The 44,144-nt window shown below is 73.8% G+C and carries 37 protein-coding genes; 21 read left to right on the forward strand and 16 right to left on the reverse strand.

The window, feature by feature from the left end:
- Positions 1–424: 424 nt before the first annotated feature.
- From ACFYR0_RS06615 to ACFYR0_RS06625, 3 genes are all read left to right on the forward strand, one after another.
- Positions 425–793 carry a hypothetical protein gene (locus ACFYR0_RS06615; protein WP_389322554.1) on the forward strand — a complete coding sequence of 123 codons (369 nt, stop codon included), beginning with the start codon at positions 425–427 and terminating at the stop codon, positions 791–793.
- Positions 794–890: 97 nt separating this feature from the next.
- Entirely contained in the window at positions 891–2,906 is a 2,016-nt protein-coding gene (locus ACFYR0_RS06620; RefSeq protein ID WP_389322556.1) for an NADPH-dependent 2,4-dienoyl-CoA reductase, read from the forward strand.
- A 22-nt stretch (positions 2,907–2,928) separates the two neighbouring features.
- Positions 2,929–3,474, forward strand: a complete 546-nt coding sequence (locus ACFYR0_RS06625; RefSeq protein ID WP_386380019.1) for a PadR family transcriptional regulator — start codon at positions 2,929–2,931, stop codon at positions 3,472–3,474.
- A gap of 22 nt (positions 3,475–3,496) precedes the next feature.
- Here the strand turns inward: ACFYR0_RS06625 and ACFYR0_RS06630 are convergent, their stop codons facing one another.
- Positions 3,497–4,039 (reverse strand): hypothetical protein, encoded by a 543-nt coding sequence (locus ACFYR0_RS06630; RefSeq protein WP_389322558.1) that lies wholly within the window; start codon positions 4,037–4,039, stop codon positions 3,497–3,499.
- Positions 4,040–4,324: 285 nt separating this feature from the next.
- Positions 4,325–5,299 carry a fibronectin type III domain-containing protein gene (locus ACFYR0_RS06635; RefSeq protein WP_389322560.1) on the reverse strand — a complete coding sequence of 325 codons (975 nt, stop codon included), beginning with the start codon at positions 5,297–5,299 and terminating at the stop codon, positions 4,325–4,327.
- Positions 5,300–5,671: 372 nt separating this feature from the next.
- On the opposite strand from ACFYR0_RS06635, the gene ACFYR0_RS06640 reads away from it, so the two are divergent.
- Entirely contained in the window at positions 5,672–6,394 is a 723-nt protein-coding gene (locus tag ACFYR0_RS06640; RefSeq protein ID WP_389322562.1) for a glycoside hydrolase family 75 protein, read from the forward strand.
- Between the two features lie 283 nt (positions 6,395–6,677).
- Here the strand turns inward: ACFYR0_RS06640 and ACFYR0_RS06645 are convergent, their stop codons facing one another.
- From ACFYR0_RS06645 to ACFYR0_RS06660, 4 genes are all read right to left on the reverse strand, one after another.
- A complete protein-coding gene (locus ACFYR0_RS06645) occupies positions 6,678–7,088 on the reverse strand; it encodes a PTS-dependent dihydroxyacetone kinase phosphotransferase subunit DhaM (RefSeq protein WP_389322564.1) in 411 nt (136 codons plus the stop codon).
- On the reverse strand, positions 7,081–7,680 hold the full coding sequence (gene dhaL, locus ACFYR0_RS06650) for a dihydroxyacetone kinase subunit DhaL (RefSeq protein ID WP_389322566.1): 600 nt from the start codon (positions 7,678–7,680) through the stop codon (positions 7,081–7,083). The genes ACFYR0_RS06645 and dhaL overlap by 8 nt, the downstream gene beginning before the upstream one ends.
- Before the next feature lie 48 nt (positions 7,681–7,728).
- On the reverse strand, positions 7,729–8,721 hold the full coding sequence (dhaK, locus tag ACFYR0_RS06655) for a dihydroxyacetone kinase subunit DhaK (protein WP_389322568.1): 993 nt from the start codon (positions 8,719–8,721) through the stop codon (positions 7,729–7,731).
- A gap of 108 nt (positions 8,722–8,829) precedes the next feature.
- Complete coding sequence (locus ACFYR0_RS06660; protein ID WP_389322570.1) at positions 8,830–10,035, reverse strand: MFS transporter; 1,206 nt, start codon at positions 10,033–10,035, stop codon at positions 8,830–8,832.
- Positions 10,036–10,207: 172 nt separating this feature from the next.
- On the opposite strand from ACFYR0_RS06660, the gene ACFYR0_RS06665 reads away from it, so the two are divergent.
- Both ACFYR0_RS06665 and ACFYR0_RS06670 read left to right on the forward strand, forming a co-directional pair.
- Positions 10,208–10,666, forward strand: coding sequence for an RpiB/LacA/LacB family sugar-phosphate isomerase (locus tag ACFYR0_RS06665; protein WP_386380009.1), 459 nt, complete (start codon positions 10,208–10,210; stop codon positions 10,664–10,666).
- A gap of 73 nt (positions 10,667–10,739) precedes the next feature.
- Positions 10,740–13,109 (forward strand): glycoside hydrolase family 65 protein, encoded by a 2,370-nt coding sequence (locus ACFYR0_RS06670; protein WP_389322572.1) that lies wholly within the window; start codon positions 10,740–10,742, stop codon positions 13,107–13,109.
- 76 nt (positions 13,110–13,185) lie between these two features.
- On the opposite strand, the gene ACFYR0_RS06675 is transcribed toward ACFYR0_RS06670, so the two are convergent.
- On the reverse strand, positions 13,186–13,551 hold the full coding sequence (locus tag ACFYR0_RS06675; protein ID WP_389322575.1) for a DUF6479 family protein: 366 nt from the start codon (positions 13,549–13,551) through the stop codon (positions 13,186–13,188).
- A 179-nt stretch (positions 13,552–13,730) separates the two neighbouring features.
- Here ACFYR0_RS06675 and ACFYR0_RS06680 point away from each other — a divergent pair, with 179 nt between their 5' ends.
- The 6 genes from ACFYR0_RS06680 to ACFYR0_RS06705 all read left to right on the forward strand — a co-directional run bounded on the left by ACFYR0_RS06680 (position 13,731) and on the right by ACFYR0_RS06705 (position 21,682).
- The gene (locus ACFYR0_RS06680; protein WP_389322577.1) at positions 13,731–14,909 is read left to right on the forward strand and encodes an acyl-CoA dehydrogenase family protein; all 1,179 of its coding nucleotides are present in this window, start codon (positions 13,731–13,733) and stop codon (positions 14,907–14,909) included.
- Between the two features lie 10 nt (positions 14,910–14,919).
- Positions 14,920–15,783 (forward strand): oxygenase MpaB family protein, encoded by an 864-nt coding sequence (locus tag ACFYR0_RS06685; protein WP_389322579.1) that lies wholly within the window; start codon positions 14,920–14,922, stop codon positions 15,781–15,783.
- A gap of 22 nt (positions 15,784–15,805) precedes the next feature.
- Positions 15,806–17,380, forward strand: coding sequence for a phytoene desaturase family protein (locus ACFYR0_RS06690; protein WP_389322581.1), 1,575 nt, complete (start codon positions 15,806–15,808; stop codon positions 17,378–17,380).
- Positions 17,381–17,532: 152 nt separating this feature from the next.
- Positions 17,533–18,642 (forward strand): NAD(P)H-dependent flavin oxidoreductase, encoded by a 1,110-nt coding sequence (locus tag ACFYR0_RS06695; RefSeq protein WP_389322583.1) that lies wholly within the window; start codon positions 17,533–17,535, stop codon positions 18,640–18,642.
- A 61-nt stretch (positions 18,643–18,703) separates the two neighbouring features.
- The gene (locus ACFYR0_RS06700) at positions 18,704–20,236 is read left to right on the forward strand and encodes an acyl-CoA synthetase (protein WP_389322585.1); all 1,533 of its coding nucleotides are present in this window, start codon (positions 18,704–18,706) and stop codon (positions 20,234–20,236) included.
- A 609-nt stretch (positions 20,237–20,845) separates the two neighbouring features.
- A complete protein-coding gene (locus ACFYR0_RS06705; RefSeq protein WP_389322587.1) occupies positions 20,846–21,682 on the forward strand; it encodes an alpha/beta fold hydrolase in 837 nt (278 codons plus the stop codon).
- Here the strand turns inward: ACFYR0_RS06705 and ACFYR0_RS06710 are convergent.
- The 4 genes from ACFYR0_RS06710 to ACFYR0_RS06725 form a co-directional block, all read right to left on the reverse strand.
- On the reverse strand, positions 21,619–23,478 hold the full coding sequence (locus ACFYR0_RS06710) for a sulfatase (protein ID WP_389322589.1): 1,860 nt from the start codon (positions 23,476–23,478) through the stop codon (positions 21,619–21,621). The two genes, ACFYR0_RS06705 and ACFYR0_RS06710, sit on opposite strands and share 64 nt — an antisense overlap.
- Positions 23,479–23,621: 143 nt before the next feature.
- Positions 23,622–24,047, reverse strand: a complete 426-nt coding sequence (locus ACFYR0_RS06715; RefSeq protein WP_389322591.1) for a hypothetical protein — start codon at positions 24,045–24,047, stop codon at positions 23,622–23,624.
- Between the two features lie 31 nt (positions 24,048–24,078).
- Positions 24,079–24,546, reverse strand: a complete 468-nt coding sequence (locus ACFYR0_RS06720; RefSeq protein ID WP_389322593.1) for an SHOCT domain-containing protein — start codon at positions 24,544–24,546, stop codon at positions 24,079–24,081.
- A gap of 112 nt (positions 24,547–24,658) precedes the next feature.
- The gene (locus ACFYR0_RS06725; protein WP_389322595.1) at positions 24,659–25,288 is read right to left on the reverse strand and encodes an HdeD family acid-resistance protein; all 630 of its coding nucleotides are present in this window, start codon (positions 25,286–25,288) and stop codon (positions 24,659–24,661) included.
- A gap of 216 nt (positions 25,289–25,504) precedes the next feature.
- Between ACFYR0_RS06725 and ACFYR0_RS06730 the strand changes: the two genes are divergently transcribed.
- Positions 25,505–26,917 (forward strand): DUF2252 domain-containing protein, encoded by a 1,413-nt coding sequence (locus tag ACFYR0_RS06730; protein ID WP_389322597.1) that lies wholly within the window; start codon positions 25,505–25,507, stop codon positions 26,915–26,917.
- A 175-nt stretch (positions 26,918–27,092) separates the two neighbouring features.
- On the opposite strand, the gene ACFYR0_RS06735 is transcribed toward ACFYR0_RS06730, so the two are convergent.
- The 5 genes from ACFYR0_RS06735 to ACFYR0_RS06755 all read right to left on the reverse strand — a co-directional run bounded on the left by ACFYR0_RS06735 (position 27,093) and on the right by ACFYR0_RS06755 (position 34,570).
- Positions 27,093–27,290: a hypothetical protein gene (locus ACFYR0_RS06735; RefSeq protein ID WP_356689492.1), complete on the reverse strand. Its 198-nt coding sequence runs from the start codon at positions 27,288–27,290 to the stop codon at positions 27,093–27,095.
- 165 nt (positions 27,291–27,455) lie between these two features.
- Entirely contained in the window at positions 27,456–27,986 is a 531-nt protein-coding gene (locus ACFYR0_RS06740; RefSeq protein ID WP_389322599.1) for a hypothetical protein, read from the reverse strand.
- Positions 27,983–29,602 carry an MFS transporter gene (locus ACFYR0_RS06745; protein ID WP_389322601.1) on the reverse strand — a complete coding sequence of 540 codons (1,620 nt, stop codon included), beginning with the start codon at positions 29,600–29,602 and terminating at the stop codon, positions 27,983–27,985. Before ACFYR0_RS06745 ends, ACFYR0_RS06740 begins: the two co-directional genes overlap by 4 nt.
- A 147-nt stretch (positions 29,603–29,749) precedes the next feature.
- Positions 29,750–32,425, reverse strand: a complete 2,676-nt coding sequence (locus ACFYR0_RS06750) for a LuxR C-terminal-related transcriptional regulator (RefSeq protein WP_389322603.1) — start codon at positions 32,423–32,425, stop codon at positions 29,750–29,752.
- Positions 32,426–32,878: 453 nt separating this feature from the next.
- The gene (locus ACFYR0_RS06755; protein ID WP_389322605.1) at positions 32,879–34,570 is read right to left on the reverse strand and encodes an acyl-CoA synthetase; all 1,692 of its coding nucleotides are present in this window, start codon (positions 34,568–34,570) and stop codon (positions 32,879–32,881) included.
- Positions 34,571–34,767: 197 nt separating this feature from the next.
- Between ACFYR0_RS06755 and ACFYR0_RS06760 the strand changes: the two genes are divergently transcribed.
- The 8 genes from ACFYR0_RS06760 (at position 34,768) to ACFYR0_RS06795 (ending at position 43,913) form a co-directional block, all read left to right on the forward strand.
- Positions 34,768–35,568 (forward strand): crotonase/enoyl-CoA hydratase family protein, encoded by an 801-nt coding sequence (locus ACFYR0_RS06760; RefSeq protein ID WP_389322607.1) that lies wholly within the window; start codon positions 34,768–34,770, stop codon positions 35,566–35,568.
- A 10-nt stretch (positions 35,569–35,578) separates the two neighbouring features.
- Positions 35,579–36,589, forward strand: coding sequence for a Zn-ribbon domain-containing OB-fold protein (locus tag ACFYR0_RS06765; protein WP_389322609.1), 1,011 nt, complete (start codon positions 35,579–35,581; stop codon positions 36,587–36,589).
- On the forward strand, positions 36,586–37,635 hold the full coding sequence (locus tag ACFYR0_RS06770; protein ID WP_389322611.1) for a thiolase domain-containing protein: 1,050 nt from the start codon (positions 36,586–36,588) through the stop codon (positions 37,633–37,635). The genes ACFYR0_RS06765 and ACFYR0_RS06770 overlap by 4 nt, the downstream gene beginning before the upstream one ends.
- Positions 37,632–38,798, forward strand: coding sequence for a thiolase domain-containing protein (locus tag ACFYR0_RS06775; protein ID WP_389322613.1), 1,167 nt, complete (start codon positions 37,632–37,634; stop codon positions 38,796–38,798). Before ACFYR0_RS06770 ends, ACFYR0_RS06775 begins: the two co-directional genes overlap by 4 nt.
- Before the next feature lie 84 nt (positions 38,799–38,882).
- Positions 38,883–39,125: a DUF397 domain-containing protein gene (locus ACFYR0_RS06780; RefSeq protein ID WP_386379984.1), complete on the forward strand. Its 243-nt coding sequence runs from the start codon at positions 38,883–38,885 to the stop codon at positions 39,123–39,125.
- A 223-nt stretch (positions 39,126–39,348) separates the two neighbouring features.
- A complete protein-coding gene (locus ACFYR0_RS06785) occupies positions 39,349–40,251 on the forward strand; it encodes a universal stress protein (protein ID WP_389322615.1) in 903 nt (300 codons plus the stop codon).
- A gap of 29 nt (positions 40,252–40,280) precedes the next feature.
- A complete protein-coding gene (locus ACFYR0_RS06790) occupies positions 40,281–40,874 on the forward strand; it encodes a CGNR zinc finger domain-containing protein (RefSeq protein ID WP_389322617.1) in 594 nt (197 codons plus the stop codon).
- A 135-nt stretch (positions 40,875–41,009) separates the two neighbouring features.
- Entirely contained in the window at positions 41,010–43,913 is a 2,904-nt protein-coding gene (locus ACFYR0_RS06795) for an ATP-binding protein (protein ID WP_389322619.1), read from the forward strand.
- Positions 43,914–44,144 lie beyond the last annotated feature (231 nt).

Raw genomic sequence — 44,144 nt, forward strand, 5'->3', positions numbered from 1 at the left:
AGTCCCTTTCACGACACCCCCCGGCCACCGCCGAGAAGGGGGCGCGGGGAACTGCGCGACCACCTCCAACGCACCCGCACCCGCCCACCGGGCACCCGATCCCCCGTGCCCCTCACGGCACCCACCACCGCCGCGAAAGGGGCGCGGGGAACTGCGCGACCAGCCCCCACACACCCGCGCCCACCCACCGGGCCCGAAACCCCCGAGCCCCTCGCACGGCACCCCCGGCCACCGCCGCGCAAGGGGCGCGGGGAACTGCGCGACCAGCCCCAACGCACCCGCACCCGCCCGCACGGCAGGCCCGCCCCCACCCCTCCGCTCAAAACCCCTCGTGCCCGCCCAGGAGATCGGTGGTTTTCTAGGCATGTGGCCCCTTTCCACGGAAACCCGCGCGGGGCCGGGCCCAACGAAAGGAGCGATCACGATGGACAAGGACCGACCGCACGAGGAATCCGTCTCCGTCGAGATCAGCGGCTGCAGCAAGGAGGACGCCAGGATCGTCTTCGACGCACTCTGCGCCTGCTTCGAGTCGGACCGCGCCAGCGACGACGTCCCCCAGCAACTGCACGAGACCCGCCCCATGGTGTGGCTCGGCACCTTCGAGGTCACCGAGGCCCACCAGTGCCCCCCGCCCGCACGGCTCACCGCGAGCGTCGAGGTCGACGCCCAGGGCGGCTACTGGGCGATCAACCGCCTTCGCACCACCCTGGACCCCCTGTTCAGCGTGCGTGACCTCGCCACCACCTCGGGCGACCAGGAGAGGGAGCTGCACGTCCTGCTGGAAAGCCGGTGACGTCGGCCACAAGCCCCTCACCTCGTTCTGCAACTAGTTGCATAATCCGTGCGCGGTCCTCTACAACAGAGGAACCACACCGCGCACGGAGGGCCCGATGAGCCGTTATCCCCACCTGCTGAGCCCGCTCGACCTGGGCTTCACCACGCTGCCCAACCGCGTCCTGATGGGCTCGATGCACGTAGGCCTGGAGGAGGCCGAGCGCGGCTTCGAGCGCATGGCGGCCTTCTACGCCGAGCGCGCCCGCGGCGGCGTGGGCCTCATCGTGACCGGCGGTATCGCGCCCAACGACGAGGGCCGGCCCTACCCCGGCGGCGCCAAGATGACCACCGAGGCGGAGGCCGGGCAGCACCGGGAGATCACCGACGCGGTGCACCGCGAGGGCGGCCGCATCGCGATGCAGATCCTGCACTTCGGCCGGTACGCGTACCACCCCGAGCTGGTCGGCCCGAGCCCGATCCAGGCGCCGATCAGCCCCTTCCCGCCGCGCGAGCTGACCGACGCCGAGGTCGAGCGGACGATCGACGACTACGCCGAAGCGGCCCGCCTCGCCCGGCGGGCCGGGTACGACGGCGTGGAGATCATGGGCTCCGAGGGCTACCTCATCAACGAGTTCATCGCGCAGCAGACCAACCACCGCACCGACCGCTGGGGCGGCTCCTACGAGAACCGCATGCGCTTCCCGGTGGAGATCGTGCGGCGGGTGCGCGAGGCGGTCGGTGACGACTTCATCCTGATCTACCGGCTGTCCATGCTCGACCTGGTCCCCGGCGGCTCCAGCCTCGACGAGGTGATCACCCTCGCCAAGGCGATCGAGGCGGCCGGCGCGACGATCATCAACACCGGCATCGGCTGGCACGAGGCCCGCATCCCCACCATCGCCACCTCCGTGCCGCGCGGCGCCTACACCTGGGTCACCAAGCGCCTGATGGGCGAGGTGAGCATCCCGCTGGTCACCACCAACCGCATCAACACCCCGGAGCTGGCCGAGCAGTTGCTCGCCGACGGCACCGCGGACATGGTGTCGATGGCCCGCCCGATGCTGGCCGACGCCGCGTTCGTGAACAAGGCCGCCGAGGGCCGCCCCGAGGCCATCAACACCTGCATCGGCTGCAACCAGGCCTGCCTGGACCACACGTTCAGCCTGAAGATCACCTCCTGCCTGGTCAACCCGCGTGCCTGCCACGAGACCGAACTCGTGCTGTCCCCGACCCGGCTGCGCAAGCGCGTCGCCGTCGTGGGCGCCGGACCGGCCGGCCTCGCCGCCGCGGTGACCGCCGCCGAACGCGGCCACGACGTCACGCTGTTCGACGCCGCGAGCGAGATCGGCGGCCAGCTCAACGTGGCCCGCAAGGTCCCGGGCAAGCAGGAGTTCGACGAGACCCTGCGCTACTTCCGCCACCAGCTCGACGCGCACGGCGTCGACGTCCGCCTCGAGACCCGTGTCTCGGCGGAGGACCTGACCGCCTACGACGAGATCGTCGTCGCCACCGGCGTCACCCCGCGCACCCCCGAGATCCCCGGCGTCGACCACCCGAGCGTCGTCGGCTACCTGGACGTGCTGCGCGACGGCGCCCCGGTCGGCGACCGCGTGGCCGTGCTCGGCGCGGGCGGCATCGGCTTCGACGTGGCCGAGTTCCTCACCGACGGCGGCGACAAGGCGCACGAGGACCCGCGGACGTACTTCCGTCAGTGGGGCGTCGACATGGACTACGCGGCACCCGGCGGCCTCGCCGCCCCCGAGCGCCCCGAACCGCCGCGCCAGGTGCACCTGCTCCAGCGCAAGACCACCAAGGTCGGCGCGGGCCTCGGCAAGACCACCGGCTGGATCCACCGCGCCGAGCTCAAGCACCGCGGCGTGACCATGGTGCCGGGCGTGCGCTACGACCGTATCGACGACGCCGGACTGCACATCACGGTCGGCGAGGAGAGCACCGTCCTCGAGGTCGACACCGTCGTGCTGTGCACCGGGCAGGAGCCGCACCGCGAGCTGTACGACGCGCTGGTCGCGGCGGGCCGCAGCGCGCATCTGGTGGGCGGCGCGGACGTGGCCGCCGAACTGGACGCCAAGCGCGCGATCAAGCAGGGCACGGAGGTCGCGGCCGCCCTGTGAGGGGCGTCCCTAGGATGACCCCATGTCACTCCCGCACGCGATTCTGACCGCCCTGGTGGAGAAGCCGTCCTCGGGGCTGGAGCTGACCCGTCGCTTCGACCGGTCGATCGGCTACTTCTGGTCGGCGACGCACCAGCAGATCTATCGCGAGCTGGGAAAACTGGAGGCCGAGGGCTACATCCGGGCGCTGCCGAGCGAGCAGCCGGCCCGTGGGCAGAAGAAGAGCTACGAGGTTCTGCCCGCGGGCCGCGCCGAACTGGCCCGCTGGACGGCCGCGGCCCAGGAGCCCAAGCCGCAGCGTGATGTGCTGCTGCTCAGGCTGCGGGCCGCGGCCGTGGTCGGCACCGAGGGCATCGAGGCCGACCTGCGCCGCCATCTCGACCTCCACCGACGGCAGTTGGCCGAGTACGAGGAGATCGAGAAGCGGGACTTCCCGCCCGGCCGGGACAGCGACCGCGACCGCATCCAGCATCTGGTGCTGCGGGCGGGCATCGAGCTGGAGACCTTCTGGACCAGTTGGCTGAGTCAGGCGGTGGAGGAACTCGCCGCCCTGCCGGACGGCGACTGAACACCGCGGCCGGACGCCGCGGTCACAGCCGGTACGGCTTCGACTTCCGGCGCAGGAACCAGGCCGCGCCGCCCACCCCGGCCGCCACCAGCACGCCGCCGCCGACCAGGGTGAGGGTGCCGTAGTCCTGGATGCCGCCGCCCAGGCCGCCCATCACACCGCGCGAGGGCGAGGGGGTGACCGTGGCGGGGGCGGTGGGCGTGGAACCGGACGACACGATCACCGACTGGGTGCCCGCGGTGATCCCGCTGGAGCACACCACGACGACCGTGTAGGTGCCGGGACTGACGTTGGACCACGCGCCGGACTGGAGCGTGGGTGTGCCGGTGAGGGCCACCTGGCGGCCCTGGGCGAAGTTGGCCTGGCTGCCGACCAGCAGCGAGGCGTTGCCCCAGCTGCCGTTGATCAGACTGCAGGAACTGGTCGTGACCGACACCGTGGAGCCGCTGGTGCTCACCGAGATGCCGGACGCGCGGGCCTCGGCCGGCGCCGCGGCGAGGGCGAGCGGCAGCGCGGCGGCGGCTGCCGCGGTCAGACCGCGCACAAGGAGCGTCGAAGTGCTCATGGATCGTCCTCCGGGGGCACGGTTGGCGGTACATCCCTTGCGCCGCCGAGATAGGGAACGCCCGTGCTGCCTCACGGGCAGCCAACGCGCCCCCGTGCCGCCCCGCACCCCGGCCGCCCCCGGGCAGGTGACGGATTACCTCGTACGGCCGACGAACGAGCCCCCGCCGGCGGCCCGCAGTCAGCGTCCGCCGTGAGCCGTGAGCCGTGAGCCGTGAGCCGTGAGCCGTGAGCCGTGAGCCGTGACGCGTGCCGCTCGCCGGGCCCGGCCCGGGCTCCCGTGGCGTCAGCCGCCGTCCCCGGTCGTCACCGTGCGCTCCGCCGACAGCGCGCCCCACGTCCCGTCGGGAAGCTTCGCCCGCAGCCGCACCCGGTGCCGCTCGCCCGCCTTCTCGCCGACGTAGAAGCTGTACGACGCCCGGTCCCGCGGCGGCTCTCCGCCGAAGACCAGTGAGGTGGCCGCACGGCCGTCCAGATGGACCTGGTACTCCGTGACGAGCCCGTCGGTGCGCGGCGGTACCCAGGTCAGGTCGATGTAGTACGCCCCGTCGGCGCGGTGGGCGGCGGCGCGGAAGTCCGCGGGCGCGGTGGCCGTGCCCCGGCCGTCGCCCGGCGCGGTGGTGAGCCGCGCCGCCCCGCTCGCCGGCGAGAGGTTGTCCGCCGCGTCCCGGGCCCGGACGGTGAAGGAGTACCGGGTGCCCGGCCGCAGCCCGGTGACCACGGTGGCCGTCTGCGTCCCGCCGACGCTGTGGATCTTCGTATCGCCCTGGTAGACGTCGTACGAGGCCACCTTCCGGTCGTCCGTGGCCGCCGCCCATGTCAGCTGGGCCGCGCGGCTGCCGACGGCCCGGCCGTCCAGTGAGCCCGGCCGCGAGGGCGCCGAGGTGTCGGCGGCGACGGCGTCCGGGGTCGAGGCGCGCACCGTGCGGCTGGGCGGGCCGAGCCGTCCGTCCCGGTCGCGGGCGCGCACGGTGAAGACGTACGAGGTGCCGGGCCGCAGCCGGACCACGTCCACCATGTGCCGGTCGGCGGGGACCTCCTCGACCTTGTCGCGGCCCCGGTAGACCTCGTAGGCGCTGACCGGGGGATCGCCGGTCACCTGGTTCCACATCACATGGACGCTGGTCGCGCTGCCCGCCTCCGCGGTGACGCCGGTCGGCACCCCGGGCGGCCGCTCGCCCCCGGCCCCCCGCGCGCACGCGCTCGTCAGCAGCAGGGCGGCGCCGCAGAGCAGCGCGGCGGGAACGGTAACGCGTCGCACGGCTCTGCCTCCCGGGGCGGCACGGCGGCAATGGTCCGGACCAATATGGCCCCGCTGGCGCGATCACATCAAGAGGGGGGTGTGGACGAACAGGGGTGCGGGTTACGTATGCTGAACCACCTCACGGCCGAACTCTCCTCACAGGACGGCGAGTTCAGGCCTGTGGCGCGGCCTGCTGTCGTCGCTGGTCCCCGCGCCGACGGCCGGGGTCCGCGGCCGGACACGCGCGTGCGGACCCCGGTCCTCGCGCCCTCCCTCCCAACGCCCCCATGGCGCACCCCCCTTCCGGCCCCCTCGAAATGGCCGTACGGCGCGAACGGCACCAGATTGGGCCGAGTGTCCGTCAGACCGCCCAGGAGAGGGTCTCTTATCGTGCGTGTCCAGTCGCTGACGCTGGCCGCGGCGTGCGCCGCCCTGCTCGCCCCGATGACGCAGTCCTCCGCGGGAACCGCCGCCGCGTCCATGGGCCTGCCCGGACCCCCGGCGGCGCGTGCCGACGGGGACGGGGGTGTGCGCGCCGCCGACCTCCTGGCGAAGGTCCAGGACTGCGCGCCCGTCTCACGCGGCCGCTACCGCACCGACAACGGGAAGCCCGCCACGGTCCCGGTCTGCGGCACCGAGGACGTGGTGTTCTGGAAGGCCGACATGGACATCGACTGCGACGGGCAGCCCACCCCCCGCTGCAACAGCGGCACCGACCCCTACTTCTCCGCCGGTACGGCCTACGCGCAGTCCGACGGAAACCCGCTCGACGCCCAGCGGCTGCCGTACGTCGTCGTCCCCGTGCCGAGCGCCGTCTGGGACCACCGCGAGTCCGGCGCGGGCGGGGGAGCGGTCGCGGCCGTGGTCTACCGCGACCGCGTCCAGTACGCCGTGGTCGGCGACAAGGGCCCCGCCGACCTGATCGGCGAGGCCTCCTACGCCACCGCCGAGGCCCTCGGCATCAACCCCGACCCGCACGGCGGGGGCACGCCCTCGGGAGTCACCTACATCGTCTTCAGGGACTCGGAGGTGACACCCATCGAGAGCAGGGCGGCCGCCGAGGAACTGGGCGAACGACTGGCCCGGCGGTTCGTCGCCACGAACCCGGACTGAGCCCCGGCCGCGCCGAGGCCCACCCACGCCCGCGCCGAGTCCGTCCTGCGTCCGGCCCGCGCCGAGTCCGTCCTGCGTCCGGCCCGCGCCGAGTCCGTCCTGCGTCCGGGCCGCGCCGAGGCCCGCCTGCGTCCGCCCCGCGCCGAGTCCGTCCTGCGTCCGGGCCGCGCCGAGGCCCGCCTGCGTCCGGGCCGCGCCGAGTCCGCCCCGTGTCCGGGCCGCGCCGAGTCCGCCCCGTGTCCGAGCGGCCCGCTCCGGCGCCAGCCTCCGCGTGGGCCCCGCCTCACGCCTTGCGGTAGTCGTACGCCTCCGCCGCCGCGGCGGCCACCGCGTCCAGGTCCGCTCCCGTCGCGGCCGTGACCACCGCCGCGACCGCGCCCTCCAGGAAGGGCGCGTCGACCAGCCGGGTGCCGTCCGGGAACTCGTCGCCCTCGGCCAGCAGCGCCTTGACCGTGAGCACCGCGCTGCCCAGGTCGGTGAGCACGGCGACCCCCGCTCCCCGGTCCACCGCGGCGGCCGCGGCGGCGATCAGCTCGGCGCTGGTGCCGAGCCCGCCGTCCCCGGTGCCGCCCGCCGGGGCCACCGGCACGGCCGTCCCGCCGCCGGACAGCCCCAGCGCCAGTTCGGCCACGGACACGGCCACCTGGGCGCTGTGGGACACCAGCACGATCCCGACGAGCTTCTCGTCACTCACCTTCGGCCTCCACCAGCGCGGCGATCAGCAGGGCGGACGAGGTCGCCCCCGGGTCCTGATGGCCGATGCTGCGTTCACCCAGATAGCTGGCCCGGCCCTTGCGGGCCCGCAGCGGAGTGGTCGCCACGGCGCCCTCCTCGGCGGCCGTGCGCGCGGCGGCGAAGGAACCGCCCAGCGCGTCCACCGCGGGCACCAGTGCGTCGATCATGGTCTTGTCGCCGGGCGCGGCTCCGCCGAGCGCCATCACCGCCTCGACACCCGCCCGCAGCGCGTCGGCGAACTCCTTCCCGCCGACCTCCGGCGCGTCCCCGAGCGCCTTGCCGGCGCGCCGCAGCAGCGTCCCGTACAGCGGACCGGAGGCGCCGCCGACCGTGGAGATCAGCTGCCGCCCGGCGAGGGTGAGCACCGCGCCCGGGGTGCCGGGCGGGTCCTTCTCCAGGGCGGCCGCCACGGCGCGGAAGCCCCGCTGGAGATTGCTGCCGTGGTCGGCGTCCCCGATGGGGGAGTCGAGTTCGGTGAGCCGTTCCGCCTCCCGGTCGACGGACGCGGCCGTCGCCGTCATCCAGCGGCGGAAGAAATCGGCGTCGAGCACTGGATCTCCTTGCGTGGTAGGTACGTCGTCCGGCCCTCTACGGTCCTCTCACATGCCCCAGCGCAGCCCCGCCGTGCGCACCGGCGCGTCCCACAGCCGCAGCAGCTCCTCGTCGATCCGGCAGAGCGTCACCGAGGCGCCCGCCATGTCGAGGGAGGTGACGTAGTTCCCGACCAGCGTGCGGGCCACGGCGACACCGCGCTCGCCGAGCACCCGCTGCACCTCGGCGTTGAAGCCGTACAGCTCCAACAGCGGTGTCGCGCCCATGCCGTTGACCAGGACCAGCACCGGATCGCGCGGGTCGAGGTCCTCCAGGACCGCGTGCACCGCGAAGTCGGCGATCTCGCCCGAGGTCATCATCGGCCGCCGCTCCCGGCCGGGCTCGCCGTGGATGCCCACGCCCAACTCCAGCTCACCGGGCGGGAGGTCGAAGGTGGGGCTGCCCTTGGCGGGCGTGCTGCACGCGCTCAGCGCGACACCGAAACTGCGCGAACTCTCGTTCACCCGGCGGGCGATCGCCTCCACGCGCTCCAGCGGCCGCCCCTCCTCGGCGGCGGCGCCCGCGATCTTCTCCACGAACAGCGTGGCACCCGTGCCGCGCCGGCCGGCGGTGTAGAGGCTGTCGTCGACCGCCACGTCGTCGTCGACCAGGACCTTGGCGATCTGGATGCCCTCGTCCTCGGCGAGTTCGGCCGCCATGTCGAAGTTGAGGACGTCGCCGGTGTAGTTCTTCACCACGAACAGCACCCCGGCCCCGCTGTCCACGGCCGCCGCCGCGCGCACCATCTGGTCCGGTACCGGCGAGGTGAACACCTCGCCCGGACACGCCGCCGACAGCATGCCCGGTCCCACGAACCCGCCGTGCAGCGGCTCGTGGCCCGACCCGCCGCCGGACACCAGCGCGACCTTCCCGGCCACCGGGGCGTCCCGCCGTACGATCACCCGGTTCTCCACGTCCACGGTCAGCTCGGGATGAGCCGCGGCCATTCCGCGCAGCGCGTCCGCGACGACGGTCTCCGGGACGTTGATCAGCATCTTCACGCGTACCTCCTGGTGAGCCCTGCGGGTCAGTATCTGCCCTGCGGGGGAGAAGGTCACGTGGATGTCACGCCAGGCGGCGCGGGGCGGACCGGAACGCGACGACAGGCCCTAGCGCGCCACGCCGGCCTCCGGAGCCGGCACCGGCCGCCGCAGCAGATACACGCTCGCGCCCGTCACCAGCAGGGCCATGCAGGCGATGAAGACCAGACCCGCGCGCTCCAGGCCGATCGGTCCCACCAGCAGGCCCACGCCGATGACCGGCAGCGAGATGCCGGTGTACGCCACCACGAACAGGGCCGAGATGACGGCCGCCCGGCGCTCGGCCCCGGCCGCCGTCGCCACCGCCGCCATCGCACCGCGGAACGACATCCCCTGCCCGGCCCCGCCGACCAGCGCGCTCAGCACCACCAGCGGCAGCAGGTCCCAGTGCAGCGCCGCGGCCAGCAGGGCCAGCCCGCCGAGGAGCGCGACACAGCCCAGCGGCAGCGAACGGCTCACCCCGACCCGGCCGACCACCGACTGCCCGGCCGTCGAGGCGAAGAAGGCCAGCGCGACGACCAGCCCGCTCACCGCACGGTTGTGCACGTCGAGCGACTGCGAGAGGAAGGACGGACTGACGGAGGTGAACACCCCGAACAGTGCGAAGCCCACGAAGGAGGCCACCGCCGCCGGCACGAAGACGGGCCGCACGCCCGGCGGCAGCCCCGGCTTCTGCGGCCGCACGGTGCTCAGCGGGCGCCGATCCCGCACGGTCTCGGGCAGCCGCACCAGGACCAGCGCCGAGAGGGCCACCAGCGCGAGATGCACGGCGAACGGCAGATAAAGAGGCCAGGGGGCGTACTGCGAGAGCACCCCCGCGAGCAGCGGACCGCAGCCCAGCCCGCCCATGTTGGCGGCGGTCGCCACGAGGGTGGCCCGCGAGGAGCCGCCGCGCGGGGCCAGTTCCATCACGTACGCCGAGGCCGCCCCGGTGAACAGACCGGCCGACAGGCCCGACATCAGCCGGCCCGCGTACAGCCAGCCCAGCGCGCTCGCGCTCAGGAAGCAGACGGCGCTCACCGCGGCGAAGCCCAGGCCCCCCAGCAGCACCGGCCGTCTGCCCACGGCGTCCGAGGCGTTGCCCGCGAGCAGCAGCACCCCGATGACCCCGAGGGCGTAGACGGCGTACACGACGGTGACGGTGAGCTCGGAGAAGTCGAACTTCTCCTGGTAGAGCCCGTAGAGAGGCGTCGGCAGGGTCGTGCCGGCCATGCAGACGGCGAACACCGCCCCGGCGAGCAGGCACGGGCGCCAGCCTCGAAGATCACCGTTCATGCGACGACCGTATCGTCAGGGACCTCGGCGTGCCCCGGTTGCGGGACGCCCGGCCCTGCGGTCGCCGACCGAACGCCGCCCGTGCCGCACGCCGACGGCGCCGTCGAGAGGAACGCCGGCCCGGTGGAGTTCAAGCGGCGCTGAGCCCGGGCCCACCGGTACGCTCCCAAGCATGCGGATCTCCGTCTCGTCCGACATGGACGAACCCGTGGCCCGGCGGCTCGTCGTGGAACTGCGCGAGCGCGGCCACGACGTCAGCGAGCACGGTGCCCTGCGCGCGGGCGACGACCCGCGGTGGGCGGTGTGCTCCGCGGCCGCCGCCCTCGAGGTCGCCGAGGGCGGCGCCGACCAGGCGGTGGTCTGCTGCTGGACCGGCACCGGGGCGTCGATCGCGGCGAACAAGGTACCCGGGGTCCGCGCGGCCCTGTGCACGGACGCCGGCACCGCGGACGGGGCCCGCCGCTGGAACGACGCCAACGTCCTCGCCCTCAGCCTGCGGCTGACCTCCGAACCCCTGCTGAAGGAGATCCTCGACGCCTGGTTCGCCGCCTCGCCCAGCGAGGACGCGGAGGACCGGGAGAACATGGCCAGGGTCGCCGGCCTGGACGCCGCCCGGGCGACACCCGGCTGACCGGGCACCCCGGGGCGGACCGTACGGCGCCGGGGGCTCAAGACCGCAGGACGGCCGCCGACAAGGAGGCGCGGTGACGGGCTGGACCTGGGAGTACGAGGGCTACGAGCCCGCCGACGAGCGGCTGCGCGAGTCGCTGTGCACACTCGGCAACGGCTACTTCGCGACCCGCGGCGCGCTGCCCGAGTGCGCTGCCGACGACGTGCACTACCCGGGCACCTATGTGGCCGGCTGCTACAACCGGCTGGTCTCGCACGTGTCGGGCCGGGCGGTCGAGAACGAGGACATGGTCAACGTCCCCAACTGGCTGCCGCTGCGCTTCCGCACCCGTGGCGGCGCCTGGCTGACCCCGGAAACCGCCGAGGTGCTCGACCACACGCAGGTGCTGCACCTCACCGACGGTGTGCTGGAGCGCCGTACCCGCTACGCGCTGGCGGAGGGCGGCACCCTGTGGGTGCGGCAGCTGCGGCTGACACATATGGCCGACCCGCATCTGGCCGCGCTGCGCACCGAGTTCACCGCGCACGGCCACACCGGGGAGCTGGAGGTCGAGGCGGCGCTGGACGGCGGGGTGAGCAACGCGGGAGTGACCCGCTACCGGGATCTGGACGGCCATCACCTCACCCATGTGCACACCGGCACCGCCGACGCCGCCACGGCGTGGCTGCGCTGCCGCACCCGCACCTCCGACATCCGCATCGGCATGGCCGCCCGGCTCGACTGCGCGGAGCCCGTCGCCGTACGGCACACCCGTTCACGCACCGTCCAGTGCACGCGCCTGACCCTGCGGCCGGGGCACACCGCCACCGTCGACAAGATCGTCGCCCTGCACACCTCCCACGACCCGGCCATCAGCGACCCGCTGTTCGCGGCGGTCGCCCGGGTCGAGCGGGCCCCGGACTTCGACACGCTGCTCGACTCGCACCGCACGGCGTGGGCCCAGCTGTGGCGCCGGGCCGACCTTGAGGTGCCCGGTGAGGCCGGGCGCATCCTGCGGCTGCACATGTTCCATGTGCTCCAGACGCTCTCCCCGCACACCGCCGACCTGGACGTCGGCGTACCCGCGCGCGGACTGCACGGCGAGGCCTACCGCGGCCATGTCTTCTGGGACGAGCTGTTCGTGCTGCCGTATCTGGACCTGCACTTTCCCGAGGTGGCCCGCGCCCTGCTGCGTTACCGGCACCGGCGACTCGAGCAGGCCTGCACCGCGGCCCGGGACGCCGGGCGGCGGGGCGCGATGTACCCGTGGCAGAGCGGCAGCGACGGCCGCGAGGAGACCCAGCGGGTCCATCTCAACCCGCGCTCGGGCCGCTGGCTGCCGGACCGCTCCCGGTTGCAGTACCACGTCGGCTCGGCCGTCGCCTACAACGTGCTCAGGTACTGCGACGCCAGCGGGGACATGGAGTTCCTGCACACCAAGGGCGCCGAGATGCTGCTCCAGATCGCCCGCTTCTGGGCGGACGCGGCCGAGTGGGACGCCGACCTCGGCCGGCACCGCATCCGGCGGGTGATGGGACCCGACGAGTACCACGACGCCTACCCCGACGCCGCCGAGCCCGGCCTGGACGACAACGCCTACACCAACGTCACCGCCGCCTGGGTGCTCGCCCGCACCCTGGACGTGCTCAGCGGCCTGCCCGAGCCGCGGCGCCGCGAACTGGGCGAGCGCACCGGCCTGGACGAGGGCGAGCTGGAGCTGTGGGAGGAGGTGTCGCGCACCCTGTACGTGCCCTTCCACGAGGGCGTCATCAGCCAGTTCGACGGCTACGGCGAGCTGGCCGAGCTGGACTGGAGCGGCTACCGGGCCCGCTACGACGACATCCGGCGCCTCGACCGCATCCTGGAGGCCGAGGGCGACACGGTCAACCGCTACCGGGCCTCCAAGCAGGCCGACGTGCTGATGCTCGGCTATCTGTTCCGGCCGTCCGCGCTGAAGGCGCTGTTCTCCCGGCTCGGTGTGCTGCTGGACGACGACATCTGGCGGCGCACGGTCGACCACTATCTGCACCGCACCAGCCACGGTTCCACGCTCAGCGGCCTGGTGCACGGCTGGGTGCTGGCCCGCGACCGGCGCGCGGAGGCCTGGGAGTTCTGCCAGGAGGCCCTGCGCGGCGACATCGCCGACGTCCAGGGCGGTACCACCGGCGAGGGCATCCACCTGGGCGCCATGGCCGGCACCCTGGACCTCGTCCAGCGCGGTCTGACCGGTCTTGAGGCCCGCGACGGCGCCCTGTATCTGGACCCCGTCCCGCTGCCGGAGCTGTCCAGCTACGGCTTCTCCCTGCGCCACCGCCGCCACTGGGGCATCCATCTGCGGCTGCGGCACGGCCGGCTGGAGATCACCGTGCCGCACTCCGACGCCGGACCCGTGGACGTACGGCTGCCCGGCCGCGAGGTCCGCCTCGAACCGGGGGAGACGGTGCAGCTGACGCTGCCCGACTGAACCCCGTAGGGGCGGGACCGCGGCGGCCGGGCGCCGGGGGGACGGATGACACACGCTGCGGGTGCCGGGGCGCGGTTCAGTGGGCCCCGAGTCCTCCTCCGCCGAAGGAGCCGCTGCTGCCCTTGCTCCACCGTGGCCGTTTCTTGTCGGCACTGGCCCGGGTCTGCGAGTTGGACAGCTCGTAGGGGGTGAGGGGCCGTTCGCCCTTGGGGGTCTTCGGGATCTCCTCTGGTTCGCGGTTCTCACGGATCTCGTGGACCGGGCCGCCCATCGGCAGATGAGGCTGTTCCTCCGGCTTCGGCCGGGGTGGCTCCTCGCTGCGGATGCGGTTGCCCAGCCAGAAGCTGCCGGCCAGCACGGCGAGAAGGACGACGCCGACACCGAACATCCCCAGACTGAGGAGACCGCTCGCATCGGCTAGCTGCATCGAAGCGGTACTCATACCAGCCAAAATACCCGCGTATCAGGCACCGAACACCCCTGGAAGGGCGGCGGACGGTAAATGACCACGGGTGTCCGCGCGGTCACGGGAGGTCTTCGCGGCGCGGGCGTTCCCAATTTCTGTAACACGTTCTACTGTGTGCGCCGTCAGGACCGGCCCAGCGCGAGACTGGAGACGCCGTGCATCTCGACCACACCCCCGAGCAGCTCCGGCTGCGCAGCGAACTGCGCGCGTACTTCGCCGAGTTGGTGCCGGACGACGCCTGCACCCGGCACGCCGACCCGGCCGCCCAGAAGCGCTTCTACCGCGAGACGATCCGCCGCCTGGGCGCCGACGGCTGGCTGGGCGTGGGATGGCCCACGGAGTACGGCGGCCGGGGCCTGACCCCGACCGAACAGTTCGTCTTCTTCGACGAGGCCGCCCAGGCCGGAGTGCCCCTGCCGCTGATGGCCCTGAACACCGTCGGCCCGACGATCATGCGCTACGGCACCGACGAGCAGAAGGCGTACTTCCTGCCGCGCATCCTGTCCGGCGAGATCGACTTCGCCATCGGCTACAGCGAACCCGACGCGGGCACCGACCTCGCCGCCCTGAAGACCCGGGCGGTGCGGGAGGGCGACGACTACATCGTCGACGGCCACAAGATCTGGACCACCAACGGCGACACCGCCGACTGGGTCTGGCTCGCCGTGCGCACCGACCCCGACGCACCCGCCCACCGGGGCATCACCATGCTGCTGGTGCCGACCAGCGACCCCGGCTACTCCTGCACCCTCATCAACACCCTCGCCGGACACGACACCACCGCCAGCCACTACGAGAACATCCGCGTCCCCGCCGCCCGCCGCGTCGGTGCCGAGAACCAGGGCTGGCGGCTCATCACCAACCAGCTCAACCACGAGCGCGTCACCCTCGCCGCCCACGGCACCATGGCCGTCCGCGCCCTGCACGACGTGCGGAACTGGGCCGCGCGGACCAAGCTCGCCGACGGCCGCCGGGTCCTCGACCTGCCCTGGGTGCGCCGCTGCCTGGCCCGGACACACGTCCGGCTGGAGGCCCTCCGGCTCCTCAACTGGCAGATGGTCGGCGCCCTCCAGAACGGCACCCTCACCCCCCAGGACGCCTCCGCCGTCAAGGTGTACGGCTCCGAGGCCCGCCGCGACGCCTACGCCTGGCTCCTGGAGGTCACCGCCGCCCCCGGCGCGCTCCAGGAGGGCTCCGCGGGTGCGGTCCTGCGCGGCGAACTCGAACGCGGCTACCGCTCCGCCGTCATCTTCACCTTCGGCGGCGGCAACAACGAGATCCAGCGCGAGATCATCTCCTGGATCGGCCTCGGCATGCCGAGAGTGCGGCGATAGCCTGCTGTCCATGGCGGACACGCGCACGGGAGACCCGGGACTGTTCGGCCCGGAGTCGGTCACCTGGCAGTGCCACGGCGACCCGATCATGTGGATCGCCGGGGTCCGTGCGCTCTACCTCCAGGCCCTGCATCCGCGCGCGGTGCGCGGGGTCACCCAGAACAGCGACTTCCGGCGCGACGCCTGGGGCCGGCTGCTGCGCACCGCGAGCTACGTCGGCACGACGACCTACGGCACCACGGAGGCCGCCGAGCGGGCCGGCGCCCGGGTCCGGGGCATCCACGCCCGGCTCACCGCGACCGACCCCGCCACCGGGGAGTCGTACGGCATCGGCGAACCCGAACTGCTGCTGTGGGTGCACTGCGCCGAGATCGACTCCTATCTGCACGTGCTGCGCCGCTCCGGCTACCCGCTCACCGACGCCGAGGCCGACCGCTACGTCCGCGAACACCTCGTCAGCGCCCGCCTGGTGGGCCTCGACCCCACCACCGTCCCCGCCGACCGGGCAGAGCTGGCCGCCTACTTCGCCCGGGTCCGGCCCCAACTCGCCGCCGGGGCCGAGGCGGTGGAGGTGGACGACTTCCTGCGCGGCCCGCCCGTCCACCCCCTGCTCCTGCCGCTGCGCGCCCTGCTGTGGCGGCCGGTCGCGCGCCTGGCCTACGCCTCGCTCCCCGCCTACGCCCACGAGCTGTACGGCAGGCCCGCCCCGAAGCCCGTCACCGTCACCCGCGGGCTGCGCGCGGCCGGGCTCCTGCTGCGGCTGATCCCGGCGCGGCTGCGCTGGCGGCTGCCGCCCCGGCACATCCTGCGGGCCATGGCCCGGCTCGGACCAGGGAGCCGGCCGCGGCGGAAACCGCCCTCTGGCCGCCCGTGATCACCTCGTGTTACGAAGAACCATGTCCGCACCCGAGGAAGCCCCCGCAGCCCGCTCCTACGACGCCGTGATCGTCGGAGGCGGCCACAACGGCCTGGTCGCCGCCGCCTACCTGGCCCGCGCCGGCCGCTCCGTGCTGGTCCTGGAACGGCTCGGCCACACCGGCGGCGCGGCCGTGTCCACCCGCCCGTTCGCGGGCGTCGACGCCCGGCTGTCGCGCTACTCCTACCTGGTCAGCCTGCTCCCCGAGAAGATCGTCGGCGACCTCGGCCTGCGCTTCGCCGTCCGCTCGCGCACCATCTCCTCGTACACCCCCGCCGAACGCGACGGCCGTCCCACCGGACTCCTCGTCGGCGGCGGCGAACAGCGCACCCGCGAGGCCTTCGCCCGGCTCACCGGCGGCGAGCGCGAGTACGCGTCCTGGCAGCGGTTCTACGACATGACCGGCCGGGTCGCCCGCAGTGTGTTCCCCACCCTCACCGAACCGCTGCCCACCCGGGAGGAGCTGCGCCGCCGGGTCGGCGACGAGGAGGCCTGGCGGACCCTGTTCGAGGAGCCGATCGGCGTCGCCGTGGAGGACCGCTTCGCCGACGACCTGGTCCGCGGCGTGGTCCTCACCGACGCCCTCATCGGGACCTTCGCCGACGCCCACGACCCCTCGCTGGCCCAGAACCGCTGCTTCCTCTACCACGTCATCGGCGGCGGCACCGGCGCCTGGGACGTGCCCGTGGGCGGCATGGGCGCGCTGACCGACGCGCTCGCCTCGGCCGCGCGCGAAGCCGGTGCCGTCATCGCCACCGGCCACGAGGCGGTCCGCATCGACACGGACGGCCGTACGGCGGAGGTCGCCTACCGCACCGCCGACGGCGAGGGCGTCGTCGGCGCCCGGCACGTCCTCGTCAACGCCTCCCCGCAGGCGCTGGCCGCGCTGACCGGCGCCGAGCCGCCCGCCCCGGCCGAGGGCGCACAGCTCAAGGTGAACATGCTGCTCAAGCGGCTGCCGAGGCTGCGGGACGGCGCGGTCGACCCGCGTGAGGCGTTCTCCGGAACCTTCCACATCGCCGAGGGCTACGAGCAGTTGGCCGAGGCCCACCGCCAGGCCGCCGCCGGCGAGCTGCCCGCCGCACCGCCCTCGGAGATCTACTGCCACTCCCTGACCGACCCGACGATCCTCGGCCCCGACCTCGTCGGGCAGGGCTACCAGACGCTCACCCTGTTCGGGCTGCACACCCCGGCCCGGCTGTTCGACCGGGACAACGACGGCGTCCGCGAGGAACTGCTCAAGCTGACTCTCGCCCAGCTCGACGCCCATCTCGCCGAGCCCCTCGCCGACTGTCTGGCCACCGACACCGACGGCCGCCCCTGCATCGAGGCGAAGACCCCCCTCGACCTGGAACGCGACCTGCGGCTGCCCGGCGGCAACATCTTCCACCGGGAGCTGTCCTGGCCCTACGCGCAGGACGGGACCGGGCGCTGGGGCGTGGAGACCCCGCACGCCAACGTCCTGCTGTGCGGGGCGGGCGCGGTGCGCGGAGGAGGGGTGAGCGGGGTGCCGGGGCACAACGCGGCGATGGCGGTGCTGAAGACCGCGGGTTAGGGCCTGTCCGGACCTCGGACCCTGGGCCCGTCCGGGTGTCCGGGGTCCGTCCCGCCCTGCGAGGCCGCTCGGCGACAGGCTCCCGTCCACGAATCTGACGATGTGTCAGAGAACCCCTTCCGTCCTCCGGGGGACTCGGGCATCCTGCGCCCATGCAGACGGAGCTGAGCCGGCAACTGGGCGTCGAGCAGGCTGTCTTCGGCTTCACGCCGTTCCCCGCCGTCGCCGCGGCCATCAGCCGGGCGGGCGGGTTCGGTGTGCTCGGCGCGGTGCGGTACACCGCCCCCGACGACCTCAAGCGCGACCTCGACTGGATCGAGGCGCACGTGGACGGAAGGCCGTACGGCCTGGACGTCGTCATGCCCGCGAGCAAGGTCGAGGGCGTCACCGAGGCCGACGTGGAGGCGATGATCCCCGAGGGGCACCGCGCGTTCGTGCGCGACACCCTCGCCCGGTACGGGGTGCCCGGGCTCGCCGAGGGCGAGGCCTCCGGCTGGCGGATCACCGGCTGGATGGAACAGGTCGCCCGCACCCAGCTCGACGTGGCCCTCGACTACCCGATCCGGCTGCTCGCCAACGCCCTCGGCTCGCCCCCGGCCGACGTCGTCGCGCGCGCCCACGAGCAAGGCGTACTGGTCGCCGCCCTCGCCGGCAGCGCCCGGCACGCCCTCAAGCACCGCGACGCCGGCATCGACGTCGTCGTCGCCCAGGGCTACGAGGCCGGCGGCCACACCGGCGAGATCGCCTCCATGGTGCTCACCCCCGAGGTCGTCGAGGCCGTCGCCCCGCTGCCCGTCCTCGCCGCGGGCGGCATCGGCAGCGGACAGCAGGTCGCCGCGGCCCTCGCGCTCGGCGCCCAGGGCGTGTGGCTGGGCTCCCTGTGGCTGACCACCACCGAGGCAGGGCTGCGCTCGCCCGCCCTCACCCGCAAACTGCTCGCGGCCGGCTCCGGCGACACCGTCCGCTCCCGCGCGCTGACCGGGAAGCCCGCCCGCCAGCTGCGCACCGCCTGGACCGAGGCCTGGGACGACCCCGCCGGGCCCGGCCCGCTCCCGATGCCCCTCCAGGGACTCCTCGTCGCCGAGGCCGTCTCCCGCATCCAGAAGCACGAGGTCGAACCGCTGCTCGGCACGCCCGTCGGCCAGATCGTCGGCCGGATGAACAGCGAACGCAGTGTCCAGGAGGTCTTCGACGACCTCACCCGCGGCTTCGAACGGGCCGTGGACCGTGTCAACCGCATCGCGGGGAGGAACGGCGGATGACGGGCACACCGCGCGCCGGACTCCCCGCCACCCCGTCACCCGCCGGAAGGAGCGGCCGCCCATGAGCACACCTCCCGCCGGATTCTGGGCCCAGGCCACCGCCGAGCCCGACCGCACCGTCCTCGTCGCCGCCGACGGCACGCTGTGGACCGCCGGAGAACTGCACGGCGCCGCCAACCGCCTCGTCCACGGCCTGCGCGCCGCGGGCCTCGAGCGGGGGGACGCCTTCGCCGTCGTACTGCCGAACGGCCCGGAGTTCCTCACCGCCTATCTGGCCTCCCAGCAGGCCGGGTTCTATCTCGTCCCCGTCAACCACCACCTGGTCGGCCCCGAGATCGCCTGGATCGTCGCCGACTCGGGCGCCAAGGTGCTGATCGCGCACGAGCGGTTCGCCGAAGCCGCCCGCGACGCGGCCGACGAGGCGGGGCTCCCGGGCGCCCGCCGCTACGCCGTCGGCGGCGCCGAGGGCTTCCGGCCCTACCCCGAACTCCTCGACGGGCAGCCGGAGTCGGCCCCCGGCGACCGTACGCTCGGCTGGGTCATGAACTACACCTCCGGCACCACCGGACGCCCCCGCGGCATCCGCCGCCCGCTGCCCGGAAAACCACCCGAGGAGGCCTACCTCGGTGGCTTCCTCGGCATCTTCGGCATCCGGCCGTACGACGACAACGTCCATCTGGTCTGCTCGCCGCTCTACCACACGGCCGTGCTCCAGTTCGCCGGGGCCTCCCTGCACATCGGCCATCAGTTGGTGCTGATGGACAAGTGGACGCCCGAGGAGATGCTGCGGCTGATCGACGCCCACCGGTGCACCCACACGCACATGGTCCCGACCCAGTTCCACCGTCTGCTGACGCTCCCGGAGGAGGTCCGGCGCCGCTACGACGTCACCTCCATGCGGCACGCCGTCCATGGCGCCGCGCCCTGCCCCGACCATGTGAAACGGGCCATGATCGAGTGGTGGGGGACCTGTGTGGAGGAGTACTACGCGGCCAGCGAGGGCGGTGGTGCCTTCGCGACCGCCGAGGACTGGCTGAAGAAGCCCGGCACGGTCGGCCGGGCCTGGCCGATCAGCGAGCTCGCGGTCCTGGACGACGACGGGAACGCCCTGCCGCCGGGGCGGCTCGGCACGGTCTACATGAGGATGACCACGGGGGGCTTCGCCTATCACAAGGACGAGGACAAAACGCGCCGCAACCGGGTCGGCGACTTCTTCACGGTCGGTGACCTCGGCCATCTCGACGAGGACGGCTATCTCTTCCTGCGCGACCGCAAGATCGACATGATCATCTCGGGCGGGGTCAACATCTACCCCGCGGAGATCGAGTCCGCGCTCCTCGCCCATCCGGCTGTCGCCGACGCCGCGGTCTTCGGTGTGCCGCACGACGAGTGGGGCGAGCAGGTCAAGGCCGTCGTCGAAGCCGCCCCGGGCCGGGAGGCCGGGCCCGCGCTCGCCGCGGAGCTTCTCGAGCACTGTGGGCGGCTGCTGGCCGGCTACAAGCGTCCCCGCAGCGTGGACTTCGTCGCCCGCATGCCCCGCGACCCCAACGGCAAACTCTACAAACGCCGCCTCCGAGACCCGTACTGGTCCTGACCACGACGCCCTCAGCGGGCCGCGCTGTTGCCATGAGGCCGTGGCTGGCTGGTGCACGTCCTCGGGTGCGGGTGGTCGGTGGCCGTTCGCGCGGTTCCCCGCGCCCCTAGGGGGTGGGTGGCTCGTGTGCGTTGTCGGATGCGGGTGGTCAGTGGCCGTTCGCGCAGTTCCCCGCGCCCCTATGGGGGCTGGTGCACGTCTTCGGGTGCGGGTGGTCGGTGGCGGTTCGCGCGGTTTCCCGCGCCCCTGGGGCGTTGCACGGCTGCTTCGCAGAGGCATGGGGAACACCACCCCAAGCCCGAACAACCCACGGCACCCCGGTCTTCCCCGCCGGTGTCGCGGCCGTCGGAGGCGTCAACGCGGGGCGTTCCAGCGGGTCGGTTCTGGCCGCGCATCCCGCGTCTGCTCGGCGTCTCCAGCGGACGCGGCGAGGGCGTGGGCAACGGCGTCCGCGCCCGAAGAAGGCGCTGAGCTGCTCGGGCCCGCACCACGCGACCCGCCGACGGGACGTCCGCGCCCCTCCCGGGTCGGCGTCCCGCAGGTGCGACGGGGTTCCGGCCCGCCGAAACTCCGTTGTCGTCCACACCGTCAGGGGACAGGATCGGCCGCATGCCGACCTTCGCCGCGTACGACGGAACCGTCCTGGCCCACCACCCGCTCGGGGGGAGTGGTGAGCCCGTGGTCGTTCTGCCCGGAGGGCCGATGCGGGCCTCGGCCTACCTCGGAGACCTGGGCGGACTGGCCGCGCGGCGCCCGCTGGCCCGGCTCGACCTGCGCGGCACCGGCGGCTCCGACGTACCCGCGGACCCGGCGACGTACCGCTGCGACCGGATGGTGGACGACGTGGAGGCACTGCGCGTCCACCTCGGGCTGGAACGGATGGACCTGCTCGCCCACTCGGCGGGCGGCAGCCTGGCGATGCTCTACGCCGCCCGGTACCCGGCCCGGGTGCGGCGGCTCGCGCTGATCACCGCCACGCCCTGGGCCCTCGGCATGCCCGCCACCCCCGCGCACCGGCTCGCCGCCGCCCGGCGGCGGGCGCACGAGCCCTGGTTCGCGGACGCCTTCCCGGCCTTGGAGAAGTGGCTCTCCGGCGGCGACTTCGACGACGCCCTGCTGCCCTTCTTCTACGGCCGCTGGGACGCCGGCGCCGCCGCGCACGCCGCGGGCGAGGTAGAGCAGACCAACGAGGAGGCCTGCGACCGCTACGGCTCCGCCGGCGCCTACGACCCGCCCGCCACCCTGGCCGCGCTCGCCGCCCTCACCGCGCCCGTGCTCGTGTACGCGGGCGGCGCCGACGGCGGGCCGCGGCCGGAGCTCGCCGGGCGGGCGGCCGAGGCCTTCCCGCACGCCGAGCTCGTGGTGCAGCCCGGCGCGGGCCACTACCCCTGGCTGGACGACCCCGAATGGTTCGCCGACCGGGTCGCGGGCTTCCTCGCGGGCTGATCGCCGTAGGCCGTCATGAAGCGGTCGCGGAAGAGGTCCATGTCCCACACCGGGGCCGTCCGCGCGGGCTTGAGGCCAGGCGACCAGTCCCAGTCGGCGATCCGGTCCAGCACCTCCGGGTCGCGGGCGACGATCGTGACCGGGACGTCCCGGCTGGTGCTGCCGGCCGTCACCGTCGGCACCGGCTGGTGGTCGCCCAGGAAGACGAGGACCGTGTCGTCGTCGCCGTAACGCTCCAGCCAGCCGGTCAGGCTGCGCAGCGAGTACTCGATGGCCCGCCGGTACTCGGTGCGCACGCTGTCGGGGTCCCGCCAGACCTCCTCGGGGTCCTTGCCCTCCTCCGCGATGCCGTGGAACACCGAGCCGTCGCCGAGGTCCTCCCAGTCGATCACGCGGGGGACCGGCGCCCAGGGGTTGTGGCTGGAGGCGAGGATGATCTCGGCCATCAGCGGCCCACGGTCGGCACGGCCGTGCTCCAGGCGCTCGAAGGCCTCCATGCTGAACTGGTCCGGGACCGGCGACCAGCTGAAGTACGGGCCCTGGTAGCCGAGTCGCTCCGAGTCGTAGATGTGGTCCAGGCCGAAGTACCGGCCCTCGGGCCAGGCGCGGCGCACCCCCGGCACGATGCCCACGGTGCGCCACGCGCCCGCCTTGCGGAAGTAGCCGGTGAGGGTCGTCCGGTCGCTCGTGGTCAGACTGCGGTAGCGCTGCTGGTTCTTGATCCACAGTCCGGACAGGAAGGTGGAGTGCGCCAGCCAGCTGCCCGCGCCCGTCACCGGGGAGCGCAGCCAGCCGCTGCGCGCCTCGAACCCGGCCGCCTTCAGCGACGCCGTGCCGTCGGCCAGCACCGCGCCGACCGACGCGGCCATGTCGGGGTCCTCGACCGCGGTCCTGCCGTAGCTCTCGACGAAGGTGAACAGCACGTCCTTGCCGCGCAGCCCGGTCAGCAGCCGGTCCGGCGGGGTGGCGGCGAAGGCGTCGACCGCCGCCTCCTTCTCGAAGACCTCGGCGTCCGCGATGCCCGCGCGCACCATCTCCACGCGGTTGCCGAGGAATTCGGAGGTTCCCCTGGTCGCCAGCGGGGCGCCGACGCCCGGCACGGCGAAGGTCACGCAGACGATCCACGCGGTGCCGAGGACCACGGTCGTGCGCGCCGCCACCGGACGGTGACGGTCCAGCAGCCGCGCGAGCCGCATCGTCGACAGGGTCATCAGCGCGATCACCACGAGCAGCAGCGCCGACGCCCCGCCCACGGCGAGCACCTGCCCGGTCCGCCCGAAGGACTCGCGGACGAACTCCGCGGCGTCGTCCAGCAGGATCCAGTCCAGCACCAGGTCGAAGGGGCGGGCCAGCACCTGGTAGAAGCCCATGTCCAGGCACTTCAGTACCGTGACCAGGCCGAGGAGCACCCCGGTGCCCGCCGCCGCGAACCGCCGGGGCCTGGGCGGCAGTACGAGCAGCAGCCCGGCGAGCAGGACTCCCTCGCCGGGGATGCGCAGGAACGCCCAGAAAGACAGCCGTTCCAGGCGGTTGGGCAGCAGCAGGGCGCACAGCGGGAGGGCCACGGCCAGGACGGAGGCGGTGAGCGCGGCGGCCCGGACCGTGCGCGGGTACCGCTGCCGCCATCCGCGTGACGGGGGAGGCACGTCCGGGGCTGCCTCGGACGGCTGTTCCCCTTCGACGTCCGGTTCCTGCCCGGCCTGCTTCCGCGCGGCGTCCGGATCGGCCCGTTCCCGCTCCGTCTCCCGCGCCCCCTCCGCCTTCGTGTCCGTAGGCTCTCTCGCGACCTGCGACACCCGTGGTCCTCCCGTACCTGGCCGGTAGACATGCGTACGGCCCGCCGTCGCCTTGCGTTCAGACGAGGGCGGGCCGCACGCACACTACGCGCGAGGGAGGTGTCCCACCGCATCGGGCGGAACTCCGCGCGACACGTGTCGGCTCAGTAGGCGGCCGTTCCGGTGCGCTTCACGCACAGGGCCCAGATCACCAGTGCGGAGAGCGCGATGACCACGATCGACCACACCGGGTAGTAGGGCAGGGACAGGAAGTTGGCGATGACGACGAGCGAGGCGATCACCACACCGGCCACTCGCGACCAGGTCGCCCCCGTGAACAGGCCGTACGCCACGAGCAGGGCCAGCACGCCGAGGATCAGGTGGATCCAGCCCCAGGCGGTCAGGTCGAACTCGAACACGTAGTTCGGGGTGGTGAGGAAGACGTCGTCGTTGGCGATCGCCATGATGCCGCGCAGGATGTCGAGGATTCCCTCGATCATCAGCAGCACCGCGGCGAAGACCGTCAGTCCCTCGGCCCAGCTCTGCTTCGCCGACGAGGGCCGGCCGGTGCCGGTCGCGGACGTGGTCATGTGGGTGCTCCTCTCCCTGCGGCTGCCGGACTCAGGCGCCGGCTGCCGGGGCAGTGGGTTCGTGCTTGGCGCCCGCCGGTCCGTGGTCGGACAGGACCAGCTCCTTGGCGCGGCGGTACTCGTCCTCGGAGATGTGACCGTCGGCACGCAGCTGCGCCAGCTTCTTCAGCTCGTCGGCGCTGGACCTGTGTCCGCCTCCGGCGGTCTCCCGGACGTAGTCGTCGAACTGCTGCTGCTGCTCACGGGCCTGGGCGATCTCCCTGCGCCCCATGTTCTTGCCCCGGGCGATCACGTAGACGAAGACACCGAGGAAGGGCAGCAGGATCACGAACACCAGCCAGCCCGCCTTGGCCCAGCCGCTCAGAGCGTCGTCACGGAAGATGTCGACGATGATCCGGAAGAGCAGGATGAACCAGAGGATCCACAGGAAGAACCACAGCATGGTCCAGAACATGCTCAGCAGTGGGTAGTCGTACGCGAGGTAGGTCGCAGTGCTCATCTTCCGCCTCCGTCCCGGCCCCGTTCACCGGTGGCCGTTGACTGCACTCCCAGCGTGCCCGGCCCGGCACCCGCCGTCCTCACCCGAATCGGGTGATCGCGGGGCGAACCGGTCAGGGGGCCGGATGTCCGGGGATGCCCGCGCGGCGCAGCGCGGAGCGCCAGGCGAAGGCGACGGCGCCCTCGACCACGCCCATCAGCACCATCCACAGGCCCAGCAGCCGGGTCAGCGCCACTGCGGACTCGCTCGGCAGGGCGAGCACCACGATGCCCGCGACGATGCCGAGCAGGGCCGCGCCGAAGACGAAGCCGCGGTGCGGAAGACTCCTGGTGGCGATCGCCGCGTAGGCGGTCAGCATCCCGGACACCAGCCACACCACGCCGACGATCACCGACAGCGCGGCGATGGTCTGCAGCGGATTGCGCAGGCACAGCACCCCGGCCAGCACGAACAGCACCGAGAGCAGCAGTCCGGTGAGCCGGTCGCCGCGCTCCTGGGCGAACACCGCCACGAAGCGGAAGACACCGCCCACGAGCAGATACAGCCCGATGAGGACGGCCACCACGTGCAGCGTCACGTCCGGCCAGACCAGCAGCAGGATGCCGGGGACCAGGGTGGCGAACGCCGAGGCCAGCAGCCAGGTCCAGGAGCGGCCGAGCTCCGCCAGCGCCTGCTCGGTCTCGCCCGTCCCGCCGGACCCCGCTCCTGACGCCGGCTGTGCCGATGTGCGCGATTCGGTCATGGCTCCTCCTCGGCGGATCGACAGGAGTGCCGGCGGGCAGCCGGCGGGACGGGCTGCGGAGAACCCACCCGGCCCACAGTGCCGCCCCGTCCGGACGCCCGGATCACCCACGGCGGGTGATCCCGGCGTGAACGGCGCCGGTGAGGGTGGACACGGACCGTCGCCCGCCACGGGGCGCGCGGATCTCAGGCAGGGGGCGGGAGAAGGAGGCCGGACATGACGGCAGAGAGCGCGCTCAGCCCCACCCCGACGCCCGCGGAGCGGGCCGAGGCCGGCCGGAACGCCCGTACCCGGGTCTCCCGCGCCGACCAGGCACGGTTCGATCCGGGACCCGGACGGTTCGACCCCGTCGACGTCATCGAGAGGCAGTCGGCGACCCGCGTGCAGGACCTGGTGCCCATCCGGTACGGCCGCATGCTGGAATCGCCGTTCCGCTTCTACCGGGGCGCGGCCGCCATCATGGCCGCCGACCTCGGCCCCGCCCCGCACTCCGGGCTGACCGTGCAGCTGTGCGGAGACGCCCATCTGCTGAACTTCCGGCTGCTCGCCTCGCCCGAGCGGCGTCTGGTGTTCGACATCAACGACTTCGACGAGACCCTCGCCGGCCCCTTCGAATGGGACGTCAAGCGCCTGGCCGCCAGCTTCGTCATCGCCTCCCGCGCCAACGAGTTCCCGGCCGACGTGCAGAAGGCCACGGCCCGGGAGGCCGCGCGTTCCTACCGTGAGCGGATGCGGGAGTTCGCCGGGATGCGCACCCTCGACATCTGGTACGCCCTCGACGAGGCCGACCAGCTGCGCAAGCTGATGGCGTCCGAGATGGACAAGGAGGAGCGGCGCCGCACCGCACGCGCCACGGCCAAGGCCCGCAGCCGGACCCAGATGGAGGCCTTCGAGAAGCTGACCAGGACCACTCCCGAGGGCCGCCGGATCACCCCGGACCCGCCGCTCATCACCCCGCTCGCCGACGTGGCGGCCGACTCCCCGGAGGCGGGCACCGAGAAGGAGCTCGCGGCCGTCGTGGAGAGCTACGCGGAGACCCTGTCCTCCGAACGCAGGCATCTGCTCAGCCACTTCCGGATGGTGGACCTGGCCCGCAAGGTCGTCGGCGTCGGCAGCGTCGGCACCCGCTGCTGGATCATGCTGCTGCTCGGCCGCGACGACGAGGACCCGCTGCTGCTCCAGGCCAAGGAGGCGCAGACGTCGGTGCTCGCCCCGTACACCGGCGGCGAGCCCTACGACAACCAGGGCCGCCGGGTCGTCAGCGGCCAGCGGCTCATCCAGACGACCAGCGACATCTTCCTGGGCTGGACGCATGTGACGGGCCTGGACGGACAGGGCCGCGACTTCTACGTGCGCCAGCTGCGCGACTGGAAGGGCATCGCCCGCCCCGAGACCATGGGCCCGGACATGCTGCGGCTGTTCGCCCAGGTGTGCGGCGCCAGCCTGGCCCGCGCCCACGCCCGCTCCGGCGACCCCGTCGCCATCGCCGCGTACCTCGGCGGCGGCGAGCGCTTCGAGCACGCGCTCGCGGAGTTCGCGCAGGCCTACGCCGACCAGAACGAGCGGGACTTCGAGGCGCTCGGCGAGGCCGTGCGCTCGGGGCGGGTGACGGCGCGGACGATGCTGTGAGCGGGGCATGAGGCGGGGGCCGCACAGATCGGGCGAGCCGCCCGGAACGCAGACAGAGCCAGCTCCGAGAACGCGGACCGGCCGGCCGCCCGGTACACAGATCGGGCCAGGTGCCCGGTACCGAACTCCGGTACCGGGCACCTCACTCGTCACCCCACGTGTCACCCCGCGAGGCTCACTCCGGCACCCGCCGCATCTCCACCACCCGCAGTCCCAGCGACTGGCAGCGGGCCAGCAGTCCGTACAGCTGGGCCTCGTCGATGACCGGGCCGAACAGGACGGTCTGGCCGGACATGACCACGTGCTCCAGTTCCGGGAACGCCTTGGTCATCGTTTCCGACATGAGCCCGTCGACACGGATCTCGTAGCGCATGAGCGGCCCTCCCGCGGGTGGCGTGGAGCGGGCGGAGTGGGCCCCGCACTGAGATCGTCCCTCCCGTTCACCCGTCCGGCCTCACCCCGAACAGGTGAACCAGCAGCCACGGCCGCGGGCGCCCGCAGGCCAGTACCAACAGCGACGGCCGCGGGTGCCCGCAGGTCAGTGCTTGAGGATCAGCTTCAGCGCGACGATCGCCAGTCCGAACAGCAGGTTGACACAGGCGGAGACGCCCACCAGCCCCCAGGAGGCCCCCGCCCGCCGGGCCGCCTCCGCCGACCAGCCCACCTGACCGGCCACGGCGACGCCCAGCGCCAGCCACGCGCCGCCCGTCACGTCCAGGCCCAGCAGCGGGCTGACGGCCACCGCGACGGCCGGCGGCACGGCGGCCCGCAGGATGGGCCACTCCTCCCGGCACACCCGCAGCACGGCCGCGAAGTCCAGCGGATCCCGCGCCAGCCGGGCCCCGAACACATGGGCGTGCACATGCGCCAGCCAGAACACCGCACCGGTCAGCAGCAGCATCAGCACCAGCTGCACACGGGGGAAGTCCCCGAGGGTGCCGGCGCCCAGCACCACGGAGGCGGCGAGCATCGAACCGTAGACACCGCCGGTGTAGTCGGTGTGGGCCCGCCGTTCGGCCCGCCGCGCGACGGCCTCCGGGCCGCGGCCCGGCCACGGCAGGCGCGTCACTTCTTCCTCCCCGCCCCCGGGCGGGGGGCGGGCGTGTCGGCGCCGCCCACCGGCGCGCCGGGCAGCTGCGAGGTGACGAGCAGGCTCGCGAGGGTGATCGCCCCGGCTGCGAGGACACCCGCCTTCAGGCCCTTGAGCTGCGCCGACGCATAGGAGTCGGTCAGGGCGTCCACCTCGGCGGGAGGCAGTCCCGCCTGCTCGGCGGCCGCCTCGACCTGGTCGGTGGGGACGAAGGAGATCCCGGCCTCCAGAGCGATGCCGGTCTGCTCGCGGGCGGCGTCCGACACCGCCGGATGGTCCTTGATCTCGTTGGTGAACGCCGTGGCGAGGGCGCCGATCAGCAGTGACCCGATGAACGCGGTGCCCAGCGCCGAGCCCAGGTTCTGCGCCGTGTACTGGAGCCCCCCGGCCTCGCTGCGCTCCTCTTCCGTAGCGCCCGACTGGACCACGTTGCCCAGCTGCGACACCAGCAGGCCCATGCCGATGCCCAGCAGGGCCATGGCGCCCGCGAACTGGCCGTCGTCGATCACCGGGTCGATGGTGGCCAGCAGCCACACGATGGCCGCGGCCAGCGTCAGCAGGGCCACCCGGACCATCCGGCGCGGACTCACCCCGCGGGCGAACCGCGAGGCGCAGAACGAGGCGACGACCATGCTCACCGAGACCGGGAGCAGTCGCAGCCCGGTCTCGAACGCGTCGAAGCCCTGGACCACCTGGAGGTACAGCGGGATGGCGAAGAACAGCCCCAGCAGGATCAGGTTCTGGCTCAGCAGCGTCAGCAGCCCGGACCGCACGGCGGGCCTGCGCAGCAGCGGCAGATGCACCAGGGGGTCGGTGCCCTGGTCGACCCGGTGGTGCTGCCAGCGCACGAACCCGGCGAGCACGGCCACCGAGGCCCCGATGACGAACAGCGTCGGGGCGAACCCGAAGACCGTGAACGGCGGGTTCCGCGGCTCCACCCAGCCCCAGGTGCCGCTCTGGAGCACGCCGAGCACACCCAGTCCCAGCCCGGCCGCGGACAGGGCGGCCCCGACGACGTCCAGCCGGGGACGCGGCCCGGTCATCGGGGCCGACCTGATCACCCGCCGGCAGAGCAGCATGGCCAGGACCACCACGACCTCCCCGGCGAACACCAGCCGCCAGGTGAGATACGTCGTGACCCAGCCGCCCAGCAGAGGGCCCACGGCGATGCCCGCGCCCGCCAGTCCGCCGATGACGCCGTACGCCACCGCCCGGTCGGCGCCCCGGTAGGACTCGGCGACCAGCGCGGCCATCGCGGGCAGCACCAGCGCGGCGCCCAGACCTTCGATCACCGACCAGCCGAGCGCCAGCACCCAGACCGTCGGGGCGACCGCGGTGATCCCCGAGCCCACGGCGTAGACGACCAGACCGATCAGGAACAGCCGGCGGCGGCCGAGGATGTCGCCGAGCTTGCCGCCGACGATCATGAACGCGGCCATCACCAGCGCGTACAGCGTGATGACGGTCTGGATGGCCGTGACCTCGGTGTCGAAGTCCTCCACCAGCTGACTGATCGAGACGCTCATCACCGAGGTGTCCAGCACCATCAGGAACTGGGCCGTCCCGAGGACCATCAGAGCTTGCCAGTGCCGCACCCCGTCACCTCGACCATGTCGACCGACCGGCCCCGACCCGGCGGCGACGCCTCCGGCGGGGGCGGGCTGTGCCGCCGCTGCCATGGCACCCGAAACGCCGGAGCGGCGCCTCACCCGCCACGGGGGAGCGCGCAGGCCGGGCCCGCCTCACAACAGCCCGCGCTCTCGCCCGCGGCGTACGGCTTCCGTGCGCCGGTTCACCGCCAGCTTGCGGTAGACGCTCTTGAGGTGGGTCTTCACGGTGTTCACGGACACATGGAGGTCCTCGGCGATCTCCTCCGTGGACATCATCCGGGACAACCGCACCAGGACGTCGTGCTCGCGGGCGCTGAGGTCCTCCACCACGAGCGGTTCCGGCCGGGCGGGCCGGCGCTTCGGACGGGCCGCGCGCCCGGGCGGGTGAGCACCGACGCCGAGCCAGCCGTCGGCCAGTGCGGCCAGCGGCTCGGTCTCCAGCAGCGGCCTGACCCAGGGGCCGGCCTCCAGGAACGGCCGCCGCAGCCGTTCGCGGCGGGCGAGGGCCAGCGCGCGGCCTAGCGCCCGGCACGCGCCCGCGGTGTCCCCCGCACGGTCGGCGGCCTGCGCCCGCACCAGCAGGGCCCGGACGGTGACCGCCGGACCGGCGGCGGTGCCGGGCGGCACGGCGTCGAGCAGGGCCGTCGCCCGGTCGGGACGGCCCGTCGAGACCAGCGCCCGTGCCGCCTCCACCCGGCAGGCCACCTGGTCCTCCGGCGCGTCCAGGAGGGTGCGCGCGGCTTCCTCCGCGCGGCCCTCCGCCAGCTGCGCGGCCCCGGCGATGGCGGCCGCCTGGCCCTGGACCCACGGCGAGCCGACCCCCGCGGCGGCCACCGGCTCGACGGCGGCGAGCGCGGCCCGCGCGTCCCCGAGGGCCAGCATCAGCCGCCCCGAGGCGATGGCCCTGCCCGCCCTCAGCACCGGGTCCTGGCCCACCAGACCGGATGAGGCCGCCTCCTCCAGCAGACCCTGGGCCTCACCCAGCTCGTCGCGCTCCACCGCCACGGCGGCCCGCACCAGGGGACCGACGCCGGAACCGGCCGACGGCGGGAGGCCGAACCGCTCCGTCTCGGCCTGCGCCGCGAGCGCCTTGCGCTCCGCCCGGCTCGGCCAGCCGGCCAGGTAGTCGATCAGCGCGAGGTGGCCCAGGCACTCCTGACGGGGCAGGGCCGTGGCGGCCGCGCCCTCGGCCCCGACGACCGCGGACAGCGCCTCGCGCGCCTCGTCGAACCGCCCCGCCCACAGCCGCGCGGTGCCCAGGTGGGTCAGCAGCAGCGCGTTGAGTTCGGGGTGCTCGTCCAGCAGCCGCTCGGGGACCTCCACCTGGAGCTGCCGGGCCCGTTCGGCCGCCTTCTCCGCCTTGTCCGGCTCGCCGCCCAGCCGGGCCGTGTGCACTTCCAGCAGCGCGGCGGTCAGCCGGGCCGCCGCGGGCTCGGACGTCTCGGCGGCCAGGGTCTCCTCCGCGCGGTGCAGGTGCGCCAGACCGTGGTCGACGTCGCAGTGCGACAGCGCGCGGGCCGCGCGGACGAGATCCGCCGCCGGGCCGCGCGCCTCGGGCGTCATACGGGAGAACAGCTCGTCCATCGTGTCGGTGCGCAGTCCCGTGAACAGCTCTCCGATCGCCAGGTCGTCCACCAGCGCCGTGGCGGTGAACTCCCAGTCGCCCGCGGCGGCGCCGTGCGTGAGCGCCTCGGGCAGGAACCCGGCGTGCCGCAGCCACCGGGCGGCCCGCCCGTGCAGCACGGGCGCGAGGCCGGGCGCCCGTACCTCCAGGTGGGACCGCAGGATCTCGCGGAACAGCGGATGCAGCCGGTACCAGGAGTGCCCCAGCTGGTCGACGAAGGCGTTCTGGCGGCGCAGCTCGTCCAGGATCGGCCCGGCGTCGCCCCGGCCGGTCAGCGCGTTCGCCAGGTCGGGGCAGAACCGCTCCAGGACACTGACCCGCAGCAGCAGCTCCTGGGTCTCGTCGGGCTGCCGCTTGAGCACCTCGGCCAGCAGGAAGTCGGCGACCGTGCTCTGCCCCGCCTCGAACTCCTTCAGATACGCCCTCGGGTCCAGGGTCTCCCGCGCCGCCAGCGCGCTCAGCCGCAGGCCCGCCGCCCAGCCGCCGGTACGTTCCACCAGCGAGCCGGCCGCCTGCACGCTCAGGTCCAGCCCGTGCAGCCCCAGCAGCGCGGCCGCCTCCTCCGGGGTGAAGGCCAGCTCGGCGTTGCGGATCTCCGTCATGGTGCCGGCGGCACGGTAGCGGTGCAGCGGCAGCAGGGGTTCGGTACGGGTGACCAGCACCAGGCGCAGTCCGCGCGCCGCGTGGTGCAGTACGAACTCGACCTGCTCGGTCAGGCCCGCCGAGGTCACCCGGTCGAACTCGTCGAGCACCACGACCACGGGCCGGTCCAGCGCGCTGAGGCCTACGGCGAGCCGGGACAGCAGTTTGTGGTCCACCTGGTTCGCGTCCGCCGGACAGCCGACGTCCTCCGGCACCGGCACACCCCGGGTCCGCAGCGCCTCCAGCAGATACGCCCAGAACTGCCCGGGAGCCTCGCCCGCCCCGACGGTGAACCAGACGGCGGGCTGGTCCAGCCCCGCGGCCCAGTCGGCGACCAGCAGCGTCTTGCCCGCCCCCGCGGCGCCGTTCACCATGATCAACGGGGTGCCCAGCCCCCCGTCGAGCCGTGCGCGCAGCCGTTCCCGGCGCAGGAACGTATGAGGTCTCGCCGGTACGGCCGTCCGCACCGGCAGATACGGGTCCCCGAGCGGATCGACGTCCTGCTCCGCCGAGCCGCCCTCCTGTCCGTCCTGCGCGTCCATGCCGACACCACCGTCCCTCACGCCCCCTGGCAGTGCCCCCTCTCCCGATCCAAGGATCGCAGCTCCCCCACACCTCCGCCCACCGGAACCGACCGAGGAAGGGGCGCGACCGGCCACGCCCAACCCGCACCCGGAGCCGGTAACCGCTCCCGGCTACTCCGCGAGGCACAGAGCGCCACCGCCGGGAAAGGGGCGCGGGGAACGGCGCGACCAGCCACGCCCAACCCGCACCCGAAGTCGGTAACCGCTCCCGGCTACTCCGCGAGGCGCAGAGCGCCACCGCCGAGAAGGGGGCGCGGGGAACTGCGCGACCAGCCACGCCCAACCCGCACCCGAAGCCGGTAACCGCTCCCGGCTACTCCGCGAGGCGCAGAGCGCCACCGCCGAGAAGGGGGCGCGGGGAACTGCGCGACCGGCCACAAACAACCCGCGCCCGAAGTCGCGCGACCAGCGCTACCCCTCCGCCGCCCCGGCGACATCCCGCGCCCACCGATAGTCCGCCTTACCACTCGGCGACCGCCGCACCCTCTCCGTCACCACCAGCCGCCGCGGCACCTTGTACCCCGCCAGCAGGGCCCGACAGTGCGCCTGGACATCCGCCAGCGACAGCCCCACCGCCCCCTCCCGCAACTGCACCACCGCGGCGACACGACTGCCCCACCGGGCATCAGGCACCCCCGCGACGAGCGCGTCGTAGACGTCGGGGTGGGACTTGAGCGCCTGCTCGACCTCCTCCGGGTACACCTTCTCGCCCCCCGTGTTGATGCACTGCGACCCCCGTCCGAGGACGACCACGACCCCCTCCTCGTCGACGGTCGCCATGTCCCCGAGCAGCACCCACCGCTCACCGTCCCGCTCGAAGAAGGTCTCGGCGGTTTTCACCGGGTCGTTGTAGTAGCCGAGCGGGACATGCCCACGCTGGGCGATACGGCCGGCCTCACCGGGCCGAACGGGTCGCCCCGACGCCGGATCGACCACCTGTGTACGGGAGTTGACCCGGATACGGAAGCCCCGCTCGGGCCCGGAGTCCGGCGTCGCCGTACCGTTGAACCCGGACTCGGAGGAACCGAAGTTGTTCAGCAGCATGACGTGCGGCACCAGCTCCAGGAACTGCCGCCGCACCGTCTCCGACATGATCGCCCCGGAGGAGGACACGCTGAACAACGCCGAGCAGTCCGTGTCCTTCGACGGCCCGGCCAGCGCGTCGATCAGCGGCCGCAGCATCGCGTCACCGACCAGCGAGACACTGGTGACCCGCTCCCGCTCGATCGTGCGCAGCACCTCCGCGGGCACGAACTTGCGGTGCAGGACGACCCGTTGGCCGAAGTTGAAGCCGATGAACGCGGTGAGCGTGGAGGTGCCGTGCATCAGCGGGGGAGTCGGGAAGAAGGTGATCCCGGCGCCGCCCGCGGCGACCCGCGCGGCCAGTTCCTCCGGTGTCCGCACCGGCTCGCCCGTCGGCGCCCCGCCGCCCAGCCCGGCGAAGAACAGGTCCTCCTGGCGCCACATCACCCCCTTGGGCATGCCGGTCGTACCGCCGGTGTAGATGATGAACTGGTCGTCCCCGGACCGCGCGGGGAAGCCGCGCCCGGGCGCCCCGGCAGCCTCGGCGTCGGCGAACTCGACGGCACCCGCGACGTCCGGCGGACCAGCGGCCCCGGCCCGCACCGCGTCCCCCGCGGCGCCCGACCGACCGGTGGCCCGAGCCCGCACCGCGCCCCCAGCCCCACCCCCCACCCGCACCGCGTGCCGCACCCCCGGCACCCGCGGCAGCGCCTCGGCCACCCGGTCCCCGAACTCCGCGTCGAAGACCACCGCCGCCAGATCGGCGTCCCGGTACAGGTACACCAACTCCTCGGCCACATAGCGGTAGTTGACGTTCACCGGCACGATCCGCGCCTTCAGGCAGCCCAGCACGGTCTGGAGGTACTCGACCCCGTTGCACAGATGGAGGCCCAGATGCTCGCCGGGACGGATGCCGCTGTCCAGCAGATGGTGCCCGATCCGGTTCGCCGCCGCGTCCAGCTCCGCGTACGTCAGCCGCCGCTCGGCCCCGGTGCCGGGATGGTCGACGTACACCAGCGCCTCGCGGTCCGGCACCACGTCCACGACCGACTCGAACAGGTCGGCAAGGTTGAACTCCACCGCTCCTCCTGACCCCGTCCCGCATCGGTTGCCGGTCATCAGAGCAAAGGGCGGCACAAGTGTGAAGGGTTCGCACCGGAGAAATCTGACTACCTGTCAGAAACCTCTTGTCCTGTCCGCACCCCTCCTGCAACCTGTTCTCGTTCCGGCGGACGGGAACGGCCGGAAGGAGGACGGGACATGAGGGGAGACGGGACATGAGCGGCACGGAACACCTCACCGTACGGCGCGAGGGTGCCACCCTGGTGCTCACGCTGAACCGGCCGGAGGCCAGGAACGCCCTCTCGATCCCGATGCTGGTCGGCCTCCACGACGGCTGGACCGAGGCCGACGAGGACGACGAGGTCAGGTCGATCGTGCTGACCGGCGCGGGCGGCGCCTTCTGCGCGGGCATGGACCTCAAGGCACTGGCCGGCGCGGGCCTGGCCGGCCAGGAGCACCGCGACCGCCTCGCGGCCGACCCCGACCTGCACTGGAAGGCGATGCTGCGCCATCACCGGCCCCGCAAACCCGTGATCGCCGCGGTGGAGGGCCCCTGTGTCGCGGGCGGCACCGAGATCCTCCAGGGCACCGACATCCGTGTCGCGGGCGAGTCGGCCGTCTTCGGGCTGTTCGAGGTCCGGCGCGGGCTGTTCCCGATCGGCGGCTCCACGGTCCGGCTGCAACGCCAGATCCCCCGCACCCACGCCCTGGAGATGCTGCTCACCGGCCGCCCCTACAGCGCCCGGGAGGCCGCGGACATCGGTCTCGTCGGCCATGTCGTGCCGGACGGCACCGCCCTCGCCAAGGCCCTGGAGATCGCCGAACTGGTCAACGCCTGCGGCCCGCTGGCCGTCGAGGCCGTCAAGGCGTCCGTGTACGAGAGCGCGGAGCTGACCGAGACCGAGGGTCTGGCCGCCGAACTCAAGCGCGGCTGGCCCGTGTTCGACACGGCCGACGCGCGGGAAGGCGCCCGCGCCTTCGCCGAGAAGCGGCCGCCCGTCTACAAACGCGCCTGAGGAGCCCGAAGTGCCCGAAGTGCTCAAAGCCCCGCTGGTCGTCGAGTTCCCCTTCACCCGCTCCCTCGGCCCCGTGCAGAGCGCCTTCCTCACCGGGCTGCGCGAACGCGTCGTCCTGGGCGTGCGCACCGGCGACGGCCGGGTGCTCGTCCCGCCCGTCGAGTACGACCCGGCCACCGCCGAGGAGCTCGGCGACCTGGTCGAGGTCGCCCCCACCGGCACCGTCACCACCTGGGCCTGGAACCCCGCCCCGCGCCGCGGCCAGCCGCTGGCCACGCCCTTCGCCTGGGTCCTGGTCCGCCTCGACGGCGCCGACACCGCCCTGCTGCACGTCCTGGAGGCCCCCGGCCCCGACGCCGTCCGCACCGGCATGCGCGTAAGGGTCCGCTGGTCCGGGCGGCGTACGGGCGCGATCACCGACATCGCCTGCTTCGAGGAGGTGGACGGCGACCCCGGAACGGACGGCGAGGCGGACGGCCGCACCGCAACGGACGGCCAGGCGGACCGCCGCACCGGCGAGCGGGCCGGACCGGGCCGCGGCGCGGGGGAGTTCACCGACCCCGTCACCGGCATCGTCGCCCCCGCCCGGCTCGACTACACCTACACGCCCGGCCGCGCCCAGACCGCCTATCTGCGCGCCCTCGCCGAGCGGCGCACCGTCGGCGAACGCTGTCCCTCCTGCCGCAAGGTCTACGTCCCGCCCCGCGGCGCCTGCCCCACCTGCGGCACCGCGACGACCGAACAGGTCGAGTGCGGCCCGCGCGGCACGGTCACCACCTTCTGCATCGTCAACATCAAGGCGAGGAACCTGGACATCGAAGTGCCCTACGTCTACGCCCACATCGCCCTCGACGGCGCCGACCTCGCCCTGCACGCCCGGATCGGCGGCATCCCCTACGACCAGGTGCGGATGGGCCTGCGCGTGGAGCCGGTGTGGACCGGGGACGGCCGCTACCCCGACCACTACCGGCCGTCCGGCGAACCCGACGCGGACTACGAGGCGTACAAGGAGCTGCTGTGACAGGGGAGATCGCGGTCGTAGCCTTCGCCCAGAGCGACCACCGCCGCACCACCGAGGACCTCTCCGAGGTCGAGCTGCTGATGCCGGTGCTGCACGAGGTGCTGGACCGCACCGGCCTGAGGGCCGCCGACATCGGCTTCACCTGCTCCGGCTCCTGCGACTACCTCGCCGGCCGGGCCTTCTCCTTCACCCTCGCCCTGGACGGCGTCGGCGCCTGGCCGCCGATCTCCGAGTCGCACGTCGAGACGGACGGCGCCTGGGCGCTGTACGAGGCGTGGACCGAGCTGCTGACCGGTGACGCCGACACCGCGCTGGTGTACTCCTACGGCAAGTCCTCGCCCGGCTCGCTGCGGGACGTGCTGACCCGCCAGCTCGACCCGTACTACCTCGCCCCGCTGTGGCCCGACTCCGTCGCGCTCGCCGCCCTCCAGGCCCGGGCGCTGATCGACGCGGGCGACACCGACGAACGCGAGCTCGCCGCCATCGGCGCCCGCAGCAGACGCGCCGCCACCCTCAACCCCCACGCCCAGCTGCGGGGGCAGGTGCCCCAGGGCGACTACGTGGTGCGGCCGCTGCGGACCGGGGACTGCCCGCCGGTCGGCGACGGCGCCGCCGCGGTGATCCTCGCCGCGGGGGAGCGGGCCCGTGAGCTGTGCGACCGGCCGGCCTGGATCAGGGGCGTCGACCACCGCGTCGAGGCCCACGCGCTCGGCGTACGCGACCTCACCGACTCGCCCTCCGCCAGACTCGCGGCCGAACGGGCCGGAGCCTTCGAACGGCCCGTCGACACCGCCGAGTTGCACGCCCCGTTCAGCGCGCAGGAGGTCGTCCTGCGCAGGGCGCTGCGGCTCGACGACAGCGTCCGGGTGAACCTCTCCGGCGGAGCCCTGGCCGCCAACCCCATGATGGCCGCCGGGCTGATCCGCGTCGGCGAGGCCGCCGCCCGTATCCACCGGGGCGAGTCCGACCGGGCCCTCGCGCACGCCACCTCCGGCCCCTGCCTCCAGCAGAACCTGGTCGCCGTACTCGAAGGGGACCCGCGATGAGCAAGGAGCCCGTGGCCGTCGTCGGTGTCGGCCAGACCAAGCACGTCGCCGCACGCCGGGACGTCTCGATCGCCGGACTGGTCCGCGAGGCCGCCCGACGGGCCCTGGACGACGCCGAACTGGACTGGGCGGACGTCGACGCCGTCGTCATCGGCAAGGCGCCCGACTTCTTCGAGGGCGTGATGATGCCCGAGCTGTACCTCGCCGACGCGCTCGGCGCGGTCGGCAAGCCGCTGCTGCGGGTGCACACCGCCGGATCGGTCGGCGGCTCGACGGCGCTCGTCGCCGCGAACCTGATCGCCGCCCGCGTCCACGGCACCGTCCTCACCCTCGCCTACGAGAAGCAGTCCGAGTCCAACGCCATGTGGGGCCTGTCCCTGCCGGTCCCCTTCCAGCAGCCGCTGCTGGCCGGGGCGGGCGGCTTCTTCGCCCCGCACGTGCGCGCCTACATACGGCGCAGCGGGGCCCCCGACACGATCGGCTCGCTGGTGGCGTACAAGGACCGCCGCAACGCGCTCAGGAACCCCTACGCGCACCTGCACGAGCACGGCATCACCCTGGAGAAGGTCCAGGCCTCGCCGATGCTCTGGGACCCGATCCGCTACTCCGAGACCTGCCCCTCCTCCGACGGGGCCTGCGCGATGGTGCTCACCGGCCGGGCGGGCGCGGCCCGCGCGCCGCGGCCGCCCGCCTGGATGCTGGGCGGCGCGATGCGCAGCGAGCCGACGCTGTTCGCGGGCAAGGACTTCGTCTCCCCGCGGGCCGGCCGGGACTGCGCCGCCGACGTCTACCGGCAGGCCGGCGTCACCGACCCGCGCCGCGAGATCGACGCGGCCGAGATCTACGTGCCGTTCTCCTGGTACGAGCCGATGTGGCTGGAGAACCTCGGCTTCGCCGCCGAGGGCGAGGGCTGGAAACTCACCGAGTCGGGCGTGACCGAACCGGACGGGGAACTGCCCGTCAACATGTCCGGCGGGGTGCTGTCCACCAACCCCATCGGCGCCTCCGGCATGATCCGCTTCGCGGAGGCCGCGCTCCAGGTGCGCGGACAGGCGGGGCGGCACCAGCTGGAGCGGGCCCGCCGGGTGCTCGGCCACGCCTACGGCGGCGGCTCGCAGTTCTTCTCCATGTGGCTGGTGGGCGCGCGGCCCCCGGAGTCCTGAAAGGTCGTCCACACGCGGCCTGTCGGGGGCGGGGGACGATCGCTAGGCTGGCCGCGGACGACGCGAATCGGGAGGAGCACGGACGTGGCCGAGAGCACCATCCAGCAGCAGCCGCTCAGGGGCTGGGGCAAGCCGGAGCTGGACCTCAGCAACGCCGAGTGGCAGTCCAGCAGCCGGGGACGGGGGGATGTCCAGATCGCCTTCGTCGAGGGCTTCGTCGCCATGCGCAACAGCGACCGCCCGGAGAGCCCTTCCCTGATCTTCACCCCCGCCGAGTGGGGCGCGTTCGTGTCGGGCGCGCGCGAGGGCGAGTTCGACCTCACCTGAGCCGGACCGGCGCCGGGAGCCGAGCCGCACCCGGTGCCTCCCGGCAGGGGAGCCGGTGTTCCGATCCGGCGGTGTTCCCGCCGATTTCCCGGACACGCGACCGTACGCCCGCCCCCGGAGCCGCCGCCTGCGCCAGGCTGGCCCCAGGGCCTGTCCGACACATGCCCGGCTGCCGGGCGGACGGCCCCGGCCAGCGGAAGGTCGCACTCCAGAGGTGAGGAACATGAGCACCCTGCCGGTCCTCGCGGCGGTCGACGGTTCGGACGGCAGCCTGCGCGCCCTGGACTGGGCCGTCGACACCGCACGGCGCCACCAGGCGCCGCTCACCGTGGTCCACGTCCGGCACGACCTGGCCTGGACGCAGCCCGGCGCCCCCGTCGTGCTGCCCCCGCCGGCCGAGGACGACCCGGTGCTCGTCGACGCGCGCGCCCGGCTGGCGGAGCTCGCCGACCCGCCGGACGCGCAGTACGTCGCTCTCGACGGAGCCCCCGCGGTGTTCCTGCCCGAGCTGGGCGCCGAGGCCGGCCTGCTGGTCCTCGGCTCACGCGGCCGCGGCGGCTTCGTCGGCCTGCTGCTGGGCTCCAACAGCATCGCCTCCGCCCAGAACGCCGACTGCCCGGTGGTCGTCGTGCCCCCGCCCGGACGCCAGGCCGCGGACCCTCTGCCCCAGGAGCCTGGACCACGCGTGGTCGTCGGCCTGAAGGCCGACAGTCCCGACGACGCCGCGCTCGACCTGGCCTTCACCGAGGCCGCCCTGCGCGGCGCCCGGCTCCAGGCCGTCGCCGCCTACGCCTGGCCCGTCCAGGACTGGTCGATGCCCGGCGAGCTCGTGCCCGTCATCGTCCGCCAGGGCGACCTGGAGGGCGAGACCCGGGCCCTCGCCGAGGGCTTCCTCGCACCGCACCGGGCCCGGCACCCCGACGTCCGCGCCGACGTGGTCCCGGTCCCCGGCGACGCGGCCGGTGCCCTCGTCGCCTCCTCGCCGGGCGCCGAGCTGACCGTCGTCGGCCGGCACCGCCGCCGGCTGCTCGCCCCCGCCCGCATGCTCGGCTCCGTCACCCACGCCGTCCTGCTGCACGCGGCGAGCCCCGTCGCGGTGGTGCCACCGGCCCCGGCCGGCCCCTGACCCGGCGGGCCGCGCCTATCATCTGCCCCATGCCCGCCCAGGACGCCCGCGTCACCCTCGACCTCGCCCTCACCATCCGGCACGACGGGCACGGCGGCGTGGCCGACGACCTGACCGACCCCGCCGGGCTGACCACCTGGGTCCGCGCCCACCCCGGCCTGCTGCCCGGCGCGGCCGCCTACAGCGCGGACGAGCCCGCCCTGACCGCCGTACGCGACCTGCGTGCCGCCGTCCGGGCGCTGTTCGCCCGCAGCGTGCCCGGCGCGCCCAGCCCCGCCGACGCCGCCCGGCTGCTGCCCGTCGAGCAGGCCGTGGCCCGCCTCAACGCCGCCGCGGCCCGCACCCCCACCGTGCCCGTGCTGCACTGGGCCGAGGACACCGCGCCGGGCCTGCGGCACCTGCCCGCCCACGGCGAGGACGACCTGACGGCCGTGCTCGCCCGGGCGGCCGCCGCGTTCCTGGCCGGCCCCGACCGCGGGCGCCTGCGCGCCTGCCACGCCCCGCGCTGCGTGCGCTACTTCCTCAAGGAGCACCCCCGCCAGGAGTGGTGCAAGCCCTCGTGCGGCAACCGCGCCCGCGTGGCCCGCCATCACGAGCGCCGGCAGAGACCTTCCGGTCGGTGACTCCGGCGAAGACCGTCCGGTCAGTAACGTCCAGACCGCAGCGAACGGCCACCCGGAAGCGTACGCTGAGCTGCCTGACAGTCACGGTACGCGCCCGTATCCCGCACGGGCGTGAGCCCGTGACAGGGGGTAGGCATGGGGCAGCACACACCGCGGAACGCCCGTACGCTCTTCGAGCGCGAGGACGAACTCGGCGCCGTGGACGAGGCGTTGAGCGAGCTCGTCGGCCTGCGCCCGGACGGCGCCGAGCCGCTCGAACGCCCCCGCGGGGCCCTGCTCGCCTTCGCCGGACGCGCCGGCATCGGCAAGACGACCCTGCTCGCCGAGGTCCGCCGCCGCGCCGCCGCCCGCGGCTGCACGGTCCTCAGCGCCCGCGGCGGCGACCAGGAGCAGCGCGTCGCCTTCCACGTCGCCCGCCAGCTGCTGCAACCCCAGCTCGCGGGCACCGCCGAGCCCGAACTGCGCTCCTCGCTGGGCAGTTGGTACGACATCGTCGGCCCCGCCCTCGGCCTGTGCGCGCCCGTGGGCGGCGCCCCGCCCGATGCCCAGGGCCTGCGCGACGGCCTCGACTGGGTCCTCACCCACCTCGCCGTGCGCCGCGCCCCCATGGTCCTCGTGCTCGACGACGCCCACTGGACCGACCCCGAATCACTGCGCTGGCTCGCCGCGTTCGCCCCGCGCGCCGAGCAGCTGCCGCTGCTGATCGCCGTCGCGTACCGGCCCGACGAACTCCCCGAGCACGCCGAGTCGTTCCGCAGCCTGCCCGGCCGGGCCGGGTCCCGCCCCCTCGACCTCGAGCCGCTCAGCGCCCGCGCCGTCGCCGGCGTCGTCCGCGAGACCCTCGGCCCCCACGCCGACGACGCCTTCTGCCGCGAGTGCTGGGCCGTCACCGCGGGCAACCCCTTCGAGACCGTCGAGCTCGCCGCCAAGGTCCACGACCGCGGACTGAACCCCACCGAGTCCGGTGCCCACCTACTGCGCGACCTCGCCGCCGCCGTCAAGGGCAGCGGCCTCACCGACCGGCTCGACCGCCTCGGCGCCGCCACCGTCCGCTTCGCCTGGGCCTGCGCCGTCCTCGGCACCGAGATCCGCCCCTCCCTCGCCGCCGCCGTCGCCGGACTCGGCCACGAGGGAGCCGCCGACGCCGCCGACGCGCTGCGCAGCGCCCGCATCCTCACCGGCCCCGTCAACGACGCCGGCACCCTCGAGTTCGTCCACCCCCTCATCGCCACCGCCGTCTACCGGGCCATCCCCGCCGCGATCCGCGTCGCCCTGCACGGCCAGGCCGCCTGGTGCGTCGTCGAGGGCGGCCGGGGCGCCGACGCCGCGGCCCGCCACCTGCTGGAGACCCATCCCGAGGGCGACCCCTGGGTCGTACGGCAACTGCGCACCGCCGCCGCCGAGACCCTGCGCGCCGGCGCCCCCGACGCCGCCTGCCGCTACCTCGCCCGCGCCCTGCGCGAACCGCCCGCCGACAAGGACCGCGCCGCCGTCCTGTACGAACTGGGCTGCGCCTCCCTGCTCACCGAGCCCGCCACCACCGTCAACCATCTGCGCGCCGCCCTCGAAGAGCCCATCTCGGAACCCGAGTTGCGCCACAACGTCGTGTACCGCCTCTCCCAGGTCCTCGCCCACAGCGACCGCCTCGCCGAGGCCTCCGACACCCTCGCCCGGGAGATCCGCGTCACCGACGACGCCCGCGTCCGGCTGCGCATGACCGCCGAGCAGTTCATGTGGGACGCCTTCAACGCCGACGAACCCGACCACCCCGCCCGCTCCCGCCGGATGGCCCGGCTCGCCGACCGCCTCCAGGGCCGGGACCTCACCGAGCGCTACATCATCGGGCTGCGCACCTGGGACGCCGTCCTGCGCGGCGAGCCCGCCCACGTCGCCCTCGAACACGCCGAACGGGCCCTCGCGGGCGGCCTCGGCTGGGCCGAACCCGACCGCGGCTTCGAGGTGCCCGTCCTGGTCGCCCTCGCCTTCATGTACGCCGACCGGCCCGGCCGCACCGAGGAACTCTTCGCCGCCGGCACGGCCGACTTCGAACGCCAGGGCTGGCGCGGCGCCCACCTGTCCTTCGCGTACACCCTGCTCGGCTACGTCCGCTACCGCCGCGGCCGGCTCGCCGAGGCCGAGGACTTCGTACGGGCCGGACTGCGCCTCGCCGAACGCGTCGGCCCGGACACCCCCGCGCACTGGTACGCCGTCGGCATCCTCGTGGAGATCCTGCTCGCCCGCGGCCGGGTCGCCGAGGCCGCCAGCGCCGCCGACGCCTACCACTTCTCGGCGCCCTTCCCCGCCGCCGTCGTCTTCCCCGACTCCCAGACCGTGTACGGCGAACTGCTGCTCGCCTGCGGCCGTATCGACGAGGCAGCCGCCGAACTCACCGCCGCCGGAAGCCGGTTGGAACCCCGCGGCATCCGCAACCCCGCCTGGTGCCCCTGGCAGCTCCACCTCGCCCGCGCCGAGCGGCACTACGACCCCGAGCGCGCCGTCGTCACCGCCGAGGAGGCCCTCGCGCGCGCCCGCCAGTTCGGCACCCCGTCCGCGGTCGGCCAGGCCCTGCGCACCCTCGCCGAGGTCTCCACGGGGGCCGCCCGGATCAAGCACCTCGAAGAGGCCGTGGACCATCTCATCCGCTCCCCGGCCGCGTACGAACTGGCCTGCGCGCTGGTCTCCCTGGGCACGGAGCTGCGTCTGGCCGGCCGTGACCGCGAGGCCGCCGAGCAGCTCTACCGGGGGCTGGAGGCCGCCGTCCAGTGCGGCGCCGACGGCCTTGCGGTCACCGCCCGTGAGGAGATCTGCGCGGCCGGACTGCGCCCGCGGCGGCTGCACGGCACGGAGACCGACACGCTCACCGCACGCGAGCGTCGTGCCGCGGCTCTCTCCGTCCGGGGCCGTACCTCCGCGGAGATCGCCCGCGACCTGCGCACGGACGAGCCGTCGGTCGTGCGTCTCCTCTCCGCCGTCTACCGAAAGATCGGCACAGACCCCACAGGCCTCCCCACAGCCCTGACCACCCGCCCAGCCCAGTAACCCCACGCCCCTCGAGCAGTTCCCCGCGCCCCTGGAAAGGCCGGTGCCGTCGACCGACTGCGGGCCGTCGCCGCCCGCCCGCGCAGTTCCCCGCGCCCCTTTGGGCGACGGTGGCAGCCGTGCGGTGCTTGAGTCCCGACTGCGGGCCGTCGCCGCCCGCCCGCGCAGTTCCCCGCGCCCCTTTGGGCGACGGTGGCAGCCGTGCGGTGCTTGAGTCCCGACTGCGGGCCG

The organism is Streptomyces sp. NPDC005017, assembly GCF_042873115.1.
GTDB lineage: Bacteria > Actinomycetota > Actinomycetes > Streptomycetales > Streptomycetaceae > Streptomyces.

Bases quoted from the DNA above. Each gene is read 5' to 3' on its own strand.
- ACFYR0_RS06735 (WP_356689492.1), bottom strand. From the start codon at position 27,290: ATGCGCTACGAGATCCGTGTCGACGGGCTCATGTCGGAAACGATGACC.
- ACFYR0_RS06690 (WP_389322581.1), top strand. From the start codon at position 15,806: ATGTCCGCACCCGAGGAAGCCCCCGCAGCCCGCTCCTACGACGCCGTG.
- ACFYR0_RS06685 (WP_389322579.1), top strand. From the start codon at position 14,920: ATGGCGGACACGCGCACGGGAGACCCGGGACTGTTCGGCCCGGAGTCG.
- ACFYR0_RS06720 (WP_389322593.1), bottom strand. From the start codon at position 24,546: ATGAGCACTGCGACCTACCTCGCGTACGACTACCCACTGCTGAGCATG.
- ACFYR0_RS06705 (WP_389322587.1), top strand. From the start codon at position 20,846: ATGCCGACCTTCGCCGCGTACGACGGAACCGTCCTGGCCCACCACCCG.
- ACFYR0_RS06660 (WP_389322570.1), bottom strand. From the start codon at position 10,035: ATGAACGGTGATCTTCGAGGCTGGCGCCCGTGCCTGCTCGCCGGGGCG.
- ACFYR0_RS06750 (WP_389322603.1), bottom strand. From the start codon at position 32,425: ATGGACGCGCAGGACGGACAGGAGGGCGGCTCGGCGGAGCAGGACGTC.
- ACFYR0_RS06625 (WP_386380019.1), top strand. From the start codon at position 2,929: ATGTCACTCCCGCACGCGATTCTGACCGCCCTGGTGGAGAAGCCGTCC.
- ACFYR0_RS06700 (WP_389322585.1), top strand. From the start codon at position 18,704: ATGAGCACACCTCCCGCCGGATTCTGGGCCCAGGCCACCGCCGAGCCC.
- ACFYR0_RS06795 (WP_389322619.1), top strand. From the start codon at position 41,010: ATGGGGCAGCACACACCGCGGAACGCCCGTACGCTCTTCGAGCGCGAG.
- ACFYR0_RS06695 (WP_389322583.1), top strand. From the start codon at position 17,533: ATGCAGACGGAGCTGAGCCGGCAACTGGGCGTCGAGCAGGCTGTCTTC.
- ACFYR0_RS06790 (WP_389322617.1), top strand. From the start codon at position 40,281: ATGCCCGCCCAGGACGCCCGCGTCACCCTCGACCTCGCCCTCACCATC.
- ACFYR0_RS06775 (WP_389322613.1), top strand. From the start codon at position 37,632: ATGAGCAAGGAGCCCGTGGCCGTCGTCGGTGTCGGCCAGACCAAGCAC.
- ACFYR0_RS06675 (WP_389322575.1), bottom strand. From the start codon at position 13,551: ATGAGTACCGCTTCGATGCAGCTAGCCGATGCGAGCGGTCTCCTCAGT.
- ACFYR0_RS06620 (WP_389322556.1), top strand. From the start codon at position 891: ATGAGCCGTTATCCCCACCTGCTGAGCCCGCTCGACCTGGGCTTCACC.
- ACFYR0_RS06630 (WP_389322558.1), bottom strand. From the start codon at position 4,039: ATGAGCACTTCGACGCTCCTTGTGCGCGGTCTGACCGCGGCAGCCGCC.
- ACFYR0_RS06725 (WP_389322595.1), bottom strand. From the start codon at position 25,288: ATGACCGAATCGCGCACATCGGCACAGCCGGCGTCAGGAGCGGGGTCC.
- ACFYR0_RS06615 (WP_389322554.1), top strand. From the start codon at position 425: ATGGACAAGGACCGACCGCACGAGGAATCCGTCTCCGTCGAGATCAGC.
- ACFYR0_RS06760 (WP_389322607.1), top strand. From the start codon at position 34,768: ATGAGCGGCACGGAACACCTCACCGTACGGCGCGAGGGTGCCACCCTG.
- ACFYR0_RS06785 (WP_389322615.1), top strand. From the start codon at position 39,349: ATGAGCACCCTGCCGGTCCTCGCGGCGGTCGACGGTTCGGACGGCAGC.
- ACFYR0_RS06715 (WP_389322591.1), bottom strand. From the start codon at position 24,047: ATGACCACGTCCGCGACCGGCACCGGCCGGCCCTCGTCGGCGAAGCAG.
- ACFYR0_RS06665 (WP_386380009.1), top strand. From the start codon at position 10,208: ATGCGGATCTCCGTCTCGTCCGACATGGACGAACCCGTGGCCCGGCGG.
- ACFYR0_RS06730 (WP_389322597.1), top strand. From the start codon at position 25,505: ATGACGGCAGAGAGCGCGCTCAGCCCCACCCCGACGCCCGCGGAGCGG.